Below are 57,671 nucleotides of genomic sequence, written 5' to 3' on the forward strand. Positions count from 1 at the left end.
ACGTCAACACATACACCCCTACTCCTCCGGCAAAAAAAAGAGACCGCCTGTAACGGCGGCCTCTCTGGTCCTATTAATGATTAACTGATAAGTATGTACGAAATTATACGCCGGATATCGTAGATGCCGCGCTGCCAGCCATTTTCAACCTGTATCCGGCATAACAGTGCTCCTTCGCAGCCGGCTTCTTAATATAGCCATTGCCCCGAAATATCCATCGACCAACAAATATAAAACAAAATAATGTATAAATATTTTTAATATTAAATACTACCAGTCTTCTCTGTTGAACAGTATACCGAGGTTAACACCGAAATATCTGTTTTTAAGACTGCCGCCGGACCGGTCAATGTCCACCAGTCCATAGCTGTATTTAACACCCAGCGTGAGGTAACAATTAAATTCTATAGTAGCCGTGGCATTCAAACCTGCATCCCAGCGGTGAATGTTATAGTCTGTAGAGAATACATTGGGATTTTTACCGAAATCCACCCGCTGACTGCTGGACTGTAACAGTTTTCCTTCTTTATAGATCGCCAGGTCATAGTCGCCCCGGATGCAATAGGCCGCATAACCACCGCCGCCCAATGCCAGTTTTCCAATGCCGACAGGTATCTTATACACCAGGTCCACGGGAAGCTCCAGGTACTGCAGCCGGATTTTTGTTGCGCCCGGCAGCGCCACATTAACACCTTCCTGGCCGTTAAACGATCTGTTAGCGCCTTTTACAGCATAGCTCAGTCCTGGTTGCAGTGCGCCATTGGGAAATACAGGAATATTAAGGTAAAAACCAGCCTGCCAGCTGTGCAGGGCTTTTGAATCCGGCCGCGTAACCTCGGCGTTGCCCGGAGAGGCATCCATAGTGGCATTTAAATAACCACCCTGCAAGCCTAAGCTCACCTGGGCATTAACAATTGTGGCACAGGCCATACAGGCCAACACGCACAGGAATTTTAAACACTTCATTGTAGAACTGTACTACGGGATTAATGATGTTTGCTCAATAAATTATCGTTATGATAGATTAGGTCTTTCAACTCACTCGATGGTTACAACGGCGAAGCTAATCAAAAGGTTTTGATTTATATAAAAAAGGCTGCCTGGAACCTACCAGGCAGCCTATTAATTAATTGTGATGTGGTGTTTCAGCGATTAACGGCCGCTGAATTTGTAGCCTACTGACACGCCAAAGGAAGTATTTTTGAACTTCGCGTCGTTGTTGGTGTTGTCCAATGCATTCACCATGCCCAGGTCCGCATTCAGGCCAAAGTATAAACCGGCAGGAATTTCGTAACCAATCTGGATGTTACCACCAGCATCAAAACGTTTCAGTTTCATCAGGCCGGCTTCGTCATCAAAAGCTTTTCTTTCGCCAACGATTGGTATATCCTTGTATTTACCGCCAACGCCATATGCGATGTACGGGCCAACTGCCAGTACCAGGTTACCGCTACCTACTTCAGGTTTGAACATGAAGTTGATCGGAAGCTGCAGATAACCCAGTGACACTTTCATATCAGTGTTTTTGAATTTACCGCCTTTGCCGGAATACAATAACCCTGTTCCTACGTAGAAATCATCCCCTAAAGGAATATCAACGGTTACGCCAGCTCTCAGTCCTGTCAGGAGCTTGCTGGTTTCCTTGGAGGTAGTACCAAAAGCAGATGCTTTGGTGGTTACACTGGAAAACTGAGGGCCTGCTACAATGCCCCACTTTGTCTGACCGAATGTAACACCTGCGATTAATAAGGCGATCGCAGCTAAGAGTACCTTTTTCATTTTTTGTGTATTTGGATGAGGGTAAAAAAGTGATGCCAACAGGCTGGTAACATCACTTTTTGTGTTTTTTTTGATTGCTAATTGATTATGAATCAGCCTGTACTTTTTGCTTGCTAGCTGTAATTACAACACGAGTTAAAAATTGTTCAGGAAAAACCGTTATCTGCCGCCAAAGAGATAACCGACAGAAACACTGAATACACGGTTCTTGTCTTTGTTGTCTGTGCTGTTATCCTGTCCGGAGTATACTTTGGCGAAACCGATACCGTATTGGGCACTGATCAGGAAATTGCTGACTTCGGCGCCCACCTGGATATTACCGCCCCAGTCAAACCGTTTCCACTTATCACGGCCACGGTTGGGGTCATCTGTAAATGGGGTGTCATCGTCCCATTTAATGCTGGAAGAACCACTGGTAGTACCTGCTACGGTCGTTACCTCATATTTGTTCTTACCCGCTACCCCAAATGCAAAATACGGGCCTATACCGGCAAACAGGCTGGCGTGCTCACCTACCGGCAGTTTGGCAACAAAGTTCAAAGGCACTTCTATGTAAGATGGATTCTGGGTGTACTTAGCGTATGGGCTGGTGATAGTAACATTGTTCTTGTCTCCTATTTCGGATTTTGTCCCCTTGGTGGTGTAAAACACACCTGGCTGGAAAGACAAAATACGGGGCACCAGCGGTAAATCCGCTATGACACCGACATTGAAGCCAGACAAACTCTTTGCGTCTTTCGTACTACCGTCATTGCTGGTAGTGATATTAGAAAGGTTCCATCCACCTTTAACGCCTACACGGGCTTGCGACATTGCGGCCAATGATAAAGACATCGCTGCAAAGGACAGGAAAATCATCTTCTTGGTCATAACCTAAAATTTTGATCCGGGCAGCAAAATTCAAAAGGTATGCCAAAAGAATGTTAAAATATCACAAGTAATTGATTATCATAATAAAACGAGGCATATATTCTACGTTCTACACCCTGTTTTCTACAACTTCGCAGCCGTGCCTTTTGGCCCCGAACGCTCCAGAAAATCATTCAGTTGTTCTACAGCGAGACGTTTGGCCACAATTTTTTTGTTTTCGTCCAACAGGTACACTACCGGTGTACTATACACGTCGTATAGCCGGCGGTAATTGGTGGAGTTGTCCGGGTCAAGCGCATGTACCCATCCGGAAAGGCGATGTTCCCTGATAAAAGACAACCACTCCTCACGGGTACCTTCGGTTTTGATACCGATCATGGCCACTCCCTTACTTTTCCAGCTGGCATTGAAGGCAGAGTCCAGCCGGGGAACTTCTGTTTTACAGTGCCCGCAGGTAGGGTCCCAGAATACCAGCACGGTATACTTCGCTTTTGTTTTATAAAGGGAGACGGGTTTTGAAGCGGTATCTTTCAGTTCCAGCGGCGCCGCCCGCTGACCGATAAGATTAGGCGCCAGCGTATAAGCACGGTTCACTATTTTATTGAGCTGCTCATCATTCAGCCAGAAAGCTTCTCCTGGTACATAGTATTTCTCCACCAAATGCACAAATACCGCATCCATGCCCATATAGGGAGAGCTTTCATAATTATAGGTGAGCCACCACAGCACATATTTAAACGCCTCCTTGCTCTTACGTGTGCGGGCAATGAGCGCGTCACAGTCCGCAATTATAGAATCGGGCATATTCACCACCAGCTGGGAAAAATACTTCTTCAGCTTGGCTTCCAGTACCGGCGTTCTCACCAACCGGTCTGTTGACAGCTCTACCTCGTCCCAATAATGCCCTTTGAAGTAGCGATAGGCGAAGGTGGAATCTTCGTTTTCCGGCTTTTGAGGAATTTCCGGCTCTTTCATGGCCTTGAAAATGGCCGACAGTATTGCATCTGGGTGTTTGGTGATGAATTCATGCCGGTATTCCTGCAATTTTTTCCCCAGTTCCTGCTGTAGTGGATACACTTTAGCGGAGTCTGCAGCCGTTTTAGCTGTTTTCAGTTGCTCGGCAATATTACGGGTGAGTGATTCCTGCTGGTACAAAAACCGGTTGTAGGCCAGAAACAGCTCATTGTCCGGAGAGCCTTTATAGACGGTTTTCCCGGCCAGGTCGGCCGTATCAATGGCAACGCTGAAAAACTGCTGTTTATCGATGAGCGTTTCCACATATCGTTGTTTGCCGGGCAGCACGATCAGGTAGATACCGGGATACAACGGCGTTTTCCCTTTCAGGATGGCTTCTCCTGCCGGGTTTACCTCGGCCGAATCAGTCAGGTAGGTGGTCCGTCCCATATAGTTGGCCAGGAACAGTTTTCCGCTGGTATAATTCTTCAGCCGGATAGAGAGCTGATAGCCCTGCGCGTGCAGGTGCAGCTGGATAGAGAGTGCTGTCAGAAGCAGGAAAAATATCTTACGCATAGGAATTGGTAACAATATGTAAAAATACAAGTAAAAAAGGTAACTGTGACATCCTTTTACGGCCAACGATTCATGATTTCCTTTTACCTTTGCAGCCGTGAGGAAAAAAAACGTAGTAATAGAAAAAGTACCTGTATCCGGCTATGCCGCAGAAGGTAAAGCCCTGGCAAGGCAAGACGGTAAAGTTATCTTTATTGAAGGCGGCGTAATGCCCGGCGATATTGTGGACGTACGACTGTCCAAAAATAAAAAAGACTGGGCGGAAGGCAAAGCCATTCATATACATAGTTACTCCGACAAGCGCATCACCCCGTTCTGCCAGCATTTTGGCACCTGTGGCGGCTGTAAATGGCAGATGATGCCCTACAGCCTGCAACTGGAATACAAACAGCAACAGGTGGCAGACCATTTGCAGCGTATCGGCAAGCTGGTGCTTCCTCCCATGAGCCCGATCCTTGGCTCGGCCCATACGGAGCACTACCGCAACAAGCTGGAGTTTACCTTCAGCAACAAAGCCTACCTCACCAATGAGGAGATACGCGCCCTCAACGGCGAAGAGAAACCGGCCCGCCCTGCGCTGGGCTTTCATGTGCCCAAGCTGTTCGACAAGGTGCTTGATATTAACACCTGCTACCTGATGCAGGAGCCGGTGAACCTTATCCGGAACACCATCCGGGAGTATGCAATACAACATGAACTGTCTTTTTATGATATCCGCCTGCAGGAAGGCTGGTTGCGCAATCTGGTCGTACGTTTGTGTACCACCGGAGAGATCATGGTCAACCTGGTGATTCATCATGAAGACAAGGAAAACAGGGTAGCCCTGCTGGACCATCTGTTGAAAACAGTTCCGGCTATCACCACCTTGTTGTATACCATCAACCCAAAGAAAAATGATTCCATTTTCGACCTGGACCCCAAAGTTTATTTTGGGAAAGGTTATGCGGAAGAAAAGCTGGAGGATTTTGTTTTCAAAATCGGCCCGAAATCTTTCTTCCAGACAAACACCTATCAGGGAGAAGTGTTATATAAAGTTACCCGCGACTTTGCGGGATTGACCGGTTCGGAAATTGTGTATGATCTGTATTGCGGAACTGGCAGTATTGGTATTTTTGTATCCCGGCAGGCCCGGAAAGTGGTAGGCATCGAGCTGATCAAAGAAGCGATCGATGATGCCCGCGAAAATGCCGCCCGGAACCAGGTCAACAATGCCGAATTTTTTGCCGGCGATGTGGTGGATATCTGTGATGACGCGTTTTTTGCGCATCACGGACAACCGGATGTGATTATCACGGACCCTCCACGGGCAGGCATGCACGAAAAGCTGGTCAACAAACTGCTGGAAATTGCTGCCCCAAAAATCGTATATGTAAGCTGTAACCCGGCTACACAAGCCAGAGACCTGGCATTGCTGGATGCGCTGTACACGGTGGAAAAGGTACAACCCGTAGATATGTTTCCGCATACGCACCACATCGAAAATGTGGTGTTACTGAAGAAAAGAGTAAATAATCAGCAATAAATGAACGAGTACAGGCCCGGAAAATTTCAGTTTTTACCCCTTGTGATCAAGAATCTGATGATCATTAACGGGTTGGTTTGGTTGGTTCAGGTTACCCTGCTCAAGCGGTACGGGTATGATATGAACGACCTTTTTGCCCTTCATTACTGGGGGTCACCGGGATTCCGGCCTCATCAGTTCATTACCCACCTGTTCATGCACTCTACCAGTGATCCCTGGCATCTGCTCATGAACATGTTCACCCTCTGGATGTTTGGTTCCACGCTGGAAAACCGGTGGGGCTCCAAACGTTTCCTTATCTTCTACATCATCTGCGGTATTGGCGCATCGTTGTGTTACATGGGCGTGCTCACCTATGAAAACATGACACTGGCCAAATATGCCAACGCTTTCCTGAACGATCCTACCTTCAACAATTTCGTGGCGCTGGACCGCAAGTTTCATCTGGACAATGCCAATGTGAGCATGCAGGACATGAAAGAAGCCATTGCGCAGGGCAACCAGTTTGCCATCGACATGGCCAGGATCTATGTGAAACAATACATGCTCAACTATAGCAACAGCATCGTGGTAGGCGCTTCCGGCGCAGTATACGGTATCCTGTTCGCCTTTGGTTACCTGTTCCCCAATGCTATCATCTTCCTGTATTTCTTCCCGGTAAAAGCCAAATACTTTGTGGCTTTTATGATCCTGACAGAAGTATGGGCCGGTATACAAAACGCGCCGGACGATAACGTGGCACACTTCGCCCACCTGGGCGGCGCACTTTTTGCGTACCTGCTGCTCAGAGGCTGGAATAAAAGGCACCGATCGGATTTTTATTGACGCAAGACTTTATTAAGCCGTAATTTTGTATTGTAAATACTTGTACCATGCATGCGTTGGAAAAAGAGAAAATGCCTCGTCTATCCCTTGGGGAAGGGCGGAATATGGTCACTCAGTTAGTGGTTGTCAACTTAACGATTTTTATATTCCTCCTTTTTGCCAAGGTGATCTATACCATGGAAATAGGAAAGGAAGGGGACGCCCTTTTCTATAAAAATATTCTGAACTGGCTGCGAATGCCTGCTGATCCGGCTAAACTGCTGGCGCGCCCGTGGACATTGCTCTCGTCCCTCTTCACCCATGTAGAAGTGCTTCAGATATTCACCAATATGGTGTGGCTGTGGTGTTTTGGCACCTTCCTGCAACATATTGCCGGTTATCAGCGGATACTTCCCATGTACCTGTTTGGAGGCCTGACGGGCAATATATTTTACCTTCTTGGCGTTCAGGCCATTCCCGGCCTGCATACCCTGCTGCCCGATGCTGCCGTGATGGGCTCTTCCCCCGGCATTATGGCCATGGCAGCCGGCGCCACGCTGATTTCACCGCGCTATCGCATCTTCCCATTACTGGGCGGCGGCCTGCCCCTTTGGATCATTACCCTCGTATATGTAGGCCTGTCTGTTGGCACCAGCATATCCAGCCCGGGCGGCATCGCTTATCTGGTGCAGTTGTCCGGCGGCGCTTTAGCAGGACTGATGTTCATGTACAGCTGGAAAAAAGGGCACGACTGGGGCGCAGGTTTCAACCACCTGTTGTTTAAACTGACCCACGCTTTCCATCCGGCTTCGCAGCAGATAGACCCGAACCACCCGAAAAGTGCCGCTAAAATCATCGCCCGACTGGAAAGCCAGCCATTTCGCAAGATTGGCCAGGTGCCGGAACAACGGCTCAATGAGATTCTTGATAAGATCAATGAAATGGGGCTCGACTCTTTGTCCCCCGAAGAGCGGGAAACATTGTTGCGCGCCAGTGACAACTAGATATTTTGTTATTTGGATATTTTGTTATTTAGATATTTAATGGGTTGTTAACGGCAATTGCCGATTAATGTCATACCTTACCATTCCCCGATATCCCAATAACAAAATATCCAAATAAACATGAAGTTTGTTTGCTCGCTGTTAATTATCTCTGTTCTCACCAGCGCTTATTTACCCCAACTCAGCCCCGGTAGCTTCTGGCTCTCCGGCTTTGCCGCCCTGGTATTTCCTGTCATTTTCCTGATTTGCCTGTTGACATGGCCGTTCTGGTTGCTGTGGCGCAAGCATAGGAGATATTTTATTTACATCAGTATAGCGATGTTGCTTTGTATCCGCCCTGCTTTAAACACCTGGGCGCTACATTTTTCCCCGAAGGAAAATCTCACCAAAGAAACCGGCAGCAAGGATTTTACGCTCATGACCTACAACTGCAGCAGTATGGGCTTACAGGCGTATAAAGTCAACCAGCAACTCAGGTCAGCTATTTTTCGGCAGGTAACGGATGCGTCGCCGGACATTCTCTGCCTGCAGGAGTTTTACACCAACGACAAGCCGGAAATGTCGCATAATATCGATACCCTGAAGCTGATCGGGCGATATCCTTATCATTATTTCACGCATGACCAGTTATTCTGGGAAACCTGGCATTGGGGTATCGTACTTTTCTCCCGATATCCTATTGCAGCCGCCAGCGCCATTCCGTGCGACAGCCTGGCCCGGGGCAGCGGGCGCAGTTTCCTCCAGGCGGACCTGGTGATTCACGGTGATACCGTGAGGGTTTTCAGCGTACAGTTCACTTCGTATATGCTTACCCGTGACGACCTGCGGGGCAGGCGAATATTCAGCCTTGGCCGTAAAATGAAGGCCACTTTCCGGCGTCGTGCATCGCAGGCGAAACAGCTTGCCGTGCTGGTGGCCGCCAGTCCCTATCCTGTCATAGTAGCAGGTGACTTTAACGACACGCCAGCCTCCTACAGCTACCGCCACGCCGCAGCAGGATTACAGGACGCTTTTCTGGCAACAGGACTCGGTTGGGGCAGGACTCTTTCCTATCTGTCGCCTACCCTGCGGATCGACTATCTTCTGCCCGACAGGCATTTCAGCATCAAAGGATGCAGGGTGCTGAAAATACCGCAGTCAGAGCATTTCCCGGTTATATCCTGTCTGTCGTTGAAAAAACATTAACTTTATTCATTCAACAAACGTGGAAACGCGGTGCGATTCTTAAGACTATTTACGAAGGGCTTTTTTGTATTCATCAACGTCGGAGTGGTGTTGCTTTTTCTTGCCGCATGCCTTGCACCGTATATTTCCCCGGCCTGGTTCTGGCCTATCAGTTTCATTACACTGGCCTTCCCGTTTTTACTGGGCGTGCTGGTGATATTTATGATAGGGTGGCTGTTTTTCAACTACCGCTATGCGTTTTTATCGCTCACGGCCCTGTTCCTGGGCTGGAAGTCTATCAGCGCCTTTCTGGCGTTTAACCTGCCTTCCGGCAACAAGCCGGCGCCGGCAGACAAAAGCCTGATGGTGATGAGCTATAATGTGAGCCAGTTTGGCCTGTACCGTGAAAAAGACAGCAAATACAACCGGCAGGCCATGTTCGCCCTGATCAAAAAGCAGGAGCCGGACATCGCGTGCTTCCAGGATTTTTATACCTCTGAACGAAAGAATGATTTTAATAACCGGGAGGATATTTCCCGGGACATGAAAATGCCGTACCGTTTCTTTTCGAGCGATTTTAACCGGAACGGGATGCAACACTGGGGTTCCATCATCTTTTCAAAATACCCTATTATTGCATCAGACAAGGTAAAAATGAGCATGGGGCCTCTGAGTGAAAGCCTGATTTATGCTGATATTGTAAAGGACGACGATACCATCCGCATTGTGAACATGCACCTGGAATCATACCGTTTCAACGAGAAGGACTATACTGATATCCGCAAAATCAAAAACCAGGAGGATACCGGTCTGGTGGCCACCAAAAACATCATTCAGAAAATGCGCGAAGCGTATATACGCCGCAGTCAGCAGGCCGATATTGTAGGTGATTTTATCCGGCAGAGCCCTTATCCGGTAATTGTCTGCGGAGATTTTAACGATACCCCGGCATCGTACACCTATTTCACGATCAAAGGCGACCTGCAGGACGCTTTCCTGAACAAGGGCTGGGGCGTGGGCCGCACATTTAACGGGCTGGCGCCCACCCTGCGTATTGACTATGTGTTTGCCAGTACCGATTTTAAGGTCAACAGCTTCCGGAGGATCATCTCCGACCTGTCTGACCACTATCCGGTCATCGCCAATCTCAGCCTGATTGGCAGCGGTGTGCAGGAAGTAGAAGTAAACAAATAAGAATAATTATGAAAATGTTTAATATTTTGAGATCTGACCGATGTTGTTCCCGGACTTTTAACATACATCTGGAACAATATTTATCTTTGCCATCCACCACCGGAAAAAAGGCCTGTTGCCTGTAACAGGTCCCCCGGACATTCTTAATTACAGCATATGTCAGAACTCAAAATATACAATTCAATACACCGCCAGAAAGAAGTATTCACCCCTCTGCATCCCGGCCACGCGGGCATGTACGTGTGCGGACCCACTGTGTCCGGAGAATCACATCTCGGCCATGCCCGTCCGTATATCACTTTCGATGTGGTATACCGTTACCTGCAATTCCTGGGTTATAAAGTACGTTATGTACGTAACATCACCGACGCCGGCCACTTTGAAGAAGAGGGCCGCGCTGCGGAAGACAAAGTCTCCAAATCTGCCGTGCTGGAGAAACTGGAGCCGATGGAACTGGTACAGAAATACACCAACCTGTTCCACTGGGCCATGTTGCAGTTCGGCAACCTGGAACCCAGCATAGAGCCCACTGCCACCGGCCACATCATAGAGCAGATAGAAATGATCAAAACGATCATGGAAAAGGGTTATGCCTATGAAGTAGACGGCAGCGTGTATTTCGACGTAAAAAAATACGCCGCCAGCTATGACTATGGCATCCTCAGCGGCCGTGTGCTGGAAGACATGCTCGAAACCACCCGCGAGCTGGAAGGCCAGGACGAGAAACGCAATAAAGCGGATTTCGCCCTCTGGAAGAAAGCTCCCGCAGAACATATTATGCGCTGGCCAAGCCCATGGGGCGAAGGCTTCCCCGGATGGCATATTGAATGCTCCGCGATGAGCGCCAAATACCTGGGCCATCAGTTCGATATCCACGGCGGCGGCATGGACCTCCAGTTTCCGCACCACGAGTGCGAAATAGCGCAAAGTGAGATCGCCCATGGCGAGATGATGGCGCGCTACTGGATGCACAACAACATGATCACGATCAATGGTCGTAAAATGGGCAAAGCTTATGGTAACACCATCAAGCTCACGGAAATGTTTACCGGCGAAAATGCACAGCTGGACAAAGCCTACAGCCCGATGACCATCCGTTTCTTCGTATTGCAGACACATTACCGCAGTACGCTCGACTTCTCCAACGAAGCGCTGCAGGCCGCGGAAAAAGGGCTGCAACGCCTCTGGGCAGCCTATGAAACACTGCAGAAGCTGAGCTACGCTTCCAATGGCGCTGCCATCAACGAGGAACTGGACAAACAGGTACGCACCTGGTGCGAGGAATGCCCTGAATTCATGAATGACGACTTCAGCACCGCCAAGGTGCTGGCCAACCTGTTTGAGCTGACACCCGTTATCAATTCCCTGAAGGGCGGTCAGATCAAAATGCATGAAATCAGCGAGGGTACCTTTAACCTGCTGCAGCAGACCTGGAAGACTTACCTCGTGGACATCCTCGGCATACAGCAACCGCCCGCCAGCAGCGACGACCAGCTGCTCGACGGCGTATTGCAGATGCTGATATCCATGCGCAAGGAGGCCAAAGGCCGCAAGGACTACGCCACCTCCGACCGTATCCGCAATGAGCTGCTGAGCATCGGCATACAGCTCAAAGACGAAAAAGATGGTAACGTCACTTATAGCGTTCAATAAGCAAATATCTACAGATAATAATGCGTAAAGTTCTTAGCATGTTGACAACGCTGGCCCTCCTGGCCGGCGCCTGTCAGCAGCCCTCCACAAAAACAGACAATACCGCCGACAGCACCGGCGCCGGCAAAGTGGCCAAACTGAGTGTGCCGGTACCGGCCTTCAGCGCAGATTCCGCCTATGCCTATACCGCCAAACAGGTGAGCTTTGGGCCAAGAATTCCCAATACCCCTGCACAACAGCAGTGTGCCGACTGGATGATCAGCTCTCTGAAAAAATGGGCGGATACCGTATATGTGCAACGTACCACCGTAGAAGGGCCGCATAAAGAGAAACTGCCTTGTATCAACATTATCGCCAGCTTCAACCCTGCCGCCAAACAACGCGTGTTGTTACTGGCACACTGGGATACCCGACCATGGGCCGATGAAGACGCCTTTGACAAAAAAGGCAAGCTGGATGGCGCCGATGACGGCGCCAGCGGAGTGGGCGTGCTGATGGAAGCCGCCCGACAGTTCAAAACACAAAGGCCCGAAGCCGGTGTAGACATCCTGCTCGTGGACGTTGAAGATTACGGGGTAAAAGACAACGAAAACTCTTTCTGCCTCGGTACCCAGTACTGGGCTAAAAACCCGCACGTAAAAGGCTATAAGGCCAATTACGGCATACTGCTGGACATGGTAGGCGGCCGTGGCTCACAGTTTTATATGGAAGGCTCTTCCCAGCAATACGCTTACGGCCCGATGAAAATGTTCTGGGACGTGGCCAATCAACTGGGCTACTCCGACTATTTCCGGTACGAGAAAAACGGATCTTACATTACCGACGACCACATTTATGTGAATACGATGGCCAACATCCCGACTTTTGATATCATCGCCTGGCAAGCCACCGGCAACTTTGCGCCGCACTGGCATACCCAGAACGATAACATGAGCGTGATCGATACCAAGACCTTAAAAGCAGTAGGACAAACTATCCTGCAGGTGATCTACAATCAGCCGTTCACCTACTAATGCTCTTACCGGAGTGCAGGATAGCGGATATAATCATCTAATCAAACGTTTATGCCCAGACCATCAGGCACTCCGGTAACGGAGCATGCTTATATCTCCCATCTCAGCAAGGACAAAAAGCTGCAAAAAATCATCAAAGGTCCGCTGGACGCTCAGGAGAAGCGCCGGAACTTCCCGTTGCGCCTCATCGCCGCTATTATGAGCCAGCAGCTCTCCACCAAAGTGGCTGATGTGATTTATGCCCGTTTCCTTGCCCTTTACGACAATAAAGAACCAACCCCTCAACAGGTAGCCGCCACCGATCCGGCAGTGCTGCGCGCCATCGGACTGTCCAACGCCAAAGTTTCCTATGTGCATAACGTGGCCAACTTTGTGATCGCTGAAAAGCTCACCGATGCGCGGCTGCATAAAATGGACGACGAAGCCGTGATCGTATGCCTCACCAAAATCAAAGGCGTAGGCCGGTGGACAGTGGAAATGCTGCTCATGTTCCACCTTCACCGCGAAGATGTTTTCTCCATAGACGACCTGGGCATACAACAGGCCATGGCCCGTCTTTACAAGCTGGACAACAGTGACAAAAAGGCTTTCCGGGAGAAGATAAAGACGATCTCCGCTAAATGGGCCCCCTACCGGACCCATGCCTGCCGCTATCTCTGGCAATGGAAAGATCAATAAGCATGTAAATACATTGCGTACTGCCGTTGTAAATTTGTATCATGAGTTTGCAGGGAAGCCTTTTTGAAGAGCCCGGTCCTGGGAATGCCATCCATCTTAAGAACGGAGAACTGGCTTATTATCCGCGCTTTTTTAAGCCGGCGGAGAGTGATAATTATTATCAGACCTTACTGGACACAATCGACTGGAAGCAGGAATCGATGAATATGTATGGCAAACAGGTTTTATTTCCGCGATTAATGGCCTGGTACGGAGATGCTGCCACTTCCTATAGTTTTTCCGGCAATACTTTTGCGCCCAGCCCATGGACACCGACCCTGGAAGAAATAAGGGACCGTATCACCCCCGCTTCCGGCACTGGTTTCAATAGTGTATTGCTTAACCTTTATCGCAGCGGCAGCGACTCTATGGGCTGGCATGCAGATGACGAACCCGAACTGGGCCCCCATCCGGTGATCGCCTCTGTCAACTTCGGCGCCTCCCGCCGTTTTTTATTACGCTATAAAAATGATCAGCACCTGAAACATGAAATATTGCTGGAACATGGCTCCCTCCTGGTCATGAAAGGGACGCTGCAGCAGTACTGGGAACATCAGGTACCCAAAACAAACCGGCAGATTTCCGGAAGGGTCAACCTCACCTTCCGCTTTATCCACCCCTAAAACCATATACACCTGCTATGAACAACCTTATTTTATTAATCGGAAATGATATCAACAACATTTCCAGCGGACAAAGCTGGAAAGACCTGCTGCAGGATATCATCACCTTCTGTCATACAGGAGACTGCGTGGAACTGGACGATAAAAAACCATTCCCGCTGCTGTATGAAGAGGTTTTTTTAACCGCCATCAAAAGAGAAAAACTCCGTGAAAGGGAACTGAAAGCGTTTATCGCCATCAAAGCCGCCGAAATCAAAGCCAATGGCATCCATGCCGCCATCCGCGCATTGAAGCCGGCGCACATCCTGACCACCAACTATGAGTTTACCCTGGAAGGCCGGACTCCTTATGAAAATACCAGCCTTATCAACGAAAAATTTTACAGCATCTTTCGCAGATACACCATGGATGATATCCATTATTGGCATATCCATGGCGACTGCCTCAATCCCATGAGCATCAATCTCGGGTTTGAGCACTACGGCGGCCAGCTTCAGCTGATGCGCAACTACGTGGTGAGCGGCACCTTCTACTCCAGCAAGGAAGTTCCAAAAGAATCTTTACTGCGACGCATACACGCCAAACAGGTGTACTATCATTCGTGGATCGACTTCTTCTTTACGCATGATATCCACATCTTCGGGTTGTCGCTCGATTTTGTGGAAACAGACCTGTGGTGGCTGCTCACTTACAGGGCCCGCCAGAAATTTCACCATAAAAACGTGCCGGTGCCCAACACCCTCTATTATTACATTCCGGAAGAACTGGTGCCAGCCTCCAAATTTAAGCTGGACCTGCTTACCGCCAATGATGTAAAGGTGATCAGCCTGCCGGGAAAAGATAAACTGGCTTACTACACCAGCATTATTCAACGGATTGGAAAACGGAAATCATCATGACAGTTGTAACATTCTGTATGCTGGCAGCGTTTTTGCAAACAGAAGGTATTCTGACAAAAGTAAACCGTCAGGTACCTTTTGTTGTTAAAGATTAAACTCACAAGTATGTTTTTAGAATTAGCATTGACGCTGGCTACGACACTGATGACGCCCGTGAAGCCTGTACAGAAGCAGCAGACCTCAAAAAATCAGACTATTTATGTTAAGGAATCCAAGGAGCCATGCACGGGCGTTGCACCGATGGAATGCCTGCAGATCAAAGGAGTGAAGGATACAGAATGGTCTAACCTCTACACGAACATTGAAGGATTCAAATATACGCCCGGCTATCGCTACAAGCTGCTGGTGAGGGTTACACCCGTTAAAAATCCTCCTGCAGACGGTTCTTCTATCAGATACACCCTGCGGAAAGTATTAGAGAAGAAAAAAGTAACCACGACACCTGAAAAAGGCTCCCCATGGGCATTTATTGCCAGCAAAAGATGGAATCTTATCAAACTGGGAGACAGCACGCTGACGCAGTCCGGCATCTGGGTAGAGTTTGATCCTGCCACCAAACGTTTCCATGGTAAAGGCGGTTGCAATAGTATTTCCGGAGGTTACCATGCTAACGGAGAAAACATTACCTTTACGATGGCGATCAGTACAAGAATGGCTTGCATGGATGAAAATGTGATGCGCCGCGAAGCTGAATTTCTGAAGATGATCGGAGAACATACTTACCGCTATGACGTGGCCGACCAAACGCTGAACTTCTACGAAAACGACAAGCTGGTAATGATCTTCGGCATGCAGCCTAAAGACCTTCAGTAGACTACTTAGTAACCCATTATAACAGAGGAGGTTGTCTTGTATAAGACAACCTCTTTTTTTTCCGGCAAGCGGGATTAATTGTTTATATTTAGATAGCCTATAGCCGCAATACACACCCCTGTTTTCGTATACCCTACCGTAGCCGAATTTTATTTTTTAATCCCTCATTATCCACGCCCATGAAACAGCTGTACTATTTGCTTGCCTTCCTTATTCTGTTATCATTTTTAAACGGCTATTCCCAAACCTGCACCAATCCCCTGAAGATCGTTGTGTTGGGCTCCTCCACCGCCTGGGGTAATGGCGTGCCGGTACGGGACAGCGCCTGGACATTCCACTACCGCCGCTACCTAAAGGCCTCCCATCATCCGTCTGATACGGTGATCATCCTTGCCAAAGGCGGTAATACCACGCAAACCCTTCAGGCCAACGGAACGCCGCCGTACACAGTGTCGGGCAACACCTTCGCGGTAGACACTACCTGTAACATTACCCGCGCCATTGCGCTGTCGCCCGACGCCATTATCATCAATATCCCCAATGAAGATGAAGCACGCAACTTCCCCATGAGCGTACAGGTGGCAAACCTGCTCGCGCTGGCCAGGCAAGCGGCGTTGTACAATATTCCGCTGTGGGTGGCCACCACACAACCACGCGGAAACCTCGGACTGGCCGCCGGCGCCCGCCTGGCGCAAATGAAAGACAGCATCGTCAGTTACTTCGGCAGCAAAGCGATCGATTTTTGGACCGGACTGGCCGATAACAGAGGGTACATACTGCCGGCCTACAACAGCGGCGACGATGCCCTGCTGAATTCCGCCGGACAACGCATCCTGTTCGACAGAGTAGTAGCCATGCAGCTGCCACAGGTGTTGTGCACCACAGCCCCCGCTCCGCCCTTTCGCCTGTCAGCGTTCACGGTGGCCACCGCAGGACAGCGGCTGCAACTCTCCTGGAGCACCAGCGAAGAAAACAGTACCGTGAAATTCACCATCGAGCGCAGCATCGATACGATCAGCTGGATAGCTGTAGGCAATGTCAACGCGGCAGGCAACGCCTCCACACCGCGCAATTACCAGTTCACCGATACCACTGTTGCGCTCAATCAACAATACTATTACCGGCTTAATATGGAAGCCACGCTGAACCGCCACTACTACAGCAACGTTACTGGCGGCAAAGTGATATATGTGCCCGGCAGCTGTAACAAACCACTGCGCATTGTAGTGCTGGGTTCTTCGACGGCGTGGGGCAATGGCCTTCCGGACCGCGACAGCGCCTGGGTAATGCGGTACAACCGTTATCTCAAACAACAGCATAACAGCGCAGACTCCATCATTCTGATGGCATTCGGCAGTAACACCACGCAGGCAATTATGCCCACCGGAACGCCGCCATACACGGTGTCCGGCATCACCTACAGTGTGGACACAGCGCATAATATCACGAAGGCCATTGCCCTGCAGGCAGATGCGATCATCATCAATATGCCCAGCAATGATGAAGCACGGAACTTTCCCCTGTCCAAACAAACCGCCAATTATCTCGCACTGAAGCAGGAGGCCGCACTGCATCACGTGCCGCTGTGGGTAGCCACCACACAACCCAGAAGCAATCTAGGCTATGCAGCAGCGCTACGGCTGGCGCAGATGAAAGACACCATCAACTTCTACTTCGGCGACAAAGCCATTGATTTCTGGAGCGGATTGGCACAGCCCAACGGGTACATCCTTCCCGAATACAATAGCGGTGATGATGTGCATTTTAACGCCGCAGGCCATCGTGTTTTGTTTCAGCGGGTAGTAGACAAATATATCCCTGCTGCCGTATGTCCTGACACCAGCGGTCCCGCACCGGTAATGGCCGCGCCTGAAATCACCCATGCAGGAGCCAGTCTTGCAACGGCAGGCAGCAGCCCCCTGACGATATTTCCCAACCCTGCCACCAGTTATGTAATAATACCGACGGTAAATAATGCACCTTTTATACTGGAAGTGTATAACGCGGCGGGCAACAGGATACTGAGCGAACGCCGTGCAGGAAGGACAACGCTGTCTGTGGACAGATGGGCGCCTGGTATATACATCATTCAATTGACCTGTGGCCGCGAACGGTACTATCACCGGTTGATAAAAATCTGACAGGAAATCTCCCTGAAAAAAATAAAAAAGGGCGCCTCGGTAAGAGACGCCCTTTTTTTCACTTCTACTTTACAAATAAAGCTATGGTATAACAACTAAAACGCTGTGTTATTAATATGCCACGCCGGCAATGTTCTGCACGGATGCTACCAGCTTCCGTGTAGCGTTGTACTCAAACAACATCGCGTTGGAGGTTTTGTCTCCTACTGCTACTACCACTTGTACAGTGTCTGCTTTCTGCTCTGGTACCTGTACCAGCAGATAGTCGGCATTTGCACGCAATACTTGCGCTGCCACATCGCCAAAGATCACTTTGTTAGCTGCTTTCTCTTTACTAAATCCATGACCTCTGATGATCAGAAAATTACCGGCATTACCGGCCACTGTAGCTGTTTCTTTTTTCGTCTGGTTTGGGGAACAGGCCGTCATAGCTGCTACCAGCAGCATAAGGGCCACCACAAACATGTTGTAATGTTTCATCTTTTTAATTCTTCATTTTGGGGTAGGGTAACAAACCCTGTTACAAATAAAATCCGGGGTAACACTATTGCATGTAGCAACTCTTATTCGCAACAGTATTTCTTCGGTGATTAAAGCGGATGCAAATCTACGAATATTTCTGCAAATAACATTCTTTTTAAACAGGAAAATTTTCAAATTACGTATAACTACGTATGCGCTGAAACGTAATACTGCGCTATTTTTTCAGCAGTTGCGTCTTGTTGTATTCCCAGTTCATTCTGGCGATATGCAACACCGAAATCTGCTGCGGGCACTCTGCTTCACAAGCTTCTGTATTACTGCAATGACCGAACCCTTCGGCATCCATCTGATCTACCATGTGGCGCACCCTTTCCCGCGCTTCCACAGCCCCCTGGGGCAGCAATGCCAGATGTGTGATCTTCGCACTGGTAAACAACGCCGCACTCGAATTTTTACACACTGCCACACAGGCGCCACACCCGATACAGGCAGCCGCGTCAAACGCCGCCTCCGCTACCGGATGCCCTATCGGAATACTGTTGGCCTCCGGCGCCTGGCCGGTATTGACAGCAATGTACCCTCCTGCCTGTATCACCCTGTCAAACGCAGTACGGTCTATTTTGAGGTCACATTTTACGGGAAAAGCCGTTGCCCGGAACGGCTCTATGTAAATAGTCTCTCCATCCCGGAAACTGCGCATATGCAGCTGACAGGTGGTCGTGTTTTTTAAAGGCCCGTGCGCACGGCCGTTGATCATCACCCCACACTGCCCGCAGATCCCCTCGCGGCAATCATGGTCAAACTCAATGGCCCGCTGCCCCTGCTCCAGCAGCTGCTCATTCAGCATGTCCAGCATCTCCAGAAAAGACATGTCGGAATTCACGTCCGCCAGTTCATAATCCATCATTTTACCGGTATCCTGGCTGCTTTCCTGCCTCCATATTTTTAATCGTATATGCATAACCGTTATTTATAGCTTCTTACTGTAGGTGTAACAAATTCAAATGTCAACGGCTCTTTATTCCATATCGGCGCCTGGTTTTCACCAGCCCATCCCCACGCGGAGATAAAAGCAAAATCCTGGTCATTACGCATGGCCTCCCCTTCAGGGGTCTGATACTCCACCCGGAAATGCGCCCCGCACGACTCTTCCCGCGTCAGTGCATCATGACACATCAACGCTCCCAACTCAAGATAATCGGCTACCCTGCCCGCTTTTTCCAACTCGCTGTTGATAGCCAGTCCACCCGGAATAAACAAGTCGGCATAAAACTGCTGCCGCAGCGCCTTTATCTCCCCGATTGCCTGCTTCAGTCCTTCTGCGGAGCGTGACAACCCACATTTATCATACAATATTTTGCCCAGCGTTTTATGAAAATAATCAGCAGATAATTTACCACCGATACCCTTCAGCAAATGCAGCTGGTCCTGCACCTGTTTGGCCGCAGCATCAAAAGCCGGATGCTGGACATCCGTTGCCGGTGTTTTGATTTCATCTGCCAGATAATTGGCCAGCGTGTATGGCGCTATAAAGTACCCGTCCACACAGGCCTGTAGCAGGGAATTAGCACCCAGCCTGTTGGCGCCGTGATCAGCGAAATTAGCCTCTCCCAGCGCAAACAAACCAGGGATGGTGGTCATCAGTTCATAATCCACCCACAAACCTCCCATGGAAAAATGCGCTGCCGGCGAAATTTTCATCGGCTCCTTATAGGCGTCCACGCCGGTGATTTTTTCGTACATGCGGAACAGGTTGCCATACTTCTCCCGGATCTTGTCAACACCCTGGTCTTTAATTGCCTTTGAGAAATCGAGGTATACCGCATTCTTCAACGGTCCTACGCCATAGCCCGCGTCAATTCGTTCTTTCGCCGCACGGGAAGCGATGTCCCGCGGCGACAGGTTGCCAAAAGCAGGGTAACGGCGCTCCAGGTAATAATCCCTGTCTTCCTCCGGCACCTGGTTAGGCAAGCGGTCCTCCTGTTCTTTTTTAGGCACCCATATACGGCCATCGTTGCGCAGGGATTCCGACATCAGCGTGAGCTTGGACTGGTATTCGCCCGACTGCGGCAAACTGGTAGGATGGATCTGCGTCCAGCTGGGATTGGCCATCAGTGCGCCTTTCTTGTGGGCCCGCCAGATAGCGGAGCCATTACAGCCCATTGCCAGCGTAGACAGGTAATAAATCTTCCCAAAGCCGCCGGTGGCCAGTATTACCGCATGTGCCCCATGACGTTGTATTTCACCGGTATCGAGATTACGGACGATCACCCCTTTTGCCTTACCGTCGATCGTTACAAGGTCCAGCATTTCGTGTCGCGCAAACAACTGCACAGAGCCGAGATGCACCTGCCGCATCAGCGCCTGGTAGGCGCCCAGCAGCAACTGTTGACCGGTCTGTCCACGGGCGTAAAAAGTACGCGATACCTGCACCCCGCCGAAGGAGCGGTTATTGAGATATCCGCCGTATTCCCGGCCGAAGGGCACACCCTGCGCTACTGCCTGGTCTATCAGGCTGGCACTGCATTCTGCCAGCCGGTACACATTGGCTTCCCGCGCGCGGAAATCGCCCCCCTTAATAGTATCATAGAACATGCGGAACACATTGTCGCCGTCGTTTTTATAGTTCTTACAGGCATTCACGCCACCTTGTGCAGCCACAGAATGCGCCCGCCGCGGCGTGTCCTGGAAACAGAATGTTTTCACCCGGTAGCCCATCTCCCCCAGTGAAGCGGCAATGGAACTGCCCGCCAACCCTGTGCCCACCACAATCACTTCCAGCTTCTTACGGTTGGCAGGGTTGACCAGCTTAGCATGCTCTTTATAATGACGCCACTTATCTTCCAGTGGCCCTTCCGGTATTTTTGCGTTCAGCATGAACCATTATTTTAAGAAGTGAACGTAAACCGGTATCAGCGCAAAACCAGCACAGATACCTACACTATATATCCAGCCCATTACCCTGACCCATTTTACATAACGCGGATGATAAATGCCTAGCGTCCGCGCGGCGCTGAAGAAACCATGCAACAGGTGATAACAAAGCGCCACCATGCAAAGCACGTATACCAGTACATACCATGTTTCGCTGTAGACCTCCACTACCAATTTGTATAAATCCTTGTTCCCCTGCGCGTCCAGCGGCAGCGAGCCAAACTTGTACACATACCAGAAATCACGGAAATGAATAACCAGAAAAACAAAAATGACCGTTCCCAATAGGCCCATGTTACGGGTATACCACTTGCTTACTTCACCGCGCCTGTCATAATGATATTTAATATCTGATGATCGTTTATTCGTCAACGTTATAATCATTGCATATATCACATGCGCGACAATACTTGCATACAGTACCCAGGAAATTATTTTGATGATGATATTACCTGACAACAGATGGGAATAGGCGTTAAACTGCAGGTGCGCCTGTTCATCCGGCAACAGCAGTTGCAGGTTTCCCAACAAATGAATAATGAGAAAAAAGCACAGGAACAATCCTGTAAATGCCATCCAGTTTTTCCTGGTTAATGTTTTTTGCGTCCATTGACCCATAACTTGATATTTTGATATTACCAGATGCCTAATACTTTCCACCATCCTGCACCAAGGCCCATCCAGAGAAGGATATACACGATGCTTAATATAAATCCGCATTTCCACCAGTCTTTCAGCTCCACATAGGTGCTGCCGAAGAATACCGGGGCCGGTCCATGGCCATAGTGTGTCAGCGTACCGAAAATACCCCCGCAGAAACCCAATACCAGGGCCAGCAGCGTGCCTGGCACACCTACCGAAATACCCACTGCCAGGAAAGCAGAATACATGGCCGCCACATGCGCGGTAGCGCTGGCGAAAATGTAATGGCTATAGAAATAAACCAGCACAATGATGGGAAACGCCACCAGCCACTGCATACCACCCACCTGCTTCTTAATGAGCTCACTGAACCAGGGGATAAAGCCCAGCGAGTTCAGGAAACTGGCCATCATCACCAGCGCAGAAAACCATACAATTGTGTCCCAGGCGCCTTTTTCGGACTTTACATCTTCCCAGTCCAATACCTGCGACAATAACAGAAACACTAGTCCTATCAGGGCGGTGGTGGTAGCGTCAATTCCAAACAGATCACCCGTGATCCACAATATCAGCAGTATCACAAATGCCAGTAGCATCAGCCACTCGTTTTTATGTACCGGTCCCATCTCCTTCAGCTTTTCGGCCGCCATCGCCGGTGCATCGCCAGTGGATTTCAGTTCCGGCGGATAAATTTTATACAGCACATAAGGCACCACAAGGATGGACAATGCCGCCGGCACCAATGCAGCGGCAAACCACGACATCCAGGTAATATCGATGCCCAGGTTTTTGGCGAACTTCTGGCACATGGGATTACTCGCCGTCCCCGTAAGGAACAACGAAGACGTGATAAGGTTCATATTGTAGCTGCTCAGCGTGAGATAGCCGCCGAGCTTACGGTGGGTGGCCGGATCTTCCGGCATCGATCCAAAATTCATGGCCATGGATTTCATAATGGGATAGATAATCCCTCCTCCCCTGGCGGTATTGCTGGGCACCGCCGGCGCCAGCACCAGGTCGGCCAGGCCCAGGCCATAAGCCAGCCCCAGCGAGCTTTTACCGAATATGCGAATAAAAATATAGGCGATACGTTTACCCAGACCGGTTTTAATAAATCCACGGGCAATGAAAAAGGAAATACCAATCAGCCAAATCACCTTGTCCCCGAAACTACTGAGGGCCAGGGTAATGGATTTGCCGGGATTCCCGGGCGCCAGTACACCGCTCAGCGCTACCAGCGTAATGGCCAGCATAGACATGGTGCCCATAGAAGCCGCTTTCAGGATAATACCCAGGATAGTGGACAGGAAAATGGCCAGGAGATGCCAGGCTTCAGGGGTTACGCCTGCCGGCGGGGGAATCAGCCAGATAACAACGCCAAAAATGACCGTGATCAACAGCTGTAGATACTTGATTTCTTTCATAATAATTGGCATTTTATATTCTGCACTGCACCTGTACGATCATCAGGTTGCTGTTGTGCGTTTTTGTTCCGGGGATATCCCGGTCGTAATTGTCGATTTGCATCCCCAGCTGTATGCGTCCGCCATAATCTTTCAGGAAAGCCAGACTCACCATCGGGATGTAGGTACGCCGCGCATTACCGCTGTGCCGAAAATCCTCGTTAAAATATTCATAACGCATAGACACCTCGATAGAGGTGAGCTTATGATAGTTGATTTTGTACCGGAAATTAGGCAGCAGGTAGACACCATGCATGAGGTAGTCGCTCAACGGCCCTTTACGGAGACTGTCTGCCAGCCCGTAAAACAAACGATGGTTGGTGCCCTGCTTAAACTCCGACTGCAGCTGCAGGTCAAACTTTTCTGCTAGCGGTATCACACCGCTGAAGTCTATCCCCAACGCATATACGCTATATCGCTTTACGGCGCCAATACCGCCGTTGAGGCCCAGGGAGAGTTTGTTCATATCGCCAAATTCCAGCCGGGCGGAACCCAGCTTGCCATTATCATCGTCAGATACCTGGTTACGGTTATTCCCGTTGACAACAGAGATGGCATATTTCACAGGAAGCTGGGTATTTTTCCGGAAGGAGCCGAACATGGACACGCCCACCTGAAAACTCTGCCAGCCGTTGTTCCCGAAGGCATAATACTGATTGGAGAAATCCATGGACTGGATGATGTCTACCGGGTAGAGGTCTTCCAGGCCAAAGGATGGCCGGAACTGGCCTACCGTAAAATTGATGGCGTCATTCCAGCGATAGGTAATGAACGCGTTCTCCAGCACTTTTCCTTTGGGGTCGCTGGCAAAATCCGCGAAGTTGACTAACACGCCCGCCTGAAAACGATCGCTCACCTGCGCTTTTACCTGAAGCCTGGCGCGCTTGATACTAAAGCTGTTACGCACCACTTCCTTCTCTGCATCGGCCTGATGGGTGCCGTTGACGTCCACATCTTTATTGAGGGAAACGGTGTACCGCGCCTGAAACACGCCGCTCAGGGTTATTTTTTTCAGAAAGCCGGGTTTAATGGAAGACGTGTCTTTGGCAGTGGTATCGCTGACAGGCCTATCCACTGCATAAGTCAGGGAAATGCCCGTAAAAAAGCACAGAAAAGTGGCAAACAGTTGGAAACTTCGTTTATGCATGCACGGTTGTTGAGTTTTCGGAATAGGCGGTTATTTATTGGGGATAACAACGTGCATCGGGGAAATGTTTGATAGCGGAGAACAAAAAAAATCCCGTTCCGGCAGTGCCGGAACGGGATGTATAATTTAAGCGGGCAATGTTTATTTTACCAGCTTCAGTTCATTGATGATATTTTTAGCACCGCCCAGTTTTTCGATGCACCACAGCACATAGCGTACATCTACGCAGATAGTGCGGTTGTAATCAGCGTCGAACTGGATTTTGTGGCTCAGTGCTTCGTAGTTGCCGTCGAACGCGAGACCGATCAGTTCACCGTTGGCGTTGATCACAGGAGAGCCGGAGTTGCCACCGGTGATGTCGTTGGTGGTAATGAAGCCTACTACGATATCGTTGCGTTTGGCATCTTTATACTGACCGAAATCTTTTTTGTTGTACAGGTCTACATAGTTGGCCGGGAGATCAAATTCATAGTCGCCCGGAACATATTTCTCGATCACACCTTTCATGGTGGTCACGTAGTCGTAGTGTACCGCATCGCGTGGAGAATACGGTTTCACCTGGCCATAAGAGAGGCGCATGGTGAAGTTGGCGTCCGGATATCTGTTACCGTTAGGCTGCATTTGCATGATGCCTTTCAGGTATTCGCGGCCCAGGTCGTTGTTTTTCATCATGAACTGGGTGTACAGTGGCTGGTATTTACCGCCATAGTTTTTAATGAAAGTGCCGGCATAGTTAAATACCGGATCATTTTGCAGAGTTACCGCGTCCGGATTGGCGATGAAAGCTTTCCATTTAGCGTCATCGAAGATGATGGTATTGTTCATCAGGGAAGCCGCCCAGAGCTTCCAGGTATTATCTTCCTCGAGGCTGCCGAATTTGCTTTTCACGCTTTCAAAGTAGCCGGCAGGCTGTTGGTCTTTGGGTACGTCGTTGTAGAACATGTGGGCAGTAGCTGCCAGGATTTTCTGGTCGCTGGGCTTATTTTCGCTTTCCAGGAAAGCCGTGCGTGCTTTGTCGGCAGCAGCAGCGGCCTGTTGTACGGCGTCTTTCGGCGCGCCAGGCGTTACCAGTGCTTTCTCGAGTGCCATCAGGGAGGCTGCGTAAGCGGCTACCGGAGAACCCAGTACGCCTTCCATGAGGTATACACGGTGTTTGGCGTAGGGAGACCATGCTTTATAGGCAGCTGCGTAGTCGTTCATGATATTGGCAAATTCAGGTTTGTCCTGTGCCCATTTCGCGAAAGCAGCTTCATTTTTTTCTTTTTCTTCCATCACGTGGTGCTGTTTCAGCTGTTTGGTTTCGCCATCAAAGAATTTCCAGTAGTTGGCAATACCGGCGTAGGAAGAAGCCAGCTGCAGTTTTACCGCCGGGTCTTTCACCATCTGCTCCATCATGGCTTTGAGCCTAACGTCGCGCAGGTTTACCAGTGACGGGTTTTCCACTTCATTTTTCAGTTTGATGCCATAGGAAGTCTCGTAACGGTTGGTGCCGCCGGGGTAACCGAAGATCATGGCGTAATCATTTTCTTTCACGCCTTTGATAGATACCGGCAGGAAGTGTTTAGGCTTCAGAGGCACGTTATCTTTGGAGTAAGGGGCCGGTTTACCGTCTTTAGAGGCATATACGCGGAAAATGGAGAAGTCGCCGGTGTGGCGGGGCCATTCCCAGTTATCGGTATCGCCGCCGAATTTACCCACGCTTTCGGGCGGAGTGCCTACCAGGCGGACGTCTTTAAAGCGCTCGTATACAAAGAGGAGGTATTGGTTGCCTTTGAACATAGGCACTACTTTCGCTTCGTAGTCGGTACCGGTGGTCGCTTTGGTGATGATGCCGGCATATGCGTCCTGTTCTTTTTTGGTCCTGTCGGCACCGCTGAGTCCTTTCAGCTGAGCTTCCACATCTTTGGTAACGTCTTCCACTTTCACGAGGAACTGGACAGACAGCATGGGGGAAGTGATTTCCTCCTGTTTATTTTTTGCGTAGAAACCGTTTTTGAGATAGTTGTGTTCTACTGAGCTGGCAGCAGCGATAGCGCCGTAGCCGCAGTGGTGGTTAGTGAAGATAAGGCCTTCATTGCTTACGATTTCACCGGTGCAGCCTCCCCCAAAGATCACGATCGCATCTTTCAGGGATGCTTTGTTGATGCTGTACAGCTGTTCCTTGGTTAGTTTAAGGCCTTTTTTGACCATGTCATTGTAGGTCTGCTGGCCCAGTAAATAAGGAAGCCACATGCCCTCGTCTGCTTTCGCCCATTTTATACTAACGCTAAGCAGCAAGAGCAAAACCAGTAGTTTTTTTCTCATATCAGTTTGGTTTTGTTATAATTGGTTTTGTTATAAAAGGACCTCAAACCTAGCTATTTTTTTGTTAACGGGCGCATGGATGGGGCATAATGAGTAGGATCTTCCCCGATAAACCGGTCTTTTTAAATTATATTAATGATTTATACATATTTTTTTCCCTGTAAATAATATCTCCCGTAGGGTGAACAAAAAAACTGGAATATGTTTTGATAAAAGGGAGCAGCGCAATAGTGCGTGCCAAAAATTTCAGGAACCTGTATTTTCTAATTGTTTAAACTGTTTGATCATGAAAAAAATAATGTTAATAATGGGGATAGCGGCATTTTTGGCGTGCAATGAAAATAAGAAACAGCAGGAGAAGCGGGAGGAAATGCAGGAAGGTGCCGCTAAAGTAAAAGAAGACGTAAAAAATACCGCCAACAGCGCCGGGGATTATCTTAATGAACAGAAAAAACAGGCAGAAGATGCTATCCGGGAGCGGATCAGGCAGATAGACCAGACCAGTGAGGAATTGAAAAAAGAAGGCACGGAGAAAAGCAAAGAAGCGCGAAAGAAGCTGGAGAGCCTGAAAACAGAAATGAACAAAAAGATGAAAGACATCCAGGGCAGCAGCGCCAATGCGTGGGACAGCACCCGCAAGGCTGCTGATGAGCTGATGAAAAAGTCTGACAAAGAATGGACAGATTTCAAACAGGATTTCAAAGACCTGTTTAAACGCGATTCCGAGTAAGCCGTGTAAAATTCCTTATTCCTTGTTCCTTGAACATTAATCTTGTAATTTTACCCGTCTTAAACAGAACCGGATTTGCTACTATCTCATTATCAGGACGAATTATTGGAGGCTGGCTGCGATGAAGCTGGGAGAGGGTGCCTTGCGGGCCCTGTGTTTGCTGCGGCCGTGATATTACCACCGAAGTTCCGCCATCCGCTGCTCAATGATTCCAAACAGCTGACAGCAGCAGACCGGGACAAATTGCGCAAAGTAATTGAGAAAAAAGCGTTGTACTACGCTGTAGCCAGTGTAGACAATATTGAGATAGACAAGATAAACATACTGAAGGCCTCTTTCCGGGCGATGCACCTGGCATTGGAACAATTGAGCCGGCAACCGGAATTCATCATCATTGATGGTAACCGGTTTTATGCCTACGGCCAAACGCCCTTTGCCTGTATTGTACAGGGAGACGGTAAATACGCATCCATTGCCGCGGCCTCTATTCTTGCCAAAACGTACCGTGATGAGTACATGCAGCGGTTGCACCTGGAATATCCGCATTTTGGCTGGAATGAGAACAAAGGCTATCCGACCAGGCACCACCGCGAAGCGTTGCGGGCACACGGTGAATCACCGTATCACCGCAAGTCTTTCCGCCTGCTGCCTGATGAGCAATTGGAACTGGACCTATAGCCCCCGGCTGTTAGCTGCCTCCGTTAGCTGGTAATTACTGCTGACTGTGTGACTGCTAAAGGCGGTAAGGCCATCGTTAACCTTATACTTATTAATTTTGCCCTGTAGGGAACGATTATTATGCTAAAGCAGACACAACAGCAAAAGTTATTACAGAAGCTTTCACCACAGCAGATTCAGCTAATGAAGTTGCTGCAGGTGCCTACTGTCAACCTCGAAGAAAGGATTAAAGAAGAACTGGAAGAAAACCCTGCCCTCGAATACGGTGAAGACACGAATGAAGATGAATTCAAAGAGCAGGAGGATTTTGATGCCAAAACTGACAGTGAGGGTGATGAGGAAGACGATTTTGAGCCGGATGGCAGTGAAAGCGAATATGACAATATTGATATTTCTGAATATGTAAGTGATGGAGATGATGACGTGGCGGATTATAAACTGCGTGACGACAACTATCCCGATCCGGACGAGAGCAACAAAACCATCCCTATCCGGGTGGAAACATCCTTCCACGAACATCTTTTGAGCCAGTTGGGGATGCTCGAACTCGACGATCATCAGAACGCCATTGCCGAACACATTATCGGCAGCATCGACGATGATGGTTATCTGCGCCGGGAAGTGAGCGCGATGGTGGACGACCTCTCTTTCTCCCAGAACATAGACACTACCGAAGAAGAAATCCGGGAGCTGATCAAAAAGATCCAGGACTTCGATCCTGCCGGCGTATGCGCCACCGATCTGAAAGAGTGCCTGCTGCTGCAACTGAAACGGAAGCCGCAGGACGATGAAGGCGTACATACCGCCTATCTGATCCTCGAAAATTACTTCGACGAGTTTACCAAGAAACACTACGAAAAGATACAGAAAGCGTTGAGCCTGAGCGATGAAGGCCTGAAAGCCTCCATCAATCAGATTATCAAGCTGAATCCCAAGCCCGGCGGCAATTATGCCACGCTCAACAAGGCGGAGAGTTATGTATTGCCGGACTTCTTCATCATGAACAATGCCGGTAAACTGGAGCTGACGCTGAATTCCCGCAATGCGCCTGACCTGCGGATTTCCGGCGGTTATAGGGACATGCTGCGGGAATATGACCGCGGAGATAAAAAAGACAAGCGCCAGAAAGAGGCCGTGTTGTTTATCAAGCAGAAAATTGATGCCGCCAAATGGTTCATCGATGCCATCAAACAGCGGCAACACACGCTGCTGTCCACCATGGAGTCTATCATGGACTACCAGCGGGAGTTTTTCCTGACCGGTGATGAAACCACGATGAAGCCGATGATCCTGAAGGACATTGCTGACCGGACCCAACTGGACATCTCCACGGTGAGCCGCGTGGCCAACAGTAAATATGTACAGACGGAATTCGGCACTTTCAAGCTGAAATTCTTTTTCTCCGAGTCCCTGTCTACCGACAGCGGGGAGGAAGTATCCACACGCGAGGTGAAAAAGATTTTATCTGACCTGATAGAGGCGGAAAACAAGCGGAAGCCGCTGAGCGACGAGAATCTTACCAAGATGCTGCAGGACAAGGGTTATAATATTGCCCGCCGTACGGTAGCCAAATACAGGGAACAGCTGAATATACCGGTTGCCCGTTTACGTAAAGAATTATAAGAACAAAATGATGCACGAACAAGCGTTACCGGAAAGTAACATGCATACCGGTGAAGGTCCGGTATTTTCGCCCGCAGCCAGGTCGCTGGCGCAGGTTATCTCCTATATCACCCATCCGCTGTTTATTCCCACGCTGGTAACCTTTTTAATATTACAGTCCATTCCCGAATACATGGTGGCTTTTAAGCCGCTGAGCAAAAAATTTGCTTTTGACGTATTGTATTTCCGGGTGGTGGCGATCACCATATTTTTCCCTCTGCTGACCGTACTGCTGGCCAAACAGCTGGGATTTGTGGGGTCTGTTTATATGAAAACGCAGCGGGAACGGATCATTCCCTACGTGGCTATTATCATTTATTATTTCTGGGCTTTTTATACTTTTTTACAGGAAGGCCGTGCCCCGCGGTTCTACACCGCTTTTTTCCTCGGCTCTTTTCTGGCAGTGTCTATCTCCTTCATTACCAATAGTTTTATGAAGACCAGCCTGCACAGTATTGGCTGGGGCGGCGTAGTGGGTTTCCTGCTGGCGCTCATGTGGGGCATGCATATGAACGTGTCATTACCGCTGGTGATCACCTTTTTTGTGACGGGCCTGGTGGCTACCGCCAGGATGGTACTGAGCGCCCATAATCCGGTGGAGATTTATACCGGTTTGTTTATTGGTATCATTACCCAGCTGGCCGCGTGCTGGTTTCTGGTGATTTAATTCTTCCAACGGTAGCATACTCCCTGCCGGCTTTCTCTTTTCAGGAGAAAAACCCAACAAGGAATATGCTATGTTTTGGATGGGGAAAAAACTTTTTGGGGTTTACCTTAACAGCCGGACTGCTTATTCCGGTAACATGGATGCAAGGCCGCAAGGCAGGTTAACAAACAATCTAACAAACATCTGGGGTACAATCATCAACAACTAAACTTGACAATGCAAAAGTCCGATATTCTGCATTTAACCTCAAGAGTATAACTACGCTTTTTCAAAATGCAGTATTTCCCCCCTGACCCTGTTACAAAATTTTTTTTCCCCGGGAGATGATTACGCACATTCAATGCGTAATGGCTTCGGATCTTTGTTATGTCGTTAGGGACAAGCGAAAAAAGTGAGACCGAATACGATATAAATACTACTTTTTTTAGCATTAAAAATAAAATGCTAAAAAATTTAGGAAAATCAAAAAAAGGTTATAATTTAGCATTCCAGTTGGAGATATGCTTTTCGATTAAATTTGTAAAAAACAACTACAGATATGTCTACAGCCAATACAGAAAAACTGAAGGCGTTACGCCTTACAATGGATAAGATTGAGAAAGATTTCGGTAAGGGATCTGTGATGATGATGGGCGAAAAAGCAGAAGCTCCAATGGAAGTAATTTCTTCCGGTTCACTGGGGCTTGATATCGCACTGGGCATTGGCGGTTTTCCGAAAGGAAGGATTATTGAGATCTATGGTCCTGAATCTTCCGGTAAAACTACCGTAGCGATCCATACGATTGCTGAAGCACAGAAAAAAGGTGGTATTTGCGCCATTGTGGACGCGGAGCACGCCTTTGACAGCAGTTATGCCCGCAGACTGGGCGTGGATGTGGATTCTCTCCTGATTTCACAGCCAGACCATGGTGAGCAGGCGCTGGAAATTGCAGACCGTCTGATTTTATCCGGAGCAGTAGACGTAGTAGTAGTGGACTCTGTAGCCGCGCTGGTACCGAAAAGCGAACTGGAAGGTGAAATGGGTGAAAGTAAAATGGGCCTGCAGGCACGTTTGATGTCCCAGGCGCTGCGTAAGCTGACAGCCACCATCTCCAAAACCAACTGCTGCTGCATATTCATTAACCAGTTGCGTGAAAAAATCGGTGTTATGTTCGGTAACCCTGAAACCACTACCGGTGGTAACGCCCTGAAGTTCTATGCATCCGTAAGGCTGGACATCCGTCGTATGAGCCAGATTAAAGACGGTGACGAAGCTGTAGGTAACCGTGTAAAAGTGAAAGTGGTGAAAAACAAGGTGGCACCACCGTTCCGCCAGGCTGAATTTGATATCATCTATGGTCAGGGTATCTCCAAAATGGGCGAGATCATCGACATGGGCGTAGAATACGGTATCATCCAGAAAAGCGGTAGCTGGTTCAGCTACGACTCCAATAAACTGGGCCAGGGCCGTGACGCGGTAAAACAATTACTGAGCGACAATCCGGAACTGTCCGCAGAAATCGAAGCAAAGATCAAACTGAAAATTGCGGAGAAACAAGAAGAGGCTTAATTATTATGTAAGCTGTACAAAATTAAATTTACTCTTTACTATACATACATAGAAGTTAGTTTTAGTTTTAGTAAGCATTGGGTTAGTATGCACTCCCCGCCTTATCCTGGGCGGGGATTTTTTTTGCCGGGAATCCCAGGGCTGAAGGGCTGAAGCCCCTGGGATACGATCTTGTTCAGTTTCTAATGGTGAGCAATGACTATTGAAGCTGGAAGCCATCATCTATCTCCCTTTACAAAAAGCGGCCGCAGTCTATCATCAGAGATTCCCATTGAGCAACGGATGGTGAGCTACAGCTGCGATTTCCCGCTAAGCAGCAACGGGGTGACTTCCCCGGCTACCACCCGGTTTATCCGGTTCTATAATTGCGCTGATTACTGATGTTCTTTCTATGTTTCAGGAAGGCAGTCCTGGAAAAACAAAAAGCGGCCAACCAATTGGTCAGCCGCTTTATCTCAAACATTTTTTAAAACTTAGTGCTATCACTATATGAACCTGCCTTGCCGGCAGGCCTTCTAATCAGACTAGGCTTCAGCTTTCATGCTTTTTGCACTTCTCTTGCGCTCTTCTTCGTCCAGGATGGTTTTACGCATACGGATGAAGTTAGGCGTTACTTCGATGCACTCATCATGCTGGATGTATTCCATACATTCTTCCAGTGTCATCAGAATTTTAGGTGCGATATTAGCAGCGCCGTCGCTACCGCTGGCGCGCATGTTGGTCAGTTTCTTGCCTTCGTTCGGGTTTACCACCAGATCACCGGGTTTGTTGTTTTCACCGATGATCATGCCTTTGTACACTTCTTCTCCCGGATCAACGAAGAAAGAACCTCTGTCCTGTAATTTATCGAGGGAATAAGCAGTAGTAGAACCAGCTTCTTTAGCGATCAGCACACCGTTGTTACGGCCAGGGATAGCACCTTTCCAGGCTTTGTAATCATTGAAGCGGTGAGCCATTACAGCTTCGCCGGCAGTAGCGGTCAGCATTTGCGTACGCAGACCGATCAGACCACGGGAAGGAATTTCAAATTCCAGGTGCTGCATTTCACCTTTGGTTTCCATGATCAGCATTTCACCTTTACGGCGGGTTACCAGATCAATTACCTTGCTGGCGAATTCCTGCGGAACGTCTACCACCAGGGTTTCGTATGGTTCACATTTTTTACCGTCAATGTTTTTCACGATAACCTGCGGTTGACCTACAGTCAACTCATAACCTTCACGACGCATGGTTTCGATCAATACGCCCAGGTGGAGGATACCACGGCCATATACCAGGAAGCTATCCGCACTGTCTGTATCTACTACACGCAGCGCCAGGTTCTTTTCGGTTTCTTTCACCAGACGGTCACGCAGGTGGCGGGAAGTAACGAACTTACCATCTTTACCAAAGAAAGGTGAGTTGTTGATGCCGAACAGCATGTTCATGGTAGGCTCGTCTACGCTGATCACAGCCAGTGCTTCCGGAGCTTCACCATCAGCGATGGTGTCACCAATATTAAAATCTTCGATACCAACAACGGCGCAGATGTCGCCGGCCAGTACCTTACTTACTTTTCTTTTACCTAAAGCTTCAAAGATGTACAGCTCACGTACCTTCTGTCTTTTAGCGGTACCGTCAGCCTGCATCAGGGTGATCCACTGATTTTCTTCGATAGAACCACGGGTAACTTTACCTACTGCGATACGACCAAGGAAAGAAGAATAATCCAGGGAAGTGATCTGCAGCTGCAGGTTACCTTCGGGGATTTTAGGAGCTGGAACGTGCTCGATGATACCATCCATCAGCGGCGTGATATCAGCGCATTGCTCCAGGGAAGAGTTGAACCAGCCATTTTTACCGGAACCGTAGAAGGTTGGGAAGTTCAGCTGCTCTTCGGTGGCGTCGAGGTTGAAGAACAATTCGAATACAGCATCGTGTACTTCATCAGGACGGCAGTTAGCTTTGTCCACTTTGTTGATCACCACGATCGGTTTCAGGTTCAGCTGTAAAGCTTTCTGCAACACAAAGCGGGTCTGTGGCATCGGGCCTTCAAAAGCGTCCACCAGCAGGATCACACCATCTGCCATTTTCAATACGCGCTCTACCTCACCTCCAAAGTCGGCGTGGCCCGGGGTATCGATCACATTAATTTTGGTGCCTTTGTATTCAACAGAAGCGTTCTTACTGAAAATGGTAATACCACGTTCTCTTTCAAGATCGTTGCTGTCCATGATCAGTTCACCGGATTCCTGATTGGCCCGGAAAACGTTCGTCTGATGAAGAATTTTGTCAACCAGGGTAGTTTTACCATGGTCTACGTGTGCGATAATTGCAATATTACGAATGTTCATATACTTAATTCTTTAGCTATAAGCAGCTTGTAAGATTATAGCTCATAGCTGCAAAAATGAGGCGCAAAGGTACGAAAACCTGACGAGAATGAAGGATTCGTGCTTTAAATAAATGTAACCATTTAGTCACTTGTACAAATACCCTTGCAACAAATTCATTATCAATAAATTACAACATGTCATATTTCATCATGACGGAAACTGTCCTTAGCAGGCACATCCCGCCATCTTTATGGCGGGAGATTTGATTTCCACCCTGATATAAATCTATCTGCATGAAACGTACCTTTTTCTTTCTGTTGCTGGCCTTCTACAGCTTTCAGCTGTCACCACTATGCGCACAAACAATTGCTACACAAGACATTATGCTTTCTTCCTATAAATACCCCTACCCCGTTCAGTATTTTAAATTCCAGGCACAGGGCCAACCCCTGGCCATGGCCTACATGGACATACAGCCATCCCGGCCCAATGGCCAGACGGTAGTGCTGCTACATGGCAAAAATTTCTGTGGCGCCTACTGGGACAGCACCGCCGCCAGCCTCGCCAACAACGGCTTCCGTGTTATCATCCCCGATCAGATAGGCTTCGGTAAATCCTCCAAACCGGCACACCTCCAATACAGTTTTCAGTTTTTAGCACAAAACACCAAAGCCCTCCTGGACACGCTCGATATCCACAAAGCCGCCATTCTCGGGCATTCCATGGGAGGAATGCTGGCTGTCCGCTTCGCCCTGATGTACCCCGATATCACCACTAAACTGATCCTGGAAAACCCCATCGGCCTGGAAGACTGGAAAGTGGTGGTTCCGTACCAATCTGTGGACAAATGGTACCACTCTGAGCTGAAACAGACCTACGATAAAATCAAACAATATCAACTGGATAATTATTACGCCGGACAATGGAAACTGGAATATGATAAATGGGCATCCCTCCAGGCCAGTTGGATTCACAGCCCCGACTACGCACAGGTAGCCTGGAACGCAGCACTCACCTACGATATGATTTTCACACAACCTGTGTATTATGAGTTTCCCAATATCCAGGCGCCTACCCTGCTGATTATTGGCCAGCGTGACCGTACTGCGTTGGGCAAAGCCAACGTAGCACCAGATATCCGTAAAACACTGGGCAATTACCCGGAGCTGGGAAAAGATGCAGCCAAACGCATTCCTCATGCAACGCTGATACCCATTGAAGGCGTCGGCCACCTGCCTCACATAGAAGCCTATACGAAATTTATCACGCCATTACTGGACTTCCTGCTGCATTAGGGCAGCCCGGCCAGGACGAAAAGAGGAGGACAATAAGGCTATTCTCCCATCAGTTTAACAACAAAATCCAGCGCGCTCTGATTCGCCGGATTATCAAGCGCATGGGCGATATCCAGCTTTTCCCGGGAAGTGAGGTGCCAGGACAGTGCCGCACCTTTGTCCTGTTTCTGTGGTACGTACTGGAAAATAATGCGATGGAATTTTTCAGGGAAATATCCCTCCATGAAATTGACCAGGTCATCCTGATCAAAATCCTGCATAGCGCTCCAATGCTGCTGCATCGTAAACAACGGTTCAAACAGCAGGTCACTGAGATCTTTGGTCTTTTTGATCGGGGTAATATCGTTCTTGCGGGTGTCCCTGATCTGTATATACACCACCCCGCTGGTGTTTTCATTGATCCACTTACTGAAAGTATAGAGATAACGCAGCGTTGTCTGTTGGCCGAAATTATCCCTGATACCGGCATCCATCACGTCTACAATGGGATTGCTGGGCAAAAAGGTATTGGGCAACACATAAGGGAAAGTGGCACACATCCGGATGGCACTGGTAACGCGCAGGTCCATGGCGTCCTGGTTGGTATAGTATTGTGCAAAATCAACGCCGTCGATATCGCGCACCTGCCTCGTGGGATACAGGTACTGCGGGCTGCACAGGTAGCTGACCGGCTGCGGCGAGATCATCAGCCGGCGCCCGTCCGCATTGATGGTGGCATTCCAGATCAGCATCGGGATCTCTGCATTTTGCTCCGGCGCTTTGTAGTCTCTCAGTACCTTATTCAGGGCATTGTCAGTGTTCTGGTTCAATTGCATTTCAAAGGCATAACCACGGTCTTTTGCATACCGTTTGTTGTCCATTGTGAAAGTACGCCAGGGCGTGATGAAATCATTCACGGCCATGGCGCTGAACACAGAATTCAGCAGGTCCCGCGAAACACGCTCGGTATAGATGCTGTCTGTTAACCGGATAGGTTTTCCCATCTGCTGCTGATAATACAGCTCTCTGAAATAACTGGCGCCCAACATGCCTCCAGACGCACCTGTCATCAGTACGGTATGTTTCATCAGCTGCCCTTTCAGAAGGCTGTCCAGCCGCTGCAGCACATGCAGCGACCAGGTAGCGGAACGGCTGCCGCCGCCGCTGAAATTCAACACGATCAGGCGTGGCTTTTTATTCCCCGGAAATTTGCTCCGCCATTTCTTCAGAATTCCGAGGGACTGTAGCCTGTCTGCTTCATACCGCTCGCGGGTAAAGAACCGCTGCAAAGCCTCCACACTATACTCCGGTCGCGCTTTTTTCTGCTGATAATCAAGTCCGTATGCCTTATTCCGGTTGTCTACCCAATTGTGCTCCACCATCCAGTTAAGCCCAAACAATAACACCAGTACCACCGGGATAGACCATGTCTGCAACAAATAAGAATAAGCGCCTGCCACACCGATCAGAAAGGCGAAAAAGATCAGCACACTCGCGCCGGCAGGAATCCTGAATACTTCATAGTCCATCATATAGGCCAGTATCATCAAAAAAATCAGGGCACACCCCACCGTGATCATAGCGGCAAAGTGGTGCTGTTTGAGGATACTGTCGAGATAGTGTTTATTGTAGTGGTCCACATTCCGTGCACGGCGGATTTTAAAGGGTGTCGAGAAGTAGTTGTGCACGGGTAGCGCGTTCTCGTCAGGCTCCTGTGTGGGCTTAAGGATTACCCGCAGGAAATTGCGCGGGTTGCCAAAACGTTTCTCCAGCCTTCGCCCAATGTTTTTATCGGCATTAAAAAAGTAAAAGAAGCAGAAAAACACGATAAACAGGGCGCCACAGACAAGCCCCTCTCCCAGCAACAGGATATCGGGAATGGTGCTGAGTTGTTCATATCGCTGGTACTGCCATCCGCGATAAATAAGACAGATAAAAAATGCCAGCGGGATCAGCGAGTTATTAAGACAGTACCGGAAGAAAGGCTGAGAGGTGGTGGCCAGGAATTTAAACCGGCCGGTATGCAGGATGAAGGTAGTGATCTGCCAACTCATGATAAACATGCCGGTGGCCAGTCCGAGAATCGCCGTACTGTAGAAATTCACCTTCCCCAGGTATTCCGGCGCTAAAAAGAGCGCATCTCCCCCGAATACCTTGGCAAATCCGCCATTGATCGTGCTAAAAAGAATTACCCAGAAGATGAGCAACACCTGATATTTCCTGAAGTGCAGCAGGAGCAACTGAACAGGGAAAGAATAGTACGTTTTTATTAGGAATAGCTTCACCTTCATCAGACCGATAATTACTAATAAACCTACGTAAAAAATCAGTAATAATAAATAAGGGGCTCACGCAATGCATGAACCCCTTATTTGTTATTGGTGGTCGTAATTAATCCTGTGGCGCTCTGCTGAGGTATAGTGTCCATACCAGCGAAAGCAATAGCAGCATACCTACGCACTGGTGAAGGATGCCGTAGGTGATCGGTATTTTCACCTGGCTGTTGAGCAGTGTAAGTACGCCCAGCAGTACCTGCAGCAATACCAGCAACAACGGCAGGTAACGGATAGCGTGCAGCAGGCTGTTGGCTGGTGTTTGCGCTGATTTCCACCACCATATGGCGATAAGAATGGTAATCAGGTAGGCAAGCCCGCGGTGTATAAACTGAATGGTGATGGTATTATGTACGATATCTGTCAGAAAGCCTCCCTGGGAAAACATGCCCGCAGGCACCCAGGCACCGTTGATGTCCGGCCAGGTATTGGCCACGAGTGCGGCATGCAGGCCTGCCATAAAAGCGCCGTATATCAACTGTACTGTTACAAGGGCCAGCAACCAGACGTTTAACCGTTTCAGGGAAGGAACCTGGAGGATTTCTTTACCTGGAACGCTGATTTTCAATGCGAACCAGAAGAGATAACACAGCAGCACCAACGCCGACATAAAGTGTATGGCCAGCCGGATATGGCTTACATAGAGGTTTTCATCGTTCAGACCGCTCTTTACCATGATCCAGCCGATAAGGCCCTGCAGGCCTCCGAGCACAAACAGCACAATCATCGGATTGATCATCTCTTTGCTGATCTTCTTCTTAACAATGAAATAAATAAACGGTATAATAAATACCACTCCGATTAAACGTGCCCAGTCACGATGCAGCCACTCCCAGAAATAGATGAATTTAAAATCTGATAAAGTAAAGTGATTGTTGACGTATTTATATTGCGCAATCTGCTTATATCCGTCAAAGGCTTTTTGCCAGGCGGCTTCATTCATTGGCGGAAAAGCGCCCAACAAGGGTTGCCATTCTGTAATCGACAGGCCGGAGCCGGTTAACCGGGTCAGCCCTCCCAATAACACCTGGATCACCAGCATGCCTACTCCTATATACAGCCAGATGGCCACCGGGCGATTGTTCTTGATATCTACTGTTTCCATAAACGCTGCAAAAATAGTGAATTACGGCTCCCGAAATACTCACATTCTTTTAACAATCGCGTAATGTTCTGTTAACGCTGGCGTCGGAGCTTTGCATTGAAAATTAAACGGCATTAATTGTATTAGCTAATACTGCCCAAACAAGTAAAAAAGACAACACATTAAAAAAATAATGTCATGAAACAGTTTTGTTTTGTTTTAGTACCCAAAGTAACAATGATCGTATTAGCCACTATCCTCATCCCCTTTGTAACCATGCATGCACAGGAAAGATCTTTCGCCTACAACAACCGGTTTGTTGCAGAGCAGCCATCATCCGGCATTAAAAAGGATTTGGAAGTGGAAATCAGCCAGCCTGAAAAAGAAACGCTGAACTTCACCCTGGCAGTGATCAATCCGGAAAACGAAAAGTTGACTCTTTATATCAAAGATAGCTACAACAACACCCTTCACCGGGAAGTATTACCTGCAACTGTTAAATTTGAAGCGCGCTACAATCTGCAATCTCTCGAAGATGGCCAGTACATCTTCGAAATCAGAAGCGGAAAAAACAAAGTAGCAGAAAAGGCCATCGGTATTAAAACACAGACCATGGTAAGCAGGCTCGTTTCCGTAGAAAAATAATATCGCAATATTACTTCTGATTTGGTTAATTGGTTATTTAAAATGCGAAGGAGATTATCGTCTGATAATCTCCTTCGCATTTTAGTCAATATCAAAATAACTACATTCCAGATGATTATGGCTTCATTGCTTCATATACCACATCCATCATCTTACCCCTTGTGTTGAGCGCTGACAGCTTGCTGTTGGAACCTCCGCTGGGATATACCCTGTTGCTCAGGAAGATGAACACCATTTTGCTGGCGGGATCTGCCCATACACAGGTACCGGTAAAGCCGGTATGACCAAAGGTGGCGCCGGAAGTCAGTTTGGAAGGATAGCTTTCCCGGCGGGTATTATTATCTTTTTCCGGTTTGTCGAAGCCCAGCCCGCGGCGGCTGATGCTGCTGTTATAGGCAGTAAACAGCCTTACTGTTTCCGGTTTGATATACTGCACGCCTCCAAATGAGCCGTTATTCAGCAGCATCTGCATAATCACGCCCAGATCATGTGCATTGGAATACAGTCCTGCATGGCCGGCAACGCCACCCAGCATGGCTGCTCCGGGGTCGTGCACAAAACCACGCAGCAACTGCATCCGGAAGAAGTTTTCCCGCTCGGTAGGCACCAGCAAAGACAGCGGAAACCTATCTCTGGGCAGAAAGCCTGTAGTGGCCAGCCCCAGCGGTTTATAAAACGTTTCCCGAACGTATTGGTCCAGCCTTTTCCCTGATACCTGCTCTACTACTTTGCCAAGGAATAAAAAATCCAGGTCGCTGTAAACATAGCCCTGATGAGGGGTTACCTTACTGTCGAGGATCTTTTTCCAGATGGAATCCACATAACGATGGTCCATGAACATATTATCGGCGACCTGTACGGAATATAATTCGTCCGCTGTGCTATGATACAGGACCGTATCAGGCCGCCCGTCGGGATATAAAGTTTCCTTGTAGAACGGAATGAAAGATACAAGCCCGGCCTGATGCAACAGCACGTCCCGTATTTTCAGTCCCGCTTTATCAGTGCCCTGTACAAAGGGCAGGTACTCCCCCAGCGTGCCGTCCAGGCTCACTTTCCCTTCATCATGCAACCGCATGATGGAGATGGTGGTGGCGCATACTTTGGTGACGGAAGCGAGATCGTAAACAGAACCGGGAGTAACCGGCTCCTGGCTGTTGTATTCATAATGACCGAAGGTACGGTTGTAAACTATCTTCCCGTCTTTCAGGGCCAGCACTTCGCAGCCGGGCGCAGCGCCACGGGCGATCATATCATTGGCAAGGGCGTCGATGCCGGCCAGACGGGCTTCATTCATCCCTGCTTCTGCTGGTGTGGCGGTAGGCAGATCGGTAAACAGGTTGACATCGTAAGAGATGCCTGTTCCTTCCGGCAGGCCCGGGCATACCGTTACCGGCAGTTTGCCTTTGGGGCCTAATTTACCAAACAGCAGGTCAGCCGCCACTTTCTGTGTGATGCTGTCATCTTCATATGCCGCTACGATAGTGGGCGCATCGCACCAGTGCTGAATAGCGTATGGATTGCCAAACACCACGGTCGCGGAAGGCATTTCTGATTGCAGTTGTTTTACGATCAGGCGTTCAGCCAGCGACAGGCCAAAATTATTGGCCGGACGGCGGCTGAAGTTATGTACGCTGATGATCACCGCCTTATAGTCACGCTGAATGCGGGAGATAATGGGTGCGATCTGTTGTACGGACTGCCGGGAAGTAAAGATAAAGGCATCGGTGCCGGGTTTATATGCTCTGACCGCGTCCAGGAAAGCATTGTTCCCATCGGCGCCTACTGCGATCACGGCCAGTTTCTGCTGTGTCATGGCCGGAGAGAAGGGAATCAGTTTCTGGTCGTTTCTCACGAGCGTGATCGCTTTTTCCGCAATGCGGCGGGTCAGCGTATCAGTCATCGCGTTGAGGTCATTGGTCAGATTATTTGTTTCAATGCGTTGTGGTTTCCATAGACCTAAGTCATATTTGGCATGCAGAACCTTTTTAACGCGGGCGTCCACTTCCTGTTGGCTGATCTGTCCTTTTTTGATCGCTTTCATGATAGCGGATACGCTGCCGGAAGCGGTGGAAGGCAGGATCATGAGGTCGTTTCCTGCCAGCAGGGACTGTAAGGATTCCTGTCCCTTGGAGTAGAACTTGGCGATGCCTTTCATTTCAAGAGCATCGGTTACAATGAGGCCTTTGTAGCCCAGTTCATTTTTCAGCAGTTTGGTTACTGCTTTATAGGAAATAGAAGTGGGTGTATTGGGTTTGTTATCGATGGCGGGAATAAAGAGGTGCCCTACCATGACCGAGCCTACCCCTGCGGCGATGGCTTCCCGGAAGGGATACAGCTCGAGAGAGTCGAGCGCCTGCCGGCTTTTGTTGATAGATGGCAGGTCGAAGTGGGAGTCCACGTTGGTATCACCGTGGCCGGGAAAGTGTTTGGCACAGGCCATTACGCCGGTGGATTGCATGCCTCTGATGGCAGCAACGCCCAGACTGGCGACCTGGTATTTGTTCTCGCCGAAGGAGCGGTCGTTGATGACCGGGTTGTTCGGGTTATTGTTGATGTCCATATCGGGTGCGAAGTCGAGATGGATGCCAATACGTTTACATTGTTCACCCATCACACGGCCGGCTTCGTAAGCCAGGGCGGTATCGCGGGTGGCGCCGATCATCATGTTGCGGGGCAGGGAGGTAACGCTGTCCAGGCGCATGCCCAGGCCCCATTCGCCGTCTACAGATATCAGCAGCGGTACTTTGGAGATGGACTGGTAATAGTTGGTCAGGTTGGCTTCCCGCAGGGGGCCGCCCTGGAAGAAGATCAGACCGCCGACTTTATTGTCGCGGATATCCTGGGCCACCGCATTGATGTGGTCCTGTCCCAGATTGGAATGAGCTCTGATGACGATGAGCTGCGCGATACGTTCTTCCGGTGTAAGAGATTGAAATACGCTGTCAACCCATTGAGAAGCCTTATCTTGTGGCTGGTGGGAGGTGGTGTTGATCTTTCTGTTCTTCTTTTTATTCATAACGCCGGGGGGCATAGGTATAGCGCTCCCAGTCATAAGCAAGCCCGTAAGTCCTGCAACCAGTATTTGTTTCCTCATGTCATAAACTTACAAATAATCAGGCAAGATTTCATTACCAGTGCCTGACTATCAAATAATTATTAAAAAATAGCATATGTTTTTGTCAAATCACCAGATATTCGTTAAATTAGAATATTCTATTGAAGATATTTTAGAGTTCCGCTATAAATATTAAAATATCTTTACTATTTTGTTCAAATCTTTTACATTTTTTAACCAATCGCAATTTTAATTACCAATACATTCAATTGTTTGTTATATTTGCATCCTTGCGAGTAAAGTAGATTTTAATAAAACATGGTCAATCTCATTTTATTTGGCCCTCCCGGCAGTGGTAAGGGTACACAAAGTACTAAGATAATAGATAAGTATGGGCTTATACATCTGTCCACCGGCGATTTGCTGCGTTCAGAGATAGCCAATAAAACTCCTCTGGGTATGGAAGCCACCAAGTTTATGGACCAGGGTCTGCTGGTACCGGACGAAGTGGTAATTGGGATGATCAGCTCCAAGCTGGACGCCAATCCGGAAGCCCGGGGTTTCATTTTTGACGGTTTCCCCCGTACTACCGCCCAGGCAGAAGCACTGGACAAATTGCTGGCGTTGAAGAAAACCGCCATCTCGGTGGTATTGTCCCTCGAAGTACCGGAAGATGAATTGATCAAACGTCTGCTGAACCGTGGCAAAACCTCCGGCCGCAGTGACGATTCCTCTGAAGACGTGGTAAAAGCCCGTATCGTGGAATATCACAATAAAACCGCGCCTGTAGCTGACCACTACGCCAAATTCGGTAAGTTTAAGAAAGTGAAGGGAGACGGCTCCGAAGCAGAGGTATTTGACCTGCTTTGCAAAGAGTTGAACGAGCTGGTAGCAGAAAAGGTATAAGGGCCTTGTTCAGCCATTAGAAAGACACACATCACCTGATTATACGCGCAAAGATTGTAAGTTAGGAGCTTATGGTACCGGAAGTGTACCAAATTCGCTCAAACTTAACGATCTTTGCGTTTTATTTTCTGGCAGTAGCCATATTTGGTTTTAAAATATCGATCCGTGGAAAAAGCGAACTTCGTAGATTATATCCGTGTATTTTGTAAGTCTGGTAAAGGCGGCGCAGGCAGTATGCATTTTATGCGTACTAAATTTAATGCGATGGCCGGCCCTGACGGTGGTGATGGTGGCAGAGGCGGACACGTGATCCTCAGAGGGAACGCTCAGTTATGGACCCTGTTGCACCTGCGCTGGCATAAAAACCTGTTGGCGGAAGATGGTGAAAACGGCAGCGGCGACAACTGTACCGGCCGCTTCGGAAAAGATATTATCATAGAAGTACCACTGGGCACTACAGCCAAAGACGAAGAAACAGGCCGCGTAGAAGCCGAAATTCTCTACGATGGCCAGGAAGTGATATGGATTCCCGGCGGCCAGGGCGGCCGCGGTAATGCCTACTTTAAATCGGCGACCAACCAAACGCCGGAATACGCCCAACCCGGTATGCCCGGGCAGGAAGGCTGGAAAGTTGTGGAACTGAAGGTACTGGCCGACGTAGGCCTGGTAGGTTTCCCCAACGCAGGCAAGTCCACCCTCCTTTCTACCATCACGGCCGCCAAACCCAAAGTGGCGGATTATGCTTTTACCACCCTCACCCCTCAACTGGGCATGGTAGCTTACCGTGACAATAAATCCTTTTGCATGGCAGATCTTCCGGGTATCATCGAAGGCGCCCATGAAGGTAAAGGACTGGGGCACCGATTTTTACGACACATTGAAAGAAACGCCGTATTATTATTCCTGATTCCGGCCGACAGCGCTGACCACCGCAAAGAGTTTGAAGTGCTTGTCAATGAACTGGAACAGTATAATCCCGAGCTCCTGGATAAACAGTTTTTGCTGGCCATCAGTAAAAGCGATATGCTCGATGACGAACTGAAAGCCGCCATCGCAGCAGAATTGCCGGAAGATGTGCCGCATGTATTTATCTCCTCTGTCACCCAGCAGGGAATCTCTGAGCTGAAAGACGTGTTGTGGCAAGCCCTGACGGATAAAGACAACCAGATAAGTACAGCCGACACCGCCAGTGTCGAATAACTGACAGGGCCAGGGACATGTAATAACGCCAATGTTCGTTACACGATCCCACATACTATGAAAACACTGTTAAAGCTTGTTCTGCCGGCATCCCTGCTGATGACGGCCTGCCAACAATCAAAAACACCTGTTAAGGAAAGACCTGTCCAAATTGATACCATGCAGCTGATTGCCCTCCCGGCGCCATCGGCAGAGAAAGTCGCGTCCAATGAAGTATCTGTGGTGGCACGCGACAGTACTACGTATGTGCGTTTCGGTGACTGCTACTTTTCACTTGACTGGATTTCGGTAGACCAGCAGCGCAATGACTTTGAAAAACATCCTGATACCCTCTACTTTTCTCTCGCGCCCAAACGCACTATAGAAGGCCAGATGCTGGCCATCACCACCGGCGAAGCGGAAAAAATAAAAGTATGGCAACGTTTTGAAACCAGCGCCCGTGTAGGCAGGCAGCTGCTCCGTCAATGGAAACACTACCGGAGCGATTGGGAACAACTGCGTCCGGAAGCCAGCAACTTCTTTATCTGCCGGAAATATACTTCCACCCAGACCAACCAGCTGCCCGACGATGCCAGCCTCGAAAGTCTCCGGCAACACGTTAAAAAACACTGCGGCCAGGCACTCTTCAATCAGGTGGCCCAACTGGAAAAACTGCCGGAAGCCGTTATCAGCACCTATTACCTGAAGTTCAACGGCACCCTGCGCAACTCCCCTATCAAAATCAATAAGCTACTGATCATCCAGGTGACGCCATAAATAAAAGAGAACCGGCAATGCAGACGCATCACCGGTTCATATCAATCGGCTGTACTTAACAGAACAGGGTTTTTCAGTTCCGGCGGGTTAAATAACATAGCGGTGCACAGGCAATTCGCAAAATGATGTCCCACCAGAACAGGATAGTTAATGCAGCTCTTACACCCTTCCCAGAAACGGGTGTCAGTAGTAATTTCGGAGTATGTGACCGGCTTGAATCCCAGCCGGCTGTTTAATTTCATCACCGGCAAACCGGTGGTGATACTGAAAAGTTTTGCAGATGGATATAAAAAACGACTTAACTCGAATATTTTCTTTTTGATGGCTGCCGCCACTTTCAGTCCCCTGAACTCGGGCGCCACTATCAGACCGCTGTTAGACACAAAATCGTCGTTCTGCCAGGCCTGTATATAAGAGAACCCGGCCCAGAAACCACTTTTCGTAAAAGCGATGACTGCATTGCCCTGCAGGATCTTCTTCTTGATATCCATCGGGTTCCGTTTGGCAATACCGGTACCCCTGGCTTTAGCGGAAGCTTCCATCTCCGCTACAATAGGCAGCGCAAAGTCCACATCTTCCGGAGTCGCTACCCTGACAATTATCTCCTCATCTGTTTCCATTGTAAATGAGTTGTTGCTGTATGTAAAGACCATAAATCGTATCCGGTATCAGGCCATATATCCTGATCCGGTTGGCGGCATCGCCCAGCGGCACTTTACTGAGTACCGGTACAAATACCCGGGTGATAGCCCCTTTTACCACTTCATTACCGCGTTCATATAGTTTGCCGGCCAGCTGAAGGCATTTTCCCGCTATCGCGAAATTCTGCTCCCGTAGCTGTTTGTCGGTGTATTCACTGAAACATCCTACGGTGTCGTATATGTGAAATATCGCCGGAAACTGATGAAGGGCTTTTTTAAGTGCCGGTATATGATCTTCTATATAAGCCGGCACTTCGTATTGGTTTATCATGGCTGATCGTTGTTACTGTATAGGGCATGCCAAACGGTGTTCCACAAACCGCATTAAAACGTTAAAGTGCAGCAGGGCAAGGAGTTTTAACAATTATGATGAGGATGCCAGGAGGCAAAAGCCTTCCGTTTCTGCATGGTGTTTTTCAAAAAATGTAAGGGCGGCAACGACCATAAACAGAAAAGCCTGGTGCCGTAAGTGGCGCCAGGCTTATGTTTTATTATCTTTTCCGGTAAAATCAGGCAGCCGCGAGTGGCGGGGTGACGCTGCGTTTGTTTTTAGCCGCTTTCTTTTTCTTCATGGTCCTGTTAATCCACAGGATAGTGCCGGTAGTGGGGAAAGTAGCGCCCAGCAAAGCCAGCAGCAGTGCAAAAATTTTAGAGGGCAGCCCAAAAACAGAACCCGTATGTAACGGTTTGATAAGGCCACGCACTTTCTGGCCAAGGTTCCTTTCGCTGAAGGTTTGGGATTTCAGCACCTGGCCACTGAACTGGTCCAGGTAATAACTGGTGGTAGCGGCTTCATTGAGTGCCCCGGCAGGCAGCAGGGTCACCTGTATGGAAGCCTCCTTGTCTTTCGGCATGGCCACTGCATAGTATTGCGCATCAGGCACCTGTTGTTTTACCTGTGCCAAAGCTGCCTCGTAGGAAACATTGTTAACCGTTTCCTGTGCAGGCACCGATGCAGGCGCCTCCATCGGTTTGGGAGAAGCACCCAGGGCGGCAAACAGTCCTTTATTGAACCATTCGAACGACCAGGTAAGGCCGGTAAACACCGATACAAAAAGGAAAATGCTGACATAAAAGCCCAGCACAATGTGCATATCATGGTTCAACCGCTTCCAGCCGCCGTCCCATTTTACTTTAAGGCGCTGTTGCAGGATCTTACGGGTTTTGGGCCACCATAATATAATGCCGGTGATGAGGATAAAAAGAAATATCAGGGTGCTGATGCCGGTGATCAGTTTGCCGGTATCTCCGGCCAGCAGCCAGCGGTGCAGCGAAAATATCTGATAGTAGAATGTTTGCTGGTAGCTGTAAAGTTCTATCACCTTACCGGTGTAGGGGTTGACAAAAGCGGTACGGCCTTTTCCTTTTTTGGGTTCTTTTCCCCCTTTACCTTCCTTACCTGCCGGCTTCATTTCTTTGCCGGCGTCTTTTTTACTTTCCGCGCGCGCATCTTTGCCCGTTCCTTTTTTATCGCCTTTTTTGCCCTCGTCCAGCTGTACGGCCAGTGAACGGGCAGGGTCTGCATATACCAGTATACGGGAGATACCCACGCCAGGCACCTGCTGCTTCACCATTTCAGCGATCTGGTCCAGCGGCAACCTTTCTTTCTCCGGCTGTACGTAATAACGGCTGTGATTAAACGCCTCCGTCAGCTCCTTTTCAAATACCAGTAAAGCACCGGTCAGACAACTGATGGTAATAACCAGGCCTGCCGCCAGCCCCAGATATAAGTGAATACGGCGAAAAAAGACTTTCATATCAGATTGATGCAACCACAAAAAAACGATCCTTCACGCGGAATATACCCGCGAAAGGGGAAAAAGATTTACGCAATCCGGAAAATTTCCACGAAGATTTTAAAAGGCCTGACTTTGATATAATAAGAACACAAAAGAGCGGAGATCACATCTTCCTGATATATAAATAGAAGGTGGTCTTCGCTCCTTTGCGTTCTTAATAATATTCAAAAATCTTTGCGCTTTGTATGAAACTAGAGCAAATTGCCCAGCACGCCGGCAGCGCTCTTCATTTCCGCTTCCCAGGTATTTTCGGCATCTTTCAATGCACGGTTCAGCGCAGTGAGCAACAGATCTTCCATTTCCTCTTTATGCTCAGGCGCCATCAGACGCTCCGCTATTTCAATACTTTTTACCTGACGGTTACCATCTACCGCCACCTTGATCGCACCATCGCCTGCTTCACCTTCCAGTGTAATTTTTGCCAGACGCTCTTTTGCCTCCTTCATTTTCTGTTGGATCTGCGTCACCTTGCCGAATAAATCACCAAACATATTTGTGTATTTTTTTAGGGCCGTAAAGATAAGTTTTTACCACAGCGTTTTAATATTCAATATTTTAAATATACGATAGCAGGAGCTAACAATTATGTATCTTACCACCACGTATAAGTTATCAGCTTAAAAAAATGGAAACTAAAGTTTGTATTATAGGTGCCGGGCCGGGTGGGGCTTGTGCAGCCCTTCAACTGGCACAGCTGGGCATCGAATGTATCGTTGTTGACAAAGCCGTTTTCCCCCGGGACAAAGTATGCGGTGATGGCCTCAGCGGCAAAGTGTTAACTATCCTGGAGAGAATCGACAAAGGTATCGGCGAGCGGCTGCAACAGGCTGTTTTTAAAATGGACAGCTGGGGCGTCACCTTCGTAGCCCCTAACCGCATCGGGATGGACATCCCCTACAGAGCTGATTATCAGAATGATAAAAGCGACCCGCGTGGCTTCGTCTGCAAACGTATCGACTTTGATAACTTCCTGGTAGAAGAACTAAAACGTCGCCCGGAAATTCGTTTGTTCGAGGGCGTTAGCATCGATAAATATGAACTGCGGCCAGATGGTTATTATCTGTCCGACAAAGAAGGAAAATTCCAGGTCAAAGCCGATCTGATACTGGTGGCCAACGGCGCCCATTCCGCTTTCACCAAGGAAGTGGCAGGCATCAAAATGGAACCGGACCATTATATCGCCGGCTTACGCGCCTATTATAAAGGTGTGGCCAACATGCACCAGGACGCCTTCATAGAACTGCACTTCCTGAAAAACATGTTGCCCGGTTACTTCTGGATATTCCCGCTCCCCAATGGCGAAGCCAATGTAGGTGTGGGCATGCTTAGCAGCACCGTCCGCAACAAAAAAGTGAACCTGAAAAAGCTGATGCTGGATACCCTTGCTACCGATCCGATCATGAAGGAACGTTTTAAAAACGCTACGCTGGAAGGTTCGATCGATGGTTATGGCCTTCCTCTTGGCAGCAAAAAAAGAAAGCTGCATGGTGATCGTTACATGCTGATCGGCGATGCCGGCTTCCTCATCGACCCATTCACGGGCGAAGGTATCGGTAATGCACTGTATTCCGGACAGATAGCCGCCAGGCAGGCGGCAGCAGCCATTGCGGCCAACGACTATTCCGACAGTTTCCTGAACAGCTATGACCAGGAGATCTATCGTATCCTCGGCCCCGAGATGGAAGTCAGCACCAAACTGCAAAAGCTGATCAAATACCCGTGGCTGTTTAACCTGCTGATGAAAATGGGTTCCCGCAACAAACAGCTGAAAGAACTGATGACCTGCATGTTCCACGAGGTAGACCTCCGCAAAAGGCTGGGCAACCCGCTGTTTTACGTGAAGCTATTATTTAACCGATAATCCGATAATTTCTGTGAGACATATCACCCTGCTTGCCATTATCTGCTTTTCCACAGCAACCGTTACTGCTCAAAAACAGCCCATGACACCAGAACAACTGCCTAAGATGACGGTTAAAACGGCCAATCAGCTGGCAGCACTGCCACTGAAATGCCTGGACCTGCCTTTTCCTTACAAAACAGGCGTAGTGTTCCCTGACAGTACCCTGCTCGGCGCTCCGTCGACCTATCATCCGGCATTCTACGGCTGCTTCGACTGGCACAGCAGCGTACATGGCCACTGGATGCTGGTACGCCTGCTGAAAATGTTCCCTGATATGGAAAAGTCAGCCGTGATACGCACCAGGCTGGCACAACACCTCTCGGCAGAAAACATCCGGACAGAACTACAACTGTTTAAAGGAAAAGAGAACAAGAGCTTTGAACGTATCTATGGCTGGAGCTGGCTGCTGCAACTGCAACGGGAGCTCCTTACCTGGAACGACCCGATGGGCAAAGAACTTAGCCGGAATGTGCAACCGCTGGCCAGCCACTTTGCTGCTGCATATGTTGACTTCCTCGGTAAACTGATGTACCCCATCCGCGTGGGCGAACATACCAACCTGGCTTTCGGCCTTTGCCTGGCCTGGGACTATGCCCAGACCACCGGCGATAAAGCCCTGCAAACTGCCATTCACGACGCTGCCATGCGCTTTTATGCCAAAGATAAAAATGCGCCTGTGGAATGGGAACCCGGCGGATACGATTTCCTCTCGCCCAGCCTCGAAGAAGCTGACCTGATGCGCCGCATCATGCCGGAAAAGGAATACCGGACATGGCTATACGCTTTTCTGCCCGGCCTGTTCCAGAACCCCATCACCATCCTGCAGCCCGGACAGGTCAAAGACCGTACCGATGGTAAACTCGTTCACCTCGACGGCCTCAATCTCAGCCGCACCTGGTGCCTGGAAGCCATTGCCCGTCACGGTGGCAAAAATCAGCAGGCCATTCAGGCCCTCGCCAATAAACACCTGCTGACATCCTTTCCGCAGGTAGCCAGCGGCGACTATGCCGGCGAACACTGGCTGGCCTCCTTCGCTGTATACCTGCTTACGGCGGAACAGCAATAACCACACAGGTTGCCGTGAACGTTTAAACCCCTGCTTATGACCCGTACCTTGAACCAAATACTTGTGTTACTGCTGGCACTCCTGCCGACAGTAACACAGGCCCGGCAAAAACCGGTCAGCACCGGTCCTACCCCTTCCTGGCTGGTGCCCTGGCAACCCAATCTGCAACAAAAGCCCAATGCCAAACATATCAGTGACGGATTTTACCTGCTCGTGGCTGAAACCCAATACCAGGCAGAATTACAGAGCGGCTATCATCACTATGTCCGCCAGATCGTTTCTGAAGCAGGCATCCAAAACGGCTCCCAGATATCAGTGGACTATGACCCTCAATATGAAAAACTGACTTTCCATCGTATCGTCATCAAACGGGACGGCCATGAAATCAACCGCCTTGCCGGCGCGGCCTTTAAAGTACTGCAGCAGGAAGAAGACCTCTCCCGCTTTATCTATAGCGGCACCTATACCGCCTACCTCATCCTGGAAGATGTACGCAAAGGTGATCAAATAGAATACAGCTATTCCCTCACCGGCAACAACCCCATCTTCGACAACAAAATAGATGAAGAATACTACCAGGTAGCCTCAGATCCCGTTGTTAACTTTTACCGTAACATTATTGCACGCCCCGACAGGCAGCTGCACTTTAAAGCATACAGCCAGGCCGTGCTGCCTCAGCAACGCAGCTGGAACGGACTTACTGTCTACGAATGGCATCACATCAACCTACAGGATGATGACAACTTCAGCAACCTGCCTTCCTGGTACAATCCCTTCGCCCGGGTACAGGTCAGTGAATACAATAGCTGGCAGGAAATAGCACAATGGGCACAGCGGATAAATACGATCTCCCCGCCGGGAACCGCCATCAAAAACAAAGTTGCCTCCCTGAAACAACAGGCCGGCAACAGCCCGGAAGCCTATCTTCAGGCCGCACTTCGTTTTGTGCAGGACGATATCCGCTATATGGGCATCGAAATGGGGGAATACTCCCACCGGCCCAATACGCCCGACAGAGTACTGGCACAGCGTTTCGGCGACTGCAAAGACAAATCGCTGCTGCTCTGCTCCCTGCTGAATGCCAACGGCATCAGCGCCCACATGGCTTATGTGAATACCGACCTGAAAGAAGTTGTCAGCCAGCGGCTTCCTTCTCCCACTGCGTTTAACCATGCGATCGTTTGCGCCATGGTGGGAGGAAAAACATACTGGCTGGACCCGACCCTTTCCTATCAGCGCGGCCGGCTGGCTGACTTCTGTGAGCCGGAATACCAGCTGGCACTGGTCATCACAGACACCACTACCCAACTGACGCCCATATGCAAAACCCACAGCGGCCAGGTCGTTATCCGGGAAACCATCACCCTGCCGGAAAAAGAAGGAGAGGATGGCACCCTCACCGCCAACACCGCCTGGTACCGCGAAGATGCAGACGCACAACGGGCTACTATGGCGTCGGCCAGCCTGAAGGATAAAGAATCCACCTTTCTCACCTTCTACCGGAAATTCTATGGGGAAATGGCGCTGAAAGATTCTCTCGTCCTTCGCGATAACCCCGACAGCAACATTCTCCGCATCCATGAGAGCTATGTGGTCCGTCATCTCTGGAAAAAAGACAGCGCTACCAATAAACTACAGTTCTCTGTTATCGCACAGTCGCCGGCCGATATACTGCCTTATGTCACCGATGTGAACAGGAAAGTGCCGCTCGCTATCCGGTATCCCTACGATCAGGACTATCAGATCATTATTAATACACCAGTAGAATGGTCGCTGGAAGAAACGCCGCTGCATGTCAAAAACGATTATTATCAGTTTGACTTCACCGCCACTCACAGCGGCAGACAGATTGTCCTGTCCTATTCCCTGAAGACCTTCCGAGACCACGTGCCCGCGGCGTATATGCGACAGTACGCCGGGGAGATAAAAGAAATACAAAAAACCACTTCGCTGGACCTGACATTAAAGCCTGCGCTGATGCAGCCTGCTAACGGGCCTGCTGTTAGGGGCAACTGGCTGGCGATAGTGTTGGCCCTCTGTGCAGCAGCGGTATTTGCCCACCTCGCCACCCGGTATTACCGGCATTCTGTATTGCCGGTGCAGCATCCGCTGGAGCCGATGCCCATTGGCGGCTGGCTTTCGCTACTGGCAATCGGACTGGTATTCTCTCCGGTGTATGAATTAATGTTCCTGTGTAAGGCTGATGTGTTTAACTATGAAATATGGGCGACAGTATCTGCACGGCGCGACCTGGGGAACATCTCAGTGGTACAGCTTTATCTGATCGGAGAAGTGATTATCAGGGTTTTTCTCTTGTGTTACTCGGTTTTACTGGCGGTCCTGTTCTTTAACAGGAGGGATACTTTTCCTTTTGCGCTGGCCACCTATTATTTTGCCAGTACCCTGTATCTATTTGTTTTTAATCGTCTTAACGCTCACTATTTCGGAGAAAGCACGCCGGGCGGCCTCTGGGACCAGAACTCCATCATCTGGCCACTATTACGTATGGCCCTCTGGGTACCTTACCTGTTGATCTCCCCGCGTGCAAAAGCCACTTTTATTATGCCACATCCCGCGCTGCTGCGGGATTGATCAAATGGTTTCAGAATCGAAGGCCACTACCTTTTCCCAGTATTGGCGGCACTGCTCAATGAAATTGAGATGCACCGGATGTACCTGGTAGCGGTCGTGCGCCTCGATATCTTCAAAAATACACAGCAGGCAATAGTCATAATTTCTATCGATCGTGGGCCCGTCATCTACCGGCGCCGGCTTGCCAACATTAAAAATGGTAATCTCGTCTATCGTGTGCAAACTGCTCACGCCTGCTTCAAACCGGCGCCTGTCTTCCGCAGACAATCCGGGTTTCAGGGTAAAATTCACCACGTGTACGAGCTTTTTATCCAATGCTTTCATGTTGATGGATTTTAAGATTCTTTATTGACATATCGGTTAACTGTCAGCAGATTGACGAAGTATACCAGTCCGAGTACCAGCACTGTTCCCGCAAAAACGCCGGGGCCGGGCCAAACGCTGACCACCATATCGTGCTTCGCCAGCACCGAAGCCGTCACATATTGCAAGCCTGTCAGCAGTAATAAGCACACTACACCGATGATAACATACAACGGGACAAACTGTTTTAGGAGGTAACGTTTCAGCTGACGGGGAGCCGTGCCCAGCATGACCAGTAGCTGTATTTCCCGCTTACAGGACGCAATGATCAGCTGGATAAACATACTGAATACCAACATGGCGAACAACAATAATATCAGCCCGAAGAAGCCGATCACGGACACGATTGTCTGTACGATCAGGCGTGTTTTACTGAATTTAAGCTTATCCTGATTGGTGGTATATCCGTTATCGTCCAGGAATTTTACCAGTGTCGGGCTGGAAGGATCAGGTGTTTTAATGATCACCCTTGATATGGGAGCTTCGCGGGTAGTACCATATTTCTCGTTGGCCCAGGACATGAAAGATGCCGGTACCAGGAAAGAAGAGATCCTGTCGGAGAAACCCACCACATGTCCGATGTATTGTTCTGAGGTGATGTTATTGGAGATGACCACCTGGAGGGGCAGCGCCTTAACGGTTTCCTGCGAAATCTGTGGCAGGTCCTGGCTGAGGGAGAACCCGAAATTGTACAGGTTCAGGAAGTCGCTCGGCAGGATAATGGGAATGGTACGGTCGCCGGCGTTCCATTTCCAGTCATCATTCTTCACGTCCAGGAAGCTGTCAGGCACAGATTCGAAGAACATGTCCGTCGCAAAATGCAAGTCACCAGGCGCCTGCACCACTACTTTAAACCGGCTGGAGGTAATTAACCCGAACGCCTGCACGAAAGGTTGTGTTTTGATCCGGTTGATTTCGTCAGGGGTGAAAGCGCTTTTCCCGCTTTGGCCCATAATGGCGTTGGTGATTTTTTTATTGATGACCAGGAAGTCGGCTGTTTCGTTCTGGTTTTTGGTGCTGTACAGCAACTGGTTAAAGTTGGAATGTACCTGGATGGCCACCAGTATCAGCAGCATAGCAATACCGAGGCCAACGGAGGCCATCAGGAAACGGCTTTTGCCAATGCCGGTATGTATAATTTTTTTCAGCAGTTCAAAAAACGGGCGCATGGAATAACATTAAAGCTGATAATGAACATCATATGAAAAATGCTGATCATCATCCAGATCAGTTAAAATAAAGCCGGCATTGCGGGCCTTGCATTCGGCGGCGATGAGCGCGGCAGCGCGACGGGTGTTTTCCTCATCGAGATGACTGAAGGGCTCATCCATCAGCAGCCACTGAAATGGCTGCGATAGCGCCCGGATAATAGCAATCCGCTGGCGTTCGCCGTAGGACAGTGTTTTGCCGCTTTGTTGCAGCACATGTGTCACATTGAGCCGGGCGGCCATTTCGCGGATTTTCTCCGGGGAACAGTACGGATTCGGCAGCATTACCCGTTTCAGGTCGATGTTTTCAGCAGCCGTCAATTGTTCAAACAGCCGCAGGTCCTGGAAAATGATGCTGATTTGTTGCTGCCGCATGGCGGCCAGTTCGTTTTTGTTGTAGGCAGGCCATGGCCGGTTATCCACCAGCACCGTGCCCGTATAGTCGTAACGGATATGATAGAGGTAGTGTACCAGGGTTGTTTTCCCTGTACCGGAAGGGGCTTTTATTTTAACAAAGCTGCCGGGGCTGAAGGTCACATCCTGGTTCCATATGCCGGAAGAGCGCTGTATCAGTTTGTCCTTCAGGGGAATGGGCATCAGTTGTTGTATCTGAATTTGCATATGCCGAGCTGATTAACAGTTCCCAATATAAATAAAAAGGGCCGGAGCAGCTTATATGCTCCGGCCCGTATAAAGATTTAAAAGATATGATAGCTGTTTATCGCGCAGGGGCAGCGATAGTGTCAACGGCAACAGGAGTGTCTACCGGTGTGGCAAACAGGCTGTCTTCCAGTGCTTTTTCTTTCGCTTTTTTCGCTTCCATGGCTTTAGCTGCTTCGGTGCCGAAGTTGATCAGCTGTACCAGGCTGTTCTCATCCTTGTTTTTGAAGTTGAGGATGATTTCAGATTTGGAAACGTCGCCGCTGGCGGCTTTGGTAACCACGGTCATGTCTTTCAGGAGGCCTTTCAGTTTAACCAGGATACCTTTTTCTTCTTCGCTGTTGGCTTTATCTTCCGGAATAACGCTGATTACTTTTTCCAGGTCTACATAACCGCCCATCATGCTGCCTTTCACTTTACCTTCGATGCCTTCAGGCAGTTTCAGGCTGCCTTTACCAGCCAGGTAGTCCTGCAGCAGTACGCTGTCGGAGCCTACTGTGATGAATTTCTCTGTGATGGAAACGGCAGGCATACCAGCGGCAGCCATGCCCGGGTTGGCATATACGTAGCGGTCACCTTCTTTGGTGAACATTTCTTTCAGCATTGGGGAAGTCATTACTTTATTGAATGCTTCCTTGTTGCCCACTTTCAGGTTGAAGATCCATTTGGAAGTAGGCTCCTCATAGAATTCGCCCGGGGAGTATTTGGATTCTTTCTTTTCAATGCCGAAGTCAGACACAACATAGGTGAACTGGCCTTCAAAAGCATTCAGGATATCGTCCATAGACAGGCCGGATTTAGCCAGGAACATGTTCGCGATGCCGTCCATACCGGTGGATTTAACGATTTCGCCTACCATATGGAAGTCAAAAGCGTAAGACATGAAACCGGCCAGGTTCTGCGAAGGATATTTCTTCAGCATGTCCATGTCGATTTCCTTGTTACCGTATTTTTTGAAGATGCTGGCTATTTCTTTGCCCATATAGTAGTTGCCGTTAGCAACGATTCTGCCTTTCTCGAAGTTGGAAGTACCGGTATAGTAGGTACCTTCCATCAGTTTTTTGAAGTTGGCAGGGATCATGGTCAGCATACCGCTGTTGTAGATCGCTTCCGGATTTACGAAAACGCTCATATCGGCATTTTCTTTCAGCAGTTTGGCAAACGGCTCGATGGCGCCGGCGGTTTCGTTCTCTTTCAGGTGGAAGAGGTGATCTACTTCCGCTACCATGGTAGCATTAGCAGCGTCTTCTTCGGCAGTTACCAGCGCTACCGGGGTAGTGGTTGCCGCTGCGGCGGCGGTGTCAGCCTCACTGTCGCTGTCAGGGCTGGACAAGCCGGGAGTACCAGCCGGTGCGTATTTATTGATACCGTTCGGGTCAATGTTGGTCAGGAAGATAACAGTGGATTTGTTCCACGCTACTATGCCTTTGCTTTCTTCCTCAATGATGTATTTGAAGTCTTTGCCGGATTTCAGGGAGAAGTTTTTCTCGCTTTTTTTCAGGAAGCCTTCGAACTTATCAGCATCTGTGAGGCTGGCGGTGGCGGTGATGTAAGACTTGTTATCGCCTGCCTGGCCCTGGAACACGAAGGACACAAAGAAGTGGTTTTTCAGGTCGATACCGGAATTCTCCGCATCTTTCCATGCTTTCATGACTTCGCTGGAAGTGTCTTTGGACTGAACAGCGGAGAAGAGTTTGTCCATGGTGAGCCCGTTGGTAGCCAGTTTCTGGGTAATTTCTTTGGCGTTCAGGTCTATCACTACGCCGGCTGTTTTGGGGATGTGTTTACTTACTTCCGGAACCTTGGAGCAGGACGACAGCACT

General features: G+C 49.2%; 49 protein-coding genes (1 of these 49 running past the window's edge). 26 read left to right on the plus strand and 23 right to left on the minus strand.

Going from position 1 to position 57,671, the window contains the following annotated elements:
* Window positions 1-270 precede the first annotated feature (270 nt).
* From ACTJJS_RS14395 to ACTJJS_RS14410, 4 genes are all read right to left on the minus strand, one after another.
* Complete coding sequence (locus ACTJJS_RS14395; RefSeq protein WP_168870987.1) at window positions 271-966, minus strand: porin family protein; 696 nt, start codon at window positions 964-966, stop codon at window positions 271-273.
* Window positions 967-1,152: 186 nt separating this feature from the next.
* Entirely contained in the window at window positions 1,153-1,779 is a 627-nt protein-coding gene (locus ACTJJS_RS14400; protein ID WP_440664214.1) for a porin family protein, read from the minus strand.
* A gap of 159 nt (window positions 1,780-1,938) precedes the next feature.
* Window positions 1,939-2,649: a porin family protein gene (locus tag ACTJJS_RS14405; RefSeq protein ID WP_168870985.1), complete on the minus strand. Its 711-nt coding sequence runs from the start codon at window positions 2,647-2,649 to the stop codon at window positions 1,939-1,941.
* 123 nt (window positions 2,650-2,772) lie between these two features.
* A complete protein-coding gene (locus ACTJJS_RS14410; RefSeq protein ID WP_440664216.1) occupies window positions 2,773-4,179 on the minus strand; it encodes a redoxin domain-containing protein in 1,407 nt (468 codons plus the stop codon).
* 97 nt (window positions 4,180-4,276) lie between these two features.
* Between ACTJJS_RS14410 and rlmD the strand changes: the two genes are divergently transcribed.
* From rlmD to ACTJJS_RS14470, 12 genes are all read left to right on the plus strand, one after another.
* On the plus strand, window positions 4,277-5,701 hold the full coding sequence (gene rlmD / locus ACTJJS_RS14415; protein ID WP_168870983.1) for a 23S rRNA (uracil(1939)-C(5))-methyltransferase RlmD: 1,425 nt from the start codon (window positions 4,277-4,279) through the stop codon (window positions 5,699-5,701).
* Between the two features lie 120 nt (window positions 5,702-5,821).
* Window positions 5,822-6,526, plus strand: coding sequence for a rhomboid family intramembrane serine protease (locus tag ACTJJS_RS14420; RefSeq protein ID WP_168870982.1), 705 nt, complete (start codon window positions 5,822-5,824; stop codon window positions 6,524-6,526).
* A gap of 47 nt (window positions 6,527-6,573) precedes the next feature.
* Window positions 6,574-7,509 (plus strand): rhomboid family intramembrane serine protease, encoded by a 936-nt coding sequence (locus ACTJJS_RS14425; protein WP_440664217.1) that lies wholly within the window; start codon window positions 6,574-6,576, stop codon window positions 7,507-7,509.
* A 120-nt stretch (window positions 7,510-7,629) separates the two neighbouring features.
* The gene (locus ACTJJS_RS14430) at window positions 7,630-8,694 is read left to right on the plus strand and encodes an endonuclease/exonuclease/phosphatase family protein (protein WP_168870980.1); all 1,065 of its coding nucleotides are present in this window, start codon (window positions 7,630-7,632) and stop codon (window positions 8,692-8,694) included.
* Between the two features lie 30 nt (window positions 8,695-8,724).
* Window positions 8,725-9,867 (plus strand): endonuclease/exonuclease/phosphatase family protein, encoded by a 1,143-nt coding sequence (locus ACTJJS_RS14435; protein ID WP_168870979.1) that lies wholly within the window; start codon window positions 8,725-8,727, stop codon window positions 9,865-9,867.
* Between the two features lie 156 nt (window positions 9,868-10,023).
* A complete protein-coding gene (gene cysS / locus ACTJJS_RS14440; protein ID WP_168870978.1) occupies window positions 10,024-11,520 on the plus strand; it encodes a cysteine--tRNA ligase in 1,497 nt (498 codons plus the stop codon).
* Window positions 11,521-11,540: 20 nt separating this feature from the next.
* Window positions 11,541-12,533 (plus strand): M28 family peptidase, encoded by a 993-nt coding sequence (locus ACTJJS_RS14445; RefSeq protein ID WP_440664218.1) that lies wholly within the window; start codon window positions 11,541-11,543, stop codon window positions 12,531-12,533.
* A 51-nt stretch (window positions 12,534-12,584) separates the two neighbouring features.
* Complete coding sequence (locus tag ACTJJS_RS14450) at window positions 12,585-13,211, plus strand: DNA-3-methyladenine glycosylase family protein (protein WP_440664219.1); 627 nt, start codon at window positions 12,585-12,587, stop codon at window positions 13,209-13,211.
* Window positions 13,212-13,252: 41 nt separating this feature from the next.
* Window positions 13,253-13,873 (plus strand): alpha-ketoglutarate-dependent dioxygenase AlkB family protein, encoded by a 621-nt coding sequence (locus tag ACTJJS_RS14455; protein ID WP_440664220.1) that lies wholly within the window; start codon window positions 13,253-13,255, stop codon window positions 13,871-13,873.
* A gap of 17 nt (window positions 13,874-13,890) precedes the next feature.
* A complete protein-coding gene (locus ACTJJS_RS14460; protein WP_440664221.1) occupies window positions 13,891-14,772 on the plus strand; it encodes a hypothetical protein in 882 nt (293 codons plus the stop codon).
* A gap of 105 nt (window positions 14,773-14,877) precedes the next feature.
* Window positions 14,878-15,585 carry a DUF4377 domain-containing protein gene (locus tag ACTJJS_RS14465; protein WP_440664222.1) on the plus strand — a complete coding sequence of 236 codons (708 nt, stop codon included), beginning with the start codon at window positions 14,878-14,880 and terminating at the stop codon, window positions 15,583-15,585.
* Between the two features lie 179 nt (window positions 15,586-15,764).
* On the plus strand, window positions 15,765-17,726 hold the full coding sequence (locus tag ACTJJS_RS14470) for a GDSL-type esterase/lipase family protein (protein WP_440664223.1): 1,962 nt from the start codon (window positions 15,765-15,767) through the stop codon (window positions 17,724-17,726).
* Window positions 17,727-17,837: 111 nt separating this feature from the next.
* Here ACTJJS_RS14470 and ACTJJS_RS14475 read toward each other — a convergent pair whose 3' ends face one another.
* From ACTJJS_RS14475 to ACTJJS_RS14505, 7 genes are all read right to left on the minus strand, one after another.
* The gene (locus tag ACTJJS_RS14475; RefSeq protein WP_440664224.1) at window positions 17,838-18,206 is read right to left on the minus strand and encodes an IPT/TIG domain-containing protein; all 369 of its coding nucleotides are present in this window, start codon (window positions 18,204-18,206) and stop codon (window positions 17,838-17,840) included.
* A gap of 217 nt (window positions 18,207-18,423) precedes the next feature.
* A complete protein-coding gene (locus ACTJJS_RS14480) occupies window positions 18,424-19,170 on the minus strand; it encodes a succinate dehydrogenase/fumarate reductase iron-sulfur subunit (protein ID WP_440664226.1) in 747 nt (248 codons plus the stop codon).
* 5 nt (window positions 19,171-19,175) lie between these two features.
* Entirely contained in the window at window positions 19,176-21,086 is a 1,911-nt protein-coding gene (locus ACTJJS_RS14485) for a fumarate reductase/succinate dehydrogenase flavoprotein subunit (RefSeq protein ID WP_440664227.1), read from the minus strand.
* A gap of 6 nt (window positions 21,087-21,092) precedes the next feature.
* Window positions 21,093-21,863 (minus strand): succinate dehydrogenase cytochrome b subunit, encoded by a 771-nt coding sequence (locus ACTJJS_RS14490; RefSeq protein ID WP_440664228.1) that lies wholly within the window; start codon window positions 21,861-21,863, stop codon window positions 21,093-21,095.
* On the minus strand, window positions 21,779-23,209 hold the full coding sequence (locus ACTJJS_RS14495; RefSeq protein ID WP_343744654.1) for an anion permease: 1,431 nt from the start codon (window positions 23,207-23,209) through the stop codon (window positions 21,779-21,781). Before ACTJJS_RS14495 ends, ACTJJS_RS14490 begins: the two co-directional genes overlap by 85 nt.
* A 13-nt stretch (window positions 23,210-23,222) precedes the next feature.
* Entirely contained in the window at window positions 23,223-24,395 is a 1,173-nt protein-coding gene (locus ACTJJS_RS14500) for a porin (RefSeq protein ID WP_440664229.1), read from the minus strand.
* A 141-nt stretch (window positions 24,396-24,536) separates the two neighbouring features.
* Window positions 24,537-26,699 (minus strand): S46 family peptidase, encoded by a 2,163-nt coding sequence (locus ACTJJS_RS14505; protein WP_440664230.1) that lies wholly within the window; start codon window positions 26,697-26,699, stop codon window positions 24,537-24,539.
* Between the two features lie 286 nt (window positions 26,700-26,985).
* Here ACTJJS_RS14505 and ACTJJS_RS14510 point away from each other — a divergent pair, with 286 nt between their 5' ends.
* The 6 genes from ACTJJS_RS14510 (at window position 26,986) to ACTJJS_RS14535 (ending at window position 32,366) form a co-directional block, all read left to right on the plus strand.
* Window positions 26,986-27,429, plus strand: coding sequence for a hypothetical protein (locus ACTJJS_RS14510; protein WP_168870965.1), 444 nt, complete (start codon window positions 26,986-26,988; stop codon window positions 27,427-27,429).
* 75 nt (window positions 27,430-27,504) lie between these two features.
* Window positions 27,505-28,107 carry a ribonuclease HII gene (locus tag ACTJJS_RS14515; RefSeq protein WP_168870964.1) on the plus strand — a complete coding sequence of 201 codons (603 nt, stop codon included), beginning with the start codon at window positions 27,505-27,507 and terminating at the stop codon, window positions 28,105-28,107.
* Between the two features lie 183 nt (window positions 28,108-28,290).
* A complete protein-coding gene (rpoN, locus tag ACTJJS_RS14520) occupies window positions 28,291-29,730 on the plus strand; it encodes an RNA polymerase factor sigma-54 (RefSeq protein ID WP_440664231.1) in 1,440 nt (479 codons plus the stop codon).
* 7 nt (window positions 29,731-29,737) lie between these two features.
* A complete protein-coding gene (locus ACTJJS_RS14525) occupies window positions 29,738-30,436 on the plus strand; it encodes a hypothetical protein (RefSeq protein WP_440664233.1) in 699 nt (232 codons plus the stop codon).
* A gap of 538 nt (window positions 30,437-30,974) precedes the next feature.
* Complete coding sequence (gene recA, locus ACTJJS_RS14530; protein ID WP_168870961.1) at window positions 30,975-31,985, plus strand: recombinase RecA; 1,011 nt, start codon at window positions 30,975-30,977, stop codon at window positions 31,983-31,985.
* 195 nt (window positions 31,986-32,180) lie between these two features.
* Window positions 32,181-32,366 carry a hypothetical protein gene (locus ACTJJS_RS14535; protein ID WP_440664234.1) on the plus strand — a complete coding sequence of 62 codons (186 nt, stop codon included), beginning with the start codon at window positions 32,181-32,183 and terminating at the stop codon, window positions 32,364-32,366.
* 143 nt (window positions 32,367-32,509) lie between these two features.
* On the opposite strand, the gene typA is transcribed toward ACTJJS_RS14535, so the two are convergent.
* Complete coding sequence (gene typA, locus ACTJJS_RS14540; RefSeq protein ID WP_168870960.1) at window positions 32,510-34,318, minus strand: translational GTPase TypA; 1,809 nt, start codon at window positions 34,316-34,318, stop codon at window positions 32,510-32,512.
* Between the two features lie 275 nt (window positions 34,319-34,593).
* Between typA and ACTJJS_RS14545 the strand changes: the two genes are divergently transcribed.
* Window positions 34,594-35,595, plus strand: a complete 1,002-nt coding sequence (locus ACTJJS_RS14545; protein ID WP_440664235.1) for an alpha/beta fold hydrolase — start codon at window positions 34,594-34,596, stop codon at window positions 35,593-35,595.
* 38 nt (window positions 35,596-35,633) lie between these two features.
* Here ACTJJS_RS14545 and ACTJJS_RS14550 read toward each other — a convergent pair whose 3' ends face one another.
* Window positions 35,634-37,865 carry a patatin-like phospholipase family protein gene (locus ACTJJS_RS14550; RefSeq protein WP_440664236.1) on the minus strand — a complete coding sequence of 744 codons (2,232 nt, stop codon included), beginning with the start codon at window positions 37,863-37,865 and terminating at the stop codon, window positions 35,634-35,636.
* Window positions 37,866-37,965: 100 nt separating this feature from the next.
* The gene (locus tag ACTJJS_RS14555) at window positions 37,966-39,012 is read right to left on the minus strand and encodes a COX15/CtaA family protein (protein WP_440664237.1); all 1,047 of its coding nucleotides are present in this window, start codon (window positions 39,010-39,012) and stop codon (window positions 37,966-37,968) included.
* Between the two features lie 177 nt (window positions 39,013-39,189).
* On the opposite strand from ACTJJS_RS14555, the gene ACTJJS_RS14560 reads away from it, so the two are divergent.
* On the plus strand, window positions 39,190-39,636 hold the full coding sequence (locus tag ACTJJS_RS14560) for a hypothetical protein (RefSeq protein WP_168870956.1): 447 nt from the start codon (window positions 39,190-39,192) through the stop codon (window positions 39,634-39,636).
* Window positions 39,637-39,751: 115 nt separating this feature from the next.
* Here the strand turns inward: ACTJJS_RS14560 and ACTJJS_RS14565 are convergent, their stop codons facing one another.
* A complete protein-coding gene (locus ACTJJS_RS14565) occupies window positions 39,752-42,655 on the minus strand; it encodes a glycoside hydrolase family 3 N-terminal domain-containing protein (RefSeq protein WP_440664238.1) in 2,904 nt (967 codons plus the stop codon).
* Between the two features lie 357 nt (window positions 42,656-43,012).
* Between ACTJJS_RS14565 and ACTJJS_RS14570 the strand changes: the two genes are divergently transcribed.
* The 3 genes from ACTJJS_RS14570 (at window position 43,013) to ACTJJS_RS14580 (ending at window position 45,556) form a co-directional block, all read left to right on the plus strand.
* Window positions 43,013-43,600 carry an adenylate kinase gene (locus tag ACTJJS_RS14570; protein WP_168870954.1) on the plus strand — a complete coding sequence of 196 codons (588 nt, stop codon included), beginning with the start codon at window positions 43,013-43,015 and terminating at the stop codon, window positions 43,598-43,600.
* 165 nt (window positions 43,601-43,765) lie between these two features.
* Entirely contained in the window at window positions 43,766-44,800 is a 1,035-nt protein-coding gene (obgE, locus tag ACTJJS_RS14575; protein ID WP_440664240.1) for a GTPase ObgE, read from the plus strand.
* Window positions 44,801-44,857: 57 nt separating this feature from the next.
* Complete coding sequence (locus ACTJJS_RS14580; RefSeq protein ID WP_440664242.1) at window positions 44,858-45,556, plus strand: hypothetical protein; 699 nt, start codon at window positions 44,858-44,860, stop codon at window positions 45,554-45,556.
* 41 nt (window positions 45,557-45,597) lie between these two features.
* Here the strand turns inward: ACTJJS_RS14580 and ACTJJS_RS14585 are convergent, their stop codons facing one another.
* The 4 genes from ACTJJS_RS14585 to ACTJJS_RS14600 form a co-directional block, all read right to left on the minus strand.
* The gene (locus ACTJJS_RS14585; protein WP_168870951.1) at window positions 45,598-46,176 is read right to left on the minus strand and encodes an N-acetyltransferase; all 579 of its coding nucleotides are present in this window, start codon (window positions 46,174-46,176) and stop codon (window positions 45,598-45,600) included.
* Window positions 46,163-46,528, minus strand: coding sequence for a DUF7674 family protein (locus ACTJJS_RS14590; RefSeq protein ID WP_168870950.1), 366 nt, complete (start codon window positions 46,526-46,528; stop codon window positions 46,163-46,165). Before ACTJJS_RS14590 ends, ACTJJS_RS14585 begins: the two co-directional genes overlap by 14 nt.
* A 238-nt stretch (window positions 46,529-46,766) precedes the next feature.
* Window positions 46,767-48,014 (minus strand): PepSY-associated TM helix domain-containing protein, encoded by a 1,248-nt coding sequence (locus ACTJJS_RS14595; RefSeq protein WP_440664244.1) that lies wholly within the window; start codon window positions 48,012-48,014, stop codon window positions 46,767-46,769.
* A 233-nt stretch (window positions 48,015-48,247) separates the two neighbouring features.
* The gene (locus ACTJJS_RS14600) at window positions 48,248-48,547 is read right to left on the minus strand and encodes a YbaB/EbfC family nucleoid-associated protein (protein WP_188096762.1); all 300 of its coding nucleotides are present in this window, start codon (window positions 48,545-48,547) and stop codon (window positions 48,248-48,250) included.
* Window positions 48,548-48,681: 134 nt separating this feature from the next.
* On the opposite strand from ACTJJS_RS14600, the gene ACTJJS_RS14605 reads away from it, so the two are divergent.
* The 3 genes from ACTJJS_RS14605 (at window position 48,682) to ACTJJS_RS14615 (ending at window position 53,617) form a co-directional block, all read left to right on the plus strand.
* Entirely contained in the window at window positions 48,682-49,917 is a 1,236-nt protein-coding gene (locus ACTJJS_RS14605; protein WP_440664245.1) for an NAD(P)/FAD-dependent oxidoreductase, read from the plus strand.
* 82 nt (window positions 49,918-49,999) lie between these two features.
* Window positions 50,000-51,025: a DUF2891 domain-containing protein gene (locus ACTJJS_RS14610; protein WP_168870946.1), complete on the plus strand. Its 1,026-nt coding sequence runs from the start codon at window positions 50,000-50,002 to the stop codon at window positions 51,023-51,025.
* 36 nt (window positions 51,026-51,061) lie between these two features.
* Window positions 51,062-53,617: a DUF3857 domain-containing protein gene (locus tag ACTJJS_RS14615; RefSeq protein WP_440664246.1), complete on the plus strand. Its 2,556-nt coding sequence runs from the start codon at window positions 51,062-51,064 to the stop codon at window positions 53,615-53,617.
* On the opposite strand, the gene ACTJJS_RS14620 is transcribed toward ACTJJS_RS14615, so the two are convergent.
* From ACTJJS_RS14620 to ACTJJS_RS14635, 4 genes are all read right to left on the minus strand, one after another.
* Window positions 53,618-53,941 carry a Dabb family protein gene (locus ACTJJS_RS14620; RefSeq protein WP_440664247.1) on the minus strand — a complete coding sequence of 108 codons (324 nt, stop codon included), beginning with the start codon at window positions 53,939-53,941 and terminating at the stop codon, window positions 53,618-53,620.
* An 11-nt stretch (window positions 53,942-53,952) separates the two neighbouring features.
* Window positions 53,953-55,149 (minus strand): FtsX-like permease family protein, encoded by a 1,197-nt coding sequence (locus ACTJJS_RS14625; protein WP_440664248.1) that lies wholly within the window; start codon window positions 55,147-55,149, stop codon window positions 53,953-53,955.
* 9 nt (window positions 55,150-55,158) lie between these two features.
* A complete protein-coding gene (locus ACTJJS_RS14630; protein ID WP_440664249.1) occupies window positions 55,159-55,809 on the minus strand; it encodes an ATP-binding cassette domain-containing protein in 651 nt (216 codons plus the stop codon).
* 97 nt (window positions 55,810-55,906) lie between these two features.
* On the minus strand, window positions 55,907-57,671 hold the 3' portion of the coding sequence (locus ACTJJS_RS14635; RefSeq protein WP_440664250.1) for a DUF4836 family protein. Its footprint extends 50 nt past the window's final position; 1,765 of the gene's 1,815 nt are visible here — the last part of the coding sequence; its start codon lies beyond the right edge, outside the window; it ends in the stop codon at window positions 55,907-55,909.

The sequence above is a fragment of the Chitinophaga sp. 22308 genome, assembly GCF_052045305.1.
Taxonomy (GTDB): Bacteria; Bacteroidota; Bacteroidia; order Chitinophagales; family Chitinophagaceae; genus Chitinophaga; species Chitinophaga varians_A.

Bases quoted from the DNA above. Each gene is read 5' to 3' on its own strand.
- ACTJJS_RS14625 (WP_440664248.1), bottom strand. From the start codon at position 55,149: ATGCGCCCGTTTTTTGAACTGCTGAAAAAAATTATACATACCGGCATT.
- recA (WP_168870961.1), top strand. From the start codon at position 30,975: ATGTCTACAGCCAATACAGAAAAACTGAAGGCGTTACGCCTTACAATG.
- ACTJJS_RS14545 (WP_440664235.1), top strand. From the start codon at position 34,594: ATGAAACGTACCTTTTTCTTTCTGTTGCTGGCCTTCTACAGCTTTCAG.
- ACTJJS_RS14525 (WP_440664233.1), top strand. From the start codon at position 29,738: ATGATGCACGAACAAGCGTTACCGGAAAGTAACATGCATACCGGTGAA.
- ACTJJS_RS14445 (WP_440664218.1), top strand. From the start codon at position 11,541: ATGCGTAAAGTTCTTAGCATGTTGACAACGCTGGCCCTCCTGGCCGGC.
- ACTJJS_RS14505 (WP_440664230.1), bottom strand. From the start codon at position 26,699: ATGAGAAAAAAACTACTGGTTTTGCTCTTGCTGCTTAGCGTTAGTATA.
- ACTJJS_RS14500 (WP_440664229.1), bottom strand. From the start codon at position 24,395: ATGCATAAACGAAGTTTCCAACTGTTTGCCACTTTTCTGTGCTTTTTT.
- ACTJJS_RS14560 (WP_168870956.1), top strand. From the start codon at position 39,190: ATGAAACAGTTTTGTTTTGTTTTAGTACCCAAAGTAACAATGATCGTA.
- ACTJJS_RS14510 (WP_168870965.1), top strand. From the start codon at position 26,986: ATGAAAAAAATAATGTTAATAATGGGGATAGCGGCATTTTTGGCGTGC.
- ACTJJS_RS14620 (WP_440664247.1), bottom strand. From the start codon at position 53,941: ATGAAAGCATTGGATAAAAAGCTCGTACACGTGGTGAATTTTACCCTG.
- ACTJJS_RS14485 (WP_440664227.1), bottom strand. From the start codon at position 21,086: ATGCTGAACGCAAAAATACCGGAAGGGCCACTGGAAGATAAGTGGCGT.
- ACTJJS_RS14460 (WP_440664221.1), top strand. From the start codon at position 13,891: ATGAACAACCTTATTTTATTAATCGGAAATGATATCAACAACATTTCC.
- ACTJJS_RS14610 (WP_168870946.1), top strand. From the start codon at position 50,000: ATGACACCAGAACAACTGCCTAAGATGACGGTTAAAACGGCCAATCAG.
- ACTJJS_RS14410 (WP_440664216.1), bottom strand. From the start codon at position 4,179: ATGCGTAAGATATTTTTCCTGCTTCTGACAGCACTCTCTATCCAGCTG.
- ACTJJS_RS14630 (WP_440664249.1), bottom strand. From the start codon at position 55,809: ATGCAAATTCAGATACAACAACTGATGCCCATTCCCCTGAAGGACAAA.
- ACTJJS_RS14585 (WP_168870951.1), bottom strand. From the start codon at position 46,176: ATGGAAACAGATGAGGAGATAATTGTCAGGGTAGCGACTCCGGAAGAT.
- ACTJJS_RS14425 (WP_440664217.1), top strand. From the start codon at position 6,574: ATGCATGCGTTGGAAAAAGAGAAAATGCCTCGTCTATCCCTTGGGGAA.
- ACTJJS_RS14400 (WP_440664214.1), bottom strand. From the start codon at position 1,779: ATGAAAAAGGTACTCTTAGCTGCGATCGCCTTATTAATCGCAGGTGTT.
- ACTJJS_RS14465 (WP_440664222.1), top strand. From the start codon at position 14,878: ATGTTTTTAGAATTAGCATTGACGCTGGCTACGACACTGATGACGCCC.
- ACTJJS_RS14450 (WP_440664219.1), top strand. From the start codon at position 12,585: ATGCCCAGACCATCAGGCACTCCGGTAACGGAGCATGCTTATATCTCC.
- ACTJJS_RS14590 (WP_168870950.1), bottom strand. From the start codon at position 46,528: ATGATAAACCAATACGAAGTGCCGGCTTATATAGAAGATCATATACCG.
- ACTJJS_RS14405 (WP_168870985.1), bottom strand. From the start codon at position 2,649: ATGACCAAGAAGATGATTTTCCTGTCCTTTGCAGCGATGTCTTTATCA.
- ACTJJS_RS14600 (WP_188096762.1), bottom strand. From the start codon at position 48,547: ATGTTTGGTGATTTATTCGGCAAGGTGACGCAGATCCAACAGAAAATG.
- ACTJJS_RS14570 (WP_168870954.1), top strand. From the start codon at position 43,013: ATGGTCAATCTCATTTTATTTGGCCCTCCCGGCAGTGGTAAGGGTACA.
- ACTJJS_RS14550 (WP_440664236.1), bottom strand. From the start codon at position 37,865: ATGAAGGTGAAGCTATTCCTAATAAAAACGTACTATTCTTTCCCTGTT.
- ACTJJS_RS14605 (WP_440664245.1), top strand. From the start codon at position 48,682: ATGGAAACTAAAGTTTGTATTATAGGTGCCGGGCCGGGTGGGGCTTGT.
- ACTJJS_RS14470 (WP_440664223.1), top strand. From the start codon at position 15,765: ATGAAACAGCTGTACTATTTGCTTGCCTTCCTTATTCTGTTATCATTT.
- ACTJJS_RS14555 (WP_440664237.1), bottom strand. From the start codon at position 39,012: ATGGAAACAGTAGATATCAAGAACAATCGCCCGGTGGCCATCTGGCTG.
- cysS (WP_168870978.1), top strand. From the start codon at position 10,024: ATGTCAGAACTCAAAATATACAATTCAATACACCGCCAGAAAGAAGTA.
- ACTJJS_RS14615 (WP_440664246.1), top strand. From the start codon at position 51,062: ATGACCCGTACCTTGAACCAAATACTTGTGTTACTGCTGGCACTCCTG.
- ACTJJS_RS14455 (WP_440664220.1), top strand. From the start codon at position 13,253: ATGAGTTTGCAGGGAAGCCTTTTTGAAGAGCCCGGTCCTGGGAATGCC.
- ACTJJS_RS14475 (WP_440664224.1), bottom strand. From the start codon at position 18,206: ATGAAACATTACAACATGTTTGTGGTGGCCCTTATGCTGCTGGTAGCA.
- ACTJJS_RS14480 (WP_440664226.1), bottom strand. From the start codon at position 19,170: ATGCATATACGATTAAAAATATGGAGGCAGGAAAGCAGCCAGGATACC.
- ACTJJS_RS14595 (WP_440664244.1), bottom strand. From the start codon at position 48,014: ATGAAAGTCTTTTTTCGCCGTATTCACTTATATCTGGGGCTGGCGGCA.
- ACTJJS_RS14565 (WP_440664238.1), bottom strand. From the start codon at position 42,655: ATGAATAAAAAGAAGAACAGAAAGATCAACACCACCTCCCACCAGCCA.
- ACTJJS_RS14490 (WP_440664228.1), bottom strand. From the start codon at position 21,863: ATGCGGATTTATATTAAGCATCGTGTATATCCTTCTCTGGATGGGCCT.
- ACTJJS_RS14395 (WP_168870987.1), bottom strand. From the start codon at position 966: ATGAAGTGTTTAAAATTCCTGTGCGTGTTGGCCTGTATGGCCTGTGCC.
- ACTJJS_RS14420 (WP_168870982.1), top strand. From the start codon at position 5,822: ATGAACGACCTTTTTGCCCTTCATTACTGGGGGTCACCGGGATTCCGG.
- ACTJJS_RS14495 (WP_343744654.1), bottom strand. From the start codon at position 23,209: ATGAAAGAAATCAAGTATCTACAGCTGTTGATCACGGTCATTTTTGGC.
- typA (WP_168870960.1), bottom strand. From the start codon at position 34,318: ATGAACATTCGTAATATTGCAATTATCGCACACGTAGACCATGGTAAA.
- ACTJJS_RS14580 (WP_440664242.1), top strand. From the start codon at position 44,858: ATGAAAACACTGTTAAAGCTTGTTCTGCCGGCATCCCTGCTGATGACG.
- rpoN (WP_440664231.1), top strand. From the start codon at position 28,291: ATGAAGTTGCTGCAGGTGCCTACTGTCAACCTCGAAGAAAGGATTAAA.
- ACTJJS_RS14535 (WP_440664234.1), top strand. From the start codon at position 32,181: ATGACTATTGAAGCTGGAAGCCATCATCTATCTCCCTTTACAAAAAGC.
- ACTJJS_RS14430 (WP_168870980.1), top strand. From the start codon at position 7,630: ATGAAGTTTGTTTGCTCGCTGTTAATTATCTCTGTTCTCACCAGCGCT.